The organism is Lysinibacillus sp. FSL P2-0066, assembly GCF_037969495.1.
Lineage (GTDB): Bacteria > Bacillota > Bacilli > Bacillales_A > Planococcaceae > Lysinibacillus > Lysinibacillus boronitolerans.
Map to the genome: position 1 here is coordinate 2,655,059 of NZ_CP150202.1, position 57,671 is coordinate 2,712,729.

62 protein-coding genes and 2 riboswitches (2 of these 64 running past the window's edge) are annotated in these 57,671 nt (G+C 39.8%); of the genes, 13 read left to right on the plus strand and 49 right to left on the minus strand.

Features of this window, described 5'->3' with window-relative positions; translation table 11 throughout:
- Nucleotides 1–472 carry the 5' portion of an amino acid deaminase/aldolase gene (locus tag MKZ14_RS13260; protein WP_339280075.1) on the minus strand. The gene continues 704 nt to the left of window position 1, outside the view, so only the first 472 of its 1,176 coding nucleotides appear in the window; the start codon lies at nt 470–472; its stop codon lies beyond the left edge, outside the window.
- 801 nt (nt 473–1,273) lie between these two features.
- On the opposite strand from MKZ14_RS13260, the gene MKZ14_RS13265 reads away from it, so the two are divergent.
- The gene (locus MKZ14_RS13265; RefSeq protein WP_004231402.1) at nt 1,274–1,531 is read left to right on the plus strand and encodes a GlsB/YeaQ/YmgE family stress response membrane protein; all 258 of its coding nucleotides are present in this window, start codon (nt 1,274–1,276) and stop codon (nt 1,529–1,531) included.
- Nucleotides 1,532–1,566: 35 nt separating this feature from the next.
- On the opposite strand, the gene MKZ14_RS13270 is transcribed toward MKZ14_RS13265, so the two are convergent.
- Nucleotides 1,567–2,265, minus strand: coding sequence for a lytic transglycosylase domain-containing protein (locus tag MKZ14_RS13270; RefSeq protein ID WP_333003990.1), 699 nt, complete (start codon nt 2,263–2,265; stop codon nt 1,567–1,569).
- Between the two features lie 205 nt (nt 2,266–2,470).
- On the opposite strand from MKZ14_RS13270, the gene mscL reads away from it, so the two are divergent.
- The 3 genes from mscL to MKZ14_RS13285 all read left to right on the plus strand — a co-directional run bounded on the left by mscL (nt 2,471) and on the right by MKZ14_RS13285 (nt 6,380).
- On the plus strand, nt 2,471–2,860 hold the full coding sequence (mscL, locus tag MKZ14_RS13275; RefSeq protein ID WP_036077369.1) for a large conductance mechanosensitive channel protein MscL: 390 nt from the start codon (nt 2,471–2,473) through the stop codon (nt 2,858–2,860).
- A gap of 1,240 nt (nt 2,861–4,100) precedes the next feature.
- Complete coding sequence (locus MKZ14_RS13280) at nt 4,101–5,216, plus strand: methionine biosynthesis PLP-dependent protein (RefSeq protein WP_026023403.1); 1,116 nt, start codon at nt 4,101–4,103, stop codon at nt 5,214–5,216.
- Nucleotides 5,217–5,219: 3 nt separating this feature from the next.
- On the plus strand, nt 5,220–6,380 hold the full coding sequence (locus MKZ14_RS13285) for an aminotransferase class I/II-fold pyridoxal phosphate-dependent enzyme (protein ID WP_339280079.1): 1,161 nt from the start codon (nt 5,220–5,222) through the stop codon (nt 6,378–6,380).
- Between the two features lie 52 nt (nt 6,381–6,432).
- Here MKZ14_RS13285 and MKZ14_RS13290 read toward each other — a convergent pair whose 3' ends face one another.
- Nucleotides 6,433–6,861 (minus strand): NUDIX domain-containing protein, encoded by a 429-nt coding sequence (locus tag MKZ14_RS13290; protein WP_036077373.1) that lies wholly within the window; start codon nt 6,859–6,861, stop codon nt 6,433–6,435.
- A gap of 69 nt (nt 6,862–6,930) precedes the next feature.
- Here MKZ14_RS13290 and MKZ14_RS13295 point away from each other — a divergent pair, with 69 nt between their 5' ends.
- Nucleotides 6,931–7,422 (plus strand): GNAT family N-acetyltransferase, encoded by a 492-nt coding sequence (locus MKZ14_RS13295; RefSeq protein ID WP_036077375.1) that lies wholly within the window; start codon nt 6,931–6,933, stop codon nt 7,420–7,422.
- 30 nt (nt 7,423–7,452) lie between these two features.
- On the opposite strand, the gene MKZ14_RS13300 is transcribed toward MKZ14_RS13295, so the two are convergent.
- The 16 genes from MKZ14_RS13300 to MKZ14_RS13375 all read right to left on the minus strand — a co-directional run bounded on the left by MKZ14_RS13300 (nt 7,453) and on the right by MKZ14_RS13375 (nt 22,095).
- Nucleotides 7,453–7,791 carry a cupin domain-containing protein gene (locus MKZ14_RS13300; RefSeq protein ID WP_339280080.1) on the minus strand — a complete coding sequence of 113 codons (339 nt, stop codon included), beginning with the start codon at nt 7,789–7,791 and terminating at the stop codon, nt 7,453–7,455.
- 20 nt (nt 7,792–7,811) lie between these two features.
- Nucleotides 7,812–8,348: a hypothetical protein gene (locus tag MKZ14_RS13305; protein ID WP_339280082.1), complete on the minus strand. Its 537-nt coding sequence runs from the start codon at nt 8,346–8,348 to the stop codon at nt 7,812–7,814.
- Nucleotides 8,349–8,465: 117 nt separating this feature from the next.
- Entirely contained in the window at nt 8,466–8,618 is a 153-nt protein-coding gene (locus tag MKZ14_RS13310; RefSeq protein ID WP_004231380.1) for a YpzG family protein, read from the minus strand.
- A gap of 105 nt (nt 8,619–8,723) precedes the next feature.
- Nucleotides 8,724–9,899, minus strand: coding sequence for an amidohydrolase (locus MKZ14_RS13315; RefSeq protein ID WP_333006849.1), 1,176 nt, complete (start codon nt 9,897–9,899; stop codon nt 8,724–8,726).
- 17 nt (nt 9,900–9,916) lie between these two features.
- Nucleotides 9,917–11,104, minus strand: coding sequence for a hypothetical protein (locus tag MKZ14_RS13320; protein ID WP_333006850.1), 1,188 nt, complete (start codon nt 11,102–11,104; stop codon nt 9,917–9,919).
- 225 nt (nt 11,105–11,329) lie between these two features.
- Nucleotides 11,330–11,644 (minus strand): DUF3784 domain-containing protein, encoded by a 315-nt coding sequence (locus MKZ14_RS13325; RefSeq protein WP_339280084.1) that lies wholly within the window; start codon nt 11,642–11,644, stop codon nt 11,330–11,332.
- A gap of 11 nt (nt 11,645–11,655) precedes the next feature.
- Nucleotides 11,656–12,939 (minus strand): alpha/beta fold hydrolase, encoded by a 1,284-nt coding sequence (locus tag MKZ14_RS13330; protein ID WP_339280085.1) that lies wholly within the window; start codon nt 12,937–12,939, stop codon nt 11,656–11,658.
- 13 nt (nt 12,940–12,952) lie between these two features.
- Nucleotides 12,953–14,032 carry a DUF5808 domain-containing protein gene (locus tag MKZ14_RS13335; protein ID WP_339280086.1) on the minus strand — a complete coding sequence of 360 codons (1,080 nt, stop codon included), beginning with the start codon at nt 14,030–14,032 and terminating at the stop codon, nt 12,953–12,955.
- Nucleotides 14,033–14,039: 7 nt separating this feature from the next.
- A complete protein-coding gene (locus tag MKZ14_RS13340; protein ID WP_016992883.1) occupies nt 14,040–14,417 on the minus strand; it encodes a GntR family transcriptional regulator in 378 nt (125 codons plus the stop codon).
- Nucleotides 14,418–15,039: 622 nt separating this feature from the next.
- Nucleotides 15,040–15,417, minus strand: a complete 378-nt coding sequence (locus MKZ14_RS13345; RefSeq protein WP_036077386.1) for a carboxymuconolactone decarboxylase family protein — start codon at nt 15,415–15,417, stop codon at nt 15,040–15,042.
- Nucleotides 15,418–15,620: 203 nt separating this feature from the next.
- A complete protein-coding gene (gene argH, locus MKZ14_RS13350) occupies nt 15,621–17,000 on the minus strand; it encodes an argininosuccinate lyase (protein ID WP_016992885.1) in 1,380 nt (459 codons plus the stop codon).
- An 81-nt stretch (nt 17,001–17,081) separates the two neighbouring features.
- Nucleotides 17,082–18,275: an argininosuccinate synthase gene (locus MKZ14_RS13355; RefSeq protein WP_004231366.1), complete on the minus strand. Its 1,194-nt coding sequence runs from the start codon at nt 18,273–18,275 to the stop codon at nt 17,082–17,084.
- A gap of 287 nt (nt 18,276–18,562) precedes the next feature.
- Nucleotides 18,563–19,369 (minus strand): CPBP family intramembrane glutamic endopeptidase, encoded by an 807-nt coding sequence (locus tag MKZ14_RS13360; protein ID WP_115673347.1) that lies wholly within the window; start codon nt 19,367–19,369, stop codon nt 18,563–18,565.
- Nucleotides 19,370–19,443: 74 nt separating this feature from the next.
- A complete protein-coding gene (locus MKZ14_RS13365; protein ID WP_004231362.1) occupies nt 19,444–20,238 on the minus strand; it encodes a MerR family transcriptional regulator in 795 nt (264 codons plus the stop codon).
- 103 nt (nt 20,239–20,341) lie between these two features.
- Nucleotides 20,342–21,097 (minus strand): SDR family NAD(P)-dependent oxidoreductase, encoded by a 756-nt coding sequence (locus MKZ14_RS13370; RefSeq protein WP_258859956.1) that lies wholly within the window; start codon nt 21,095–21,097, stop codon nt 20,342–20,344.
- Between the two features lie 8 nt (nt 21,098–21,105).
- Nucleotides 21,106–22,095 carry an MBL fold metallo-hydrolase gene (locus tag MKZ14_RS13375; protein ID WP_176408510.1) on the minus strand — a complete coding sequence of 330 codons (990 nt, stop codon included), beginning with the start codon at nt 22,093–22,095 and terminating at the stop codon, nt 21,106–21,108.
- Between the two features lie 347 nt (nt 22,096–22,442).
- On the opposite strand from MKZ14_RS13375, the gene proC reads away from it, so the two are divergent.
- Nucleotides 22,443–23,246, plus strand: coding sequence for a pyrroline-5-carboxylate reductase (proC, locus tag MKZ14_RS13380; RefSeq protein ID WP_258859954.1), 804 nt, complete (start codon nt 22,443–22,445; stop codon nt 23,244–23,246).
- 48 nt (nt 23,247–23,294) lie between these two features.
- Nucleotides 23,295–24,305, plus strand: coding sequence for an NADPH dehydrogenase NamA (namA, locus tag MKZ14_RS13385; protein WP_258859953.1), 1,011 nt, complete (start codon nt 23,295–23,297; stop codon nt 24,303–24,305).
- A gap of 49 nt (nt 24,306–24,354) precedes the next feature.
- Here the strand turns inward: namA and MKZ14_RS13390 are convergent, their stop codons facing one another.
- From MKZ14_RS13390 to MKZ14_RS13400, 3 genes are all read right to left on the minus strand, one after another.
- Nucleotides 24,355–24,633, minus strand: coding sequence for a DUF1450 domain-containing protein (locus MKZ14_RS13390; RefSeq protein ID WP_312125338.1), 279 nt, complete (start codon nt 24,631–24,633; stop codon nt 24,355–24,357).
- A gap of 111 nt (nt 24,634–24,744) precedes the next feature.
- Nucleotides 24,745–25,218: a LysR substrate-binding domain-containing protein gene (locus tag MKZ14_RS13395; RefSeq protein WP_312125423.1), complete on the minus strand. Its 474-nt coding sequence runs from the start codon at nt 25,216–25,218 to the stop codon at nt 24,745–24,747.
- Entirely contained in the window at nt 25,172–25,627 is a 456-nt protein-coding gene (locus MKZ14_RS13400; RefSeq protein WP_339280087.1) for a LysR family transcriptional regulator, read from the minus strand. Before MKZ14_RS13400 ends, MKZ14_RS13395 begins: the two co-directional genes overlap by 47 nt.
- Before the next feature lie 121 nt (nt 25,628–25,748).
- On the opposite strand from MKZ14_RS13400, the gene MKZ14_RS13405 reads away from it, so the two are divergent.
- Complete coding sequence (locus MKZ14_RS13405) at nt 25,749–26,774, plus strand: DUF2332 domain-containing protein (protein ID WP_312125342.1); 1,026 nt, start codon at nt 25,749–25,751, stop codon at nt 26,772–26,774.
- A 59-nt stretch (nt 26,775–26,833) separates the two neighbouring features.
- Here MKZ14_RS13405 and MKZ14_RS13410 read toward each other — a convergent pair whose 3' ends face one another.
- The 27 genes from MKZ14_RS13410 to MKZ14_RS13540 all read right to left on the minus strand — a co-directional run bounded on the left by MKZ14_RS13410 (nt 26,834) and on the right by MKZ14_RS13540 (nt 52,341).
- Entirely contained in the window at nt 26,834–27,400 is a 567-nt protein-coding gene (locus tag MKZ14_RS13410) for an NADPH-dependent FMN reductase (protein ID WP_036077399.1), read from the minus strand.
- A gap of 13 nt (nt 27,401–27,413) precedes the next feature.
- The gene (locus MKZ14_RS13415; protein ID WP_036077471.1) at nt 27,414–28,469 is read right to left on the minus strand and encodes an LLM class flavin-dependent oxidoreductase; all 1,056 of its coding nucleotides are present in this window, start codon (nt 28,467–28,469) and stop codon (nt 27,414–27,416) included.
- A 16-nt stretch (nt 28,470–28,485) separates the two neighbouring features.
- Entirely contained in the window at nt 28,486–29,427 is a 942-nt protein-coding gene (locus MKZ14_RS13420) for a ring-cleaving dioxygenase (protein WP_066036259.1), read from the minus strand.
- A 58-nt stretch (nt 29,428–29,485) separates the two neighbouring features.
- Nucleotides 29,486–29,929: a MarR family transcriptional regulator gene (locus MKZ14_RS13425; RefSeq protein ID WP_339280088.1), complete on the minus strand. Its 444-nt coding sequence runs from the start codon at nt 29,927–29,929 to the stop codon at nt 29,486–29,488.
- Between the two features lie 99 nt (nt 29,930–30,028).
- A complete protein-coding gene (cdaS, locus tag MKZ14_RS13430; protein WP_339280090.1) occupies nt 30,029–30,649 on the minus strand; it encodes a sporulation-specific diadenylate cyclase CdaS in 621 nt (206 codons plus the stop codon).
- Nucleotides 30,650–30,739: 90 nt separating this feature from the next.
- A complete protein-coding gene (locus MKZ14_RS13435) occupies nt 30,740–32,119 on the minus strand; it encodes an MDR family MFS transporter (protein ID WP_339280091.1) in 1,380 nt (459 codons plus the stop codon).
- An 81-nt stretch (nt 32,120–32,200) separates the two neighbouring features.
- Complete coding sequence (locus MKZ14_RS13440; RefSeq protein WP_333005169.1) at nt 32,201–32,782, minus strand: TetR/AcrR family transcriptional regulator; 582 nt, start codon at nt 32,780–32,782, stop codon at nt 32,201–32,203.
- Between the two features lie 114 nt (nt 32,783–32,896).
- Nucleotides 32,897–33,127, minus strand: coding sequence for a hypothetical protein (locus tag MKZ14_RS13445; RefSeq protein ID WP_009370265.1), 231 nt, complete (start codon nt 33,125–33,127; stop codon nt 32,897–32,899).
- 65 nt (nt 33,128–33,192) lie between these two features.
- A complete protein-coding gene (locus MKZ14_RS13450) occupies nt 33,193–35,187 on the minus strand; it encodes a HAMP domain-containing methyl-accepting chemotaxis protein (RefSeq protein WP_339280094.1) in 1,995 nt (664 codons plus the stop codon).
- 323 nt (nt 35,188–35,510) lie between these two features.
- Nucleotides 35,511–36,443 (minus strand): ribonuclease Z, encoded by a 933-nt coding sequence (gene rnz, locus MKZ14_RS13455; protein ID WP_312125353.1) that lies wholly within the window; start codon nt 36,441–36,443, stop codon nt 35,511–35,513.
- A 97-nt stretch (nt 36,444–36,540) separates the two neighbouring features.
- Complete coding sequence (locus tag MKZ14_RS13460; RefSeq protein WP_312125354.1) at nt 36,541–37,377, minus strand: class I SAM-dependent methyltransferase; 837 nt, start codon at nt 37,375–37,377, stop codon at nt 36,541–36,543.
- Nucleotides 37,374–38,873 carry a cobyric acid synthase gene (locus tag MKZ14_RS13465; protein ID WP_333005173.1) on the minus strand — a complete coding sequence of 500 codons (1,500 nt, stop codon included), beginning with the start codon at nt 38,871–38,873 and terminating at the stop codon, nt 37,374–37,376. Before MKZ14_RS13465 ends, MKZ14_RS13460 begins: the two co-directional genes overlap by 4 nt.
- A 214-nt stretch (nt 38,874–39,087) precedes the next feature.
- Nucleotides 39,088–39,624 (minus strand): cob(I)yrinic acid a,c-diamide adenosyltransferase, encoded by a 537-nt coding sequence (locus MKZ14_RS13470; protein ID WP_048392354.1) that lies wholly within the window; start codon nt 39,622–39,624, stop codon nt 39,088–39,090.
- Between the two features lie 13 nt (nt 39,625–39,637).
- A complete protein-coding gene (locus MKZ14_RS13475; protein ID WP_048392353.1) occupies nt 39,638–40,198 on the minus strand; it encodes a nitroreductase in 561 nt (186 codons plus the stop codon).
- A 33-nt stretch (nt 40,199–40,231) separates the two neighbouring features.
- Nucleotides 40,232–40,999 carry a uroporphyrinogen-III C-methyltransferase gene (cobA, locus tag MKZ14_RS13480; RefSeq protein ID WP_054549204.1) on the minus strand — a complete coding sequence of 256 codons (768 nt, stop codon included), beginning with the start codon at nt 40,997–40,999 and terminating at the stop codon, nt 40,232–40,234.
- Complete coding sequence (locus MKZ14_RS13485) at nt 40,996–41,634, minus strand: NAD(P)-dependent oxidoreductase (RefSeq protein ID WP_009370253.1); 639 nt, start codon at nt 41,632–41,634, stop codon at nt 40,996–40,998. The genes cobA and MKZ14_RS13485 overlap by 4 nt, the downstream gene beginning before the upstream one ends.
- A complete protein-coding gene (locus MKZ14_RS13490; RefSeq protein WP_333005177.1) occupies nt 41,627–42,994 on the minus strand; it encodes a cobyrinate a,c-diamide synthase in 1,368 nt (455 codons plus the stop codon). Before MKZ14_RS13490 ends, MKZ14_RS13485 begins: the two co-directional genes overlap by 8 nt.
- A gap of 11 nt (nt 42,995–43,005) precedes the next feature.
- The gene (locus MKZ14_RS13495) at nt 43,006–44,127 is read right to left on the minus strand and encodes a cobalamin biosynthesis protein (protein WP_333005179.1); all 1,122 of its coding nucleotides are present in this window, start codon (nt 44,125–44,127) and stop codon (nt 43,006–43,008) included.
- Nucleotides 44,120–44,905, minus strand: a complete 786-nt coding sequence (cobM, locus tag MKZ14_RS13500) for a precorrin-4 C(11)-methyltransferase (RefSeq protein ID WP_004231312.1) — start codon at nt 44,903–44,905, stop codon at nt 44,120–44,122. Before cobM ends, MKZ14_RS13495 begins: the two co-directional genes overlap by 8 nt.
- Nucleotides 44,905–45,612: a precorrin-2 C(20)-methyltransferase gene (cobI, locus tag MKZ14_RS13505; RefSeq protein ID WP_312125362.1), complete on the minus strand. Its 708-nt coding sequence runs from the start codon at nt 45,610–45,612 to the stop codon at nt 44,905–44,907. Before cobI ends, cobM begins: the two co-directional genes overlap by 1 nt.
- On the minus strand, nt 45,605–46,825 hold the full coding sequence (locus MKZ14_RS13510; RefSeq protein WP_036077437.1) for a bifunctional cobalt-precorrin-7 (C(5))-methyltransferase/cobalt-precorrin-6B (C(15))-methyltransferase: 1,221 nt from the start codon (nt 46,823–46,825) through the stop codon (nt 45,605–45,607). Before MKZ14_RS13510 ends, cobI begins: the two co-directional genes overlap by 8 nt.
- Nucleotides 46,782–47,915 (minus strand): cobalt-precorrin-5B (C(1))-methyltransferase, encoded by a 1,134-nt coding sequence (locus tag MKZ14_RS13515; protein ID WP_333005182.1) that lies wholly within the window; start codon nt 47,913–47,915, stop codon nt 46,782–46,784. The genes MKZ14_RS13510 and MKZ14_RS13515 overlap by 44 nt, the downstream gene beginning before the upstream one ends.
- A complete protein-coding gene (locus MKZ14_RS13520) occupies nt 47,915–48,574 on the minus strand; it encodes a precorrin-8X methylmutase (RefSeq protein WP_004231303.1) in 660 nt (219 codons plus the stop codon). Before MKZ14_RS13520 ends, MKZ14_RS13515 begins: the two co-directional genes overlap by 1 nt.
- Before the next feature lie 12 nt (nt 48,575–48,586).
- Nucleotides 48,587–49,348 carry a precorrin-6A reductase gene (gene cobK, locus MKZ14_RS13525; RefSeq protein WP_339280098.1) on the minus strand — a complete coding sequence of 254 codons (762 nt, stop codon included), beginning with the start codon at nt 49,346–49,348 and terminating at the stop codon, nt 48,587–48,589.
- The gene (locus MKZ14_RS13530; RefSeq protein WP_339280100.1) at nt 49,345–50,283 is read right to left on the minus strand and encodes a sirohydrochlorin chelatase; all 939 of its coding nucleotides are present in this window, start codon (nt 50,281–50,283) and stop codon (nt 49,345–49,347) included. Before MKZ14_RS13530 ends, cobK begins: the two co-directional genes overlap by 4 nt.
- Before the next feature lie 14 nt (nt 50,284–50,297).
- A complete protein-coding gene (gene cobJ, locus MKZ14_RS13535; protein ID WP_048392344.1) occupies nt 50,298–51,965 on the minus strand; it encodes a precorrin-3B C(17)-methyltransferase in 1,668 nt (555 codons plus the stop codon).
- A gap of 4 nt (nt 51,966–51,969) precedes the next feature.
- Nucleotides 51,970–52,341 carry a (2Fe-2S) ferredoxin domain-containing protein gene (locus tag MKZ14_RS13540; RefSeq protein WP_004231296.1) on the minus strand — a complete coding sequence of 124 codons (372 nt, stop codon included), beginning with the start codon at nt 52,339–52,341 and terminating at the stop codon, nt 51,970–51,972.
- Nucleotides 52,342–52,486: 145 nt separating this feature from the next.
- Nucleotides 52,487–52,669: riboswitch (cobalamin riboswitch) on the minus strand.
- Between the two features lie 251 nt (nt 52,670–52,920).
- A riboswitch (cobalamin riboswitch) is annotated at nt 52,921–53,106 on the plus strand.
- Nucleotides 53,107–53,254: 148 nt separating this feature from the next.
- On the opposite strand from MKZ14_RS13540, the gene MKZ14_RS13545 reads away from it, so the two are divergent.
- The 5 genes from MKZ14_RS13545 to MKZ14_RS13565 form a co-directional block, all read left to right on the plus strand.
- Nucleotides 53,255–54,001, plus strand: coding sequence for an energy-coupling factor ABC transporter permease (locus MKZ14_RS13545; protein ID WP_339280102.1), 747 nt, complete (start codon nt 53,255–53,257; stop codon nt 53,999–54,001).
- A gap of 2 nt (nt 54,002–54,003) precedes the next feature.
- On the plus strand, nt 54,004–54,276 hold the full coding sequence (locus MKZ14_RS13550; RefSeq protein WP_009370241.1) for an energy-coupling factor ABC transporter substrate-binding protein: 273 nt from the start codon (nt 54,004–54,006) through the stop codon (nt 54,274–54,276).
- A gap of 5 nt (nt 54,277–54,281) precedes the next feature.
- Nucleotides 54,282–55,055 carry a cobalt ECF transporter T component CbiQ gene (cbiQ, locus tag MKZ14_RS13555; RefSeq protein ID WP_339280104.1) on the plus strand — a complete coding sequence of 258 codons (774 nt, stop codon included), beginning with the start codon at nt 54,282–54,284 and terminating at the stop codon, nt 55,053–55,055.
- On the plus strand, nt 55,052–55,888 hold the full coding sequence (locus tag MKZ14_RS13560; RefSeq protein WP_339280106.1) for an ATP-binding cassette domain-containing protein: 837 nt from the start codon (nt 55,052–55,054) through the stop codon (nt 55,886–55,888). The genes cbiQ and MKZ14_RS13560 overlap by 4 nt, the downstream gene beginning before the upstream one ends.
- A 179-nt stretch (nt 55,889–56,067) precedes the next feature.
- Nucleotides 56,068–57,671 carry the start of a S8 family serine peptidase gene (locus tag MKZ14_RS13565; RefSeq protein WP_339280107.1) on the plus strand. The gene runs 1,894 nt beyond the window's last position, so only the first 1,604 of its 3,498 coding nucleotides appear in the window; the start codon lies at nt 56,068–56,070; its stop codon lies off the right edge, out of view.

A 57,671-nucleotide genomic window follows, 5' to 3' on the forward strand; every position in this document is an offset into this window, starting at 1 on the left:
ATGACGAACGTTTTGTTCCAAAATACAATACTTTAAAATCATTAGAAACATTAAGATCAATGCAAACCTGTACACGTACGCCAATCTCTTGTCCTAATTTCGCCAATAGTTGGATATGTTCTGGTCTGTCTACCATAAAGGTGACGAGTTTTCCTTCCTTTACAAAATGCAACAATCGACGCATCGTTGCTTCCTCCATTACTGGATAGCCAAGCAATAAGTCATCAAACTGCTGCTCTAATAAAAAAAGGGTCTCTGCTGCAGTAAATGTCATAAACCCCACAACATTCACAAGTTTTTTTTGTATATAACGAAGGACCTCAATAGAACGAATCGATTTTGTTGCAATACGAATTTGTTTTCCCCCACATGCATCTTGAACCATTTGTATATTTTTATCTAGTGCATCTAAATCTAACCATGCAAATGGTCTTTCCAAATCACAAAATGCTTGATCCAATCTTGACGTCATTTCATCACTCCCTTGTCTGTACTATGTATTTGACATTTAACAGAATAATTCCTTTTTTAATCACTTGAGCAAAATAAAACAACCGTGAGCCTGTTATTCAATAAGACTACACGGTTGTTTTAATATGGGATAAACATTTCATTCACCTTTCTATTAAATTGGTTACGATGCGAATAAGAAATCAGCTGCAAGATTTAGCATTACTAATAAATGCAAACCAGCAATTAAAAAGCCTTGACGATTTAAACGTTTCATAACAGCCATATTCATATGACCACGCTCCTTTTCTACATTATAATCCCTTTATACAGAATTTTCAAACTATTAAAAAGTGGAAATTTACCCATTTTTCTTTTTCGCAAAAAAATTTCACCCTCTGAAATATGTGACTGCACGGGGGATTGAAATTCTGCTTCAACAAATAGTGGACTTTTTTATGAATGAAAAGATGATTGTAGTAAATAATTTAGTTAAATGGCTAATTATTTTATTGCTGATGGAGATTGGGCATTGCAAGCATTTCTGGTACGAATTAAATGCATGAACATACTATAGAAGTAAGCGATAATTGGTCTATGTACAAAATAGAAGTAATTGTAGTTAATGTGGACATTTTCACAGTAATTTATGCAGTTGGATTAGCTATAAAGTGAGGACAGCAAAAGAGCCTGCATTCACTTGTCTACAGTCTCATTTACAACATGTAATAATTACTAAACAACATCACAGTGTTTAATCTACTCCATTCAGGGTATAACTAAGTAATCGCCATTATATCTTAAATTTAAGGAGATGAAAGTAATGATTAGTTTCATTTGGTATTTAATTATCGGAGGAATTCTTGGATGGTTAGCTGGCGTCATTTTAGGTAAAGATGTACCTGGTGGCATCATCGGGAATATTATTGCAGGGATTGTCGGTTCTTGGATTGGTAGTATGGTTTTAGGGAACTGGGGCTGGAGAGTAAGTGATTTCTATGTGTTCCCAGCACTAATCGGTGCCATCGTGTTGATCTTTATCGTCAGCCTTATTTTAAAAGGTATGCGTAAAGCAACTTAAATATGTAATGAAGAGCCATCCATTGTGATGGCTCTTTATTTTTTTTCATTTAAAAGAACTGCTGCTTGGAGTTCATCGTGAAAATCATTATACAATTGGTAGTAATATAACACATCATCTACATATTTCTTGCTATGGTTGTATTGATAAACAGCTTTCTTAATATCCCCTGTCGCAGCACCGTATTTAGATAAGTAATTCGCAGCACTAAATACTGCATCCTCAATATCATAGGGGTCGGCTATTCCATCGCCATTTGCGTCAACGCCATATCCTCCGTATTTAGCAATTGTCTCAGGACTCATCAATTCAGTTTTCGTTATGCTTCCTTTTCCTAAACCTGAGCATGTGGGATGCTGCCAGCCAACGAATGTACAGGGCATGAATTGCATATGCCCCTCTGCCCCCGCAGATGATACCATTGATTCTACCGTAGAAAACCGCGTTTCAATACGATGATGCGCAGCAAGTAATGTCCATGGTACACCATATTTTTCTTCTGCAGCTACATATACGGGAATGTATTGCTCAGGAATATTCATATCGAAGTGCTGTTGAATCTCCTCGATTGCCTTTTGCTGTACAAGCTTTTCAAAAATCGGTAATGTTTGAAGCTCCTTCCACGCAAAAAATGTGAGAACATACACGGTAATTGCAATGGGAATCAATAATGCTATCATACCCAATTTTGTCGCGGGTGATAACATGGGTTTCTTATTCTTTTTCTTAGCCATACGTCACACCTAATCTAGTATTCTTTTTCTATATTACCAAATTTTCCGTAATATGCAGTAGATCTTTTCAATTTTGAAAGATTGAAGTCATCCTCTTAGAAGAAACACATCATTTCCACCATGAAAGCAGTTGAAAGGTTTGGTAAAAATATAGTAAAATACAGATTGATTCATTTATTTGGATAATAATAGGGAGGAATTTATTTTGTGGAAAGACTTTAAAGAATTTGCGATGAAAGGCAATATTGTCGATCTAGCAGTAGCAGTAGTTATTGGTGGTGCTTTCGGTAAAATTGTTACCTCCTTAGTTGAAAATATCATCATGCCATTGGTCGGTGTTTTAACGGGTGGTATTGATTTAACAAAGAGTTTTGTTTTTGGCTCAGGTGAAGCCCAAATCAATTTTGGTGTATTTCTACAATCCATCATTGATTTTTTAATTATAGCATTTGCCATTTTTATGGCCTTACGAATTATGACGAAGCTCACACGTAAAAAAGAAGAGGCAGTCGTGGAAGAACCAACACCTGAACTCGATGCCAAAGAAGAGCTTCTCAAAGAAATTCGCGACTTGCTTAAAAAAGAACAAGCCTAACCTATTAGCATCTGTCTCTCATTTGAAGAAGGCAGATGTTTTTATTTTGTATCCTTTACTTTTTCGTTCTATGCGCTGCTTCAGAATCTATCCCTCACTTCGCCTGCTCTATCCATCACTCTTCACGTTGTATCCGCTGCTTTTCACGTTTTAACCGCTACTTCAGAATCTATCCCTCACTTCGCCTGCTCTATCCATCACTTTTCACGTTCTATCCGCTACTTTTCACGTTGTATCCGCTACTTCAGAGCCTATCCCTCACTTTGCCTGCTCTATCCGCTACTTTTTACGTTTTAACCGCTACTTTAGAACCTATCCCTCACTTTGGCTGCTCTATCCATCACTTTTCACGTTGTATCCGCTACTTTTTACGTTTTAACCGCTACTTCAGAGCCTATCCCTCACTTTGTCTGCTCTATCCATCAGTTTTCATGTTGTATCCGCTACTTTTTACGTTGTAACCGCTACTTCAGAATCTATCCCTCACTTTGTCTGCTCTATCCATCAGTTTTCATGTTGTATCCGCTACTTTTTACGTTTTAACCGCTACTTCAGAATCTATCCCTCACTTTGGCTGCTCTATCCATCACTTTTCACGTTGTATCCGCTACTTTTTACGTTTTAACCGCTACTTCAGAGCCTATCCCTCACTTTGCCTGCTCTATCCATCAGTTTTCATGTTGTATCCGCTACTTTTTACGTTTAACCGCTACTTCAGAATCTATCCCTCACTTTGTCTGCTCTATCCATCAGTTTTCATGTTGTATCCGCTACTTTTTACGTTTTAACCGCTACTTCAGAATCTATCCCTCACTTTGGCTGCTCTATCCATCAGTTTTCACGTTGTATCCGCTGCTTTTCATGTTTTATCCGCTACTTTAGAACCTATCCCTCAATATGCCTGCTCTATCCATCACTTTTCACGTTCTATCCGCTACTTTTCACGTTATAACCGCTACTTTCTATCTTGTATCCGCTAACTAGAAACTATCCTCCACTTCTTTTAGCTCTATTTGAAACTGCTCGTTCTTACTAAAGATCACTCCATTAGAAAATAACAGGAAGTAAATTAATCTCCTACTATTCCTAGGTGATTAACTTTAAATAATCTAGCTAATTTTCAGAAATCAACTTGTTCTTCTTTAGTATCCATGTTAAATTGGTAACAATTATTGAGAATACTATTAAATTGAAAGCAAAATTAGTTGCTTTTAATAATATTGAAGAAAAGAGTGACGTCATGACATTAAACAGAAGTATTGAAACAAAGCTTGTACAACTTGGTAATTTAAGTGACCCAGCAACAGGAGCTGTGAGTCCGCCCATTCATTTATCGACTGCTTATAAACATACTGGGATTGGTGAGTCTACTGGTTTTGACTATACACGTACAAAAAATCCAACACGTGCTCTTTTAGAAGCAGGAATTGCTGATTTAGAGGGTGGCGATATGGGCTTTGCCTGTAGTTCAGGGATGGCTGCCATTCAATTGGTGTTATCCCTATTTAAGCCTGGCGATGAATTAGTCGTGCCAGATGATTTATACGGCGGTACATATAGACTATTTAACTTCTTCCAAGATACTTATAATATCAAACCTGTTTATTCTAAATTTGAATCGGTTGAACAGGTAGAGGCATTAATGAATGAAAATACACGTGCAATATTCATTGAAACACCAACAAATCCACTTATGCAGGAATTTGATTTACAAGTGTATGCGGAGTTAGCACATAAGCATGGGGCATGGCTAATTGTGGATAATACATTTTATACGCCATACTTCCAACGCCCTATTGAATTAGGCGCAGATATTGTGCTTCATTCTGCAACGAAGTATATTGGTGGTCATAATGATGTATTAGCTGGGCTAGTGGTTGCTAAAGGCACAGAATTAGCCGAACGCATTGGCTTTATTCATAATGGCAGTGGCATGGTGCTAGGAGCTATGGATTCATGGTTACTTATTCGTGGTTTAAAAACAATGCATCTTCGTCTAAAACAACATGATGCCAATGCGAAGGCGATTGCTGCTTACTTAGAGGAAGAAGAGTTAGTGACCGATGTCCTTTACACTGGAAAAGGTGGCATGCTGTCATTCCGCTTGCAAAAGCCTGAGTGGATTGACCCATTCCTTCGTAACTTAAAGTTAATTACTTTTGCTGAAAGTCTTGGCGGTGTCGAAAGCTTTATTACGTATCCTGCTACACAAACACATGCAGATATGCCTTATGAAGAGCGTGTGGAGCGTGGCGTTTGTGATCGTTTATTACGCTTCTCTGTTGGCATTGAGGAAGCAGAAGATTTAATTGCAGACTTACGACAAGTGTTTGATATCCTTAGAAAAGAGGCGTAATTGATGAAGCAACGTATTGAAACAAGCCTCATTCACGCAGGTGTTCGTGATGGCTATAGTAATAAAAAAGGGGCTGTTAACGTCCCGATGTATCTGTCCTCTACTTTCCATCAAGAAAGTATAGATGAATTTGGAGAATATGATTATGCTCGTTCAGGCAACCCTACAAGAGATGCGTTAGAAAAAGCTGTAGCAGAGCTTGAGGGAGGCGTTCGTGCCCATGCATTTTCATCTGGTATCGCTGCCGTATCAGCAGCATTAATGCTGTTATCGCAGGGAGATCATATCGTCATGACTGAGGATGTTTATGGTGGAACCTATCGTTTTGTAACAAAGGTGTTGCCGCGCTTTGGGATTTCCCATACATTTGTAGATTTTACGGATCTAGCAGCTGTAGAAGCAGCAATCACGCCAGCTACAAAACTACTTTATATGGAAACACCATCAAATCCAACGTTAGGCATTACAGATATTCGTGGTGTAGTGGCGCTTGCCAAGCAACACCACTGCCTTACATTCTTGGATAATACTTTTATGACACCGTTACACCAACGCCCACTAGAACTTGGTGTAGATGTCGTCATTCATAGTGCAACGAAGTTTTTATCTGGACATTCTGATATTATTGCTGGCTTAACGGTTACTGCCGATGAAAAGCTAGGTCAGGATCTCTACTTTATCCAAAATTCATTCGGTAATATTTTAGGTGTACAGGATTCATTCACACTACTACAAAACATTAAAACAACAGATGTACGTTTTAGTCGTTCTGCTGAATCTGCACAAAAAATTGCTGCCTATTTGGCTAGTAATCCACTAGTTGAGCAGGTCTACTATCCAGGACTTGCTTCACACCCTGGCTACGCTATTCATCAGCGTCAAAGCACGAGTCCTGGGGCTGTTTTATCCTTCCGACTACCAAGCTATGCTGCTGCAAAAGCATTGGTTGAGGCGATGACAATTCCAGTATTTGCGGTCTCTCTTGGAGGAGTAGAATCTATTCTGTCTTACCCTGCAAAAATGAGTCACGCTGCTATGGAGCCTGAGGAGCGTGCTAAACGTGGCATCACTGATGGCCTTTTACGTTTTTCTGTAGGACTTGAACATGTGGATGATTTAATTGCTGATTTTGCACAAGCCCTAGAGATTGCTGCCAAGGCTTAGTTGAATCAACATAAAAACCGCGTCAACTAGACGCGGTTTAATTGTGATAGGTTCAATTTTTCACCTTTGCTAACAATCGGTATAAATAATCCCCATGCCCCTTTGCTAGCAAGGCATCTTGCTCAGCTGAAATCCAATAGAACGAAAAGAGTAAATCCCCTTCGTTTAAGCCAGTTGGATGATGCTGCCATGTATTTCGTGTTTCATCGGATGTTAAATGATAAAAATACCGTTTCTGTAAAACACCTGATGGATGATTAAAATAGTCCTGTGCTATTAACGCTTGAACGACAAGTGTGGTTAGACCTGTTTCTTCTAGCATTTCACGTTTCACAGCATCTAAAGGTGTTTCCCCTTCCTCTACCGTACCTTTGGGCACCTGGATACCTGCCCCAACTGAATTCTGTTCAAATACGAGTACCTGTAATTGATCCTCATGCGTTCTCGTGATATAGCCAAATGCTTTTTCAACTACTTGCATGAAAGTGACCCCCTTTGAATGATTAAATGTTACAATAAAGAAAAAAATTGGAATAGCAGGTGAAAAGTGTTGACACTTATTATACGACAGATGCAAGAAAATGACATTACTTTTGTACAAGAAATTGCTAGAATAAGCTGGCACTATACATATGAGGGAATCATTCCTCATGACATTCAAGATCGTTTTATACAACAAGCCTATAGTCGAGAACGTTTAATCGAACGTCTTATCAATAGTCCCTTTCTTGTTGCAATTTTTGATGAAAAGCTAGTAGGCTTTGCTAATTTTTCAAATGTAACACAAGGTGAGGCGGAGCTATATGCGATTTATTTACATCCTGATATGCATGGTAAGGGCATTGGTACTGCACTCTTACAGGAAGGCTTACGTATGCTCCCAAATCTATCGTCTTTATTTGTTTGTGTAGAGAAAGAAAATAAACTTGGTATGCATTTTTATCAAGCAAAGGGATTTGTATCGATAGAAGAATTTGATGAACAATTTGATGGTCATCTACTTAAGACAGTTAAATGGGTGAAGCAATACGAAAAAGTGTAACGGTTCTTGCAACTACCGTTACACTTTTATTTATGTAAGATTTATCTGCTCCGCTTGGATAACAAGTGCTGTTAGGCCAGTTATACTACCAGATTCATGTGCCTGTCCTTGTTGCCATAGCACGCCTTGCCCTGTTTTTAGCGTGATTTTTTCAGCATCTACACCACTAATCCATCCTTCTCCATTAATAACGATAAAGAGCTGTGGAACGGGGGCATCATGCATACCAACCACTCCACCTGGCTCAATATAGATGAAACCGATCGTCGTAGGCATTTCCGTTTTCGTGATTTTTCTATAAAATGTATCGACGGATTTGTATTGATGTATTGGATTTGCTAAATCTTGTGTAAATTGTATGATTTGCATTTCGCGAAAATCCTTTCCTATTAGGCTAGCTCTTCTTCAGCAAATGCTAAAAGTGTTCCATCTTCTTTTTTGAAATAAAAAGCAAATGCATCATAGCCATTTCTTTTAATCGTTTCCCAGTTAGCGGTTTCTCCATTTATGAGCCGTACATTTTCTTGTTCATCTACCTCATAGTCGTCTATTTCTTCGTCATAGTCGATATTATAGAAAAATGATAATACCACTTCTGTTACAGGCAGAATATATTTCTCCAGTGGACGGTTGTCATGATGTGCCTCGGTATACGCCTCACAAAATAGCGCATTATAACCATGTAGCGTGGCATCAAAGAGCAAAATTTCCTCCGCTGTTAAAGGATCTTTGGCAACGATTTTAGCGGTTGAGCCTGTAATAAAAGGCATTTCCTCTCCTTCAATCATTAGCAAATCACCGTGATACCAAATTTCAAATTGTTTATTGCCTGCGCTAGATTGGAGCTGAAACTGTGATTCAACGCCATCTATAAACTGCACGTTTTCTGCAAATGGCTGTAGATAAATTGGAATAGGCGTAATCATAGCATTCCTCTCCTTTTCTGTTAGAAATTACTTATATTATACATCTTTCTCATTTTACTCATAAAGAAAAACCCAGAATTTTTTCTGGGCTTGATGACACTTACTTTTCTAGCATGATTAAAACTGACGGGCCTTTGCTTCACTTCGCAAGAGACGGTTATGGAGGGTAATCTCCGTTTCACCATTTACTTGCGATTTTGATCGCTTAATCCTTGACCAGTTGCGGTGGATTTTTTGAGATTTGGGGTCTAGTTGTTCGAACCTACTCATTTTTCATCCTCCTCATCATTATAGATTTCATAAGTGAAATCTTCTTTATTATGACCAGCTAAGGTGAATTTATACTAATTTCCTAAGAAGCTTGTCCACTTCTCTTTATTTGTTTTCGCTTAACCAAGTTAACGCATATTGTACATATAATTCGGCTCCAACGCGCAAACCATCTTCATCGATATTAAAATGGCCGTTATGATGTGCCCAGCGTGTATCCTTTTCTGTATTGCCTGAGCCTACTAGGGCAAAGCAGCCAGGGACTTCATCTAAGTAAAAGCTAAAGTCTTCTCCACCCATTGTCGGATCATCAATATGATAAGCTTCTGCGCCAAAATGTTCAGCTGCAAGGCGCTCGACTAAGCTGGCACTCGCCACATCATTGTTGACGGCTTGTGTACCATATTCATAAACAACCTCTGCTGTGCCACCATAAAGTGACGCAATCTGCTCAGCATAATGACGAATTTGCGCTTCGATATGTGAACGAACCTCTTTATCGAAGCAACGCACTGTCCCTTCTAAAATGGCATCTTCCGCAATTACATTAAAGCGTGTACCAACCTCCATTTTTCCAATTGTAAGAACGGCGGGTCGAAGTGGATTGACTGTACGTGCCACAACTGTTTGAACATTCAAAGCAAACGTTGAAGCAATCATCACGGCATCAATGGCATCATGTGGTACTGCGGCATGCCCGCCCTGCCCTTTAAAGCGTACTTTGAAAATATCAGCAGAGGCAAAGGCAGGACCTTTATTGCACTGAATTTTTCCTGTGTCAATTTGTGACCAAATATGAATACCAAAGACGTTATCTACACCTTTCATTGCTCCTTGCTCTACCATCGCTTTTGCGCCTGTAGCTACTTCTTCAGCTGGCTGGAAAATAAAACGAACTGTTCCCTCAATTTCTTCTTGTACCGTATGTAATGTCTTAGCTGCAATTAGCAACATGGCTGTATGTGCATCATGACCACAGGCATGCATCTTACCATCCGTTTTAGAGCGATACGGAATATCTTCTCGTATTTCATAAACTGACAATGCATCCATATCCGCACGTAAGGCAACGGTTTTTCCTTCCTTGCCCCCTTTTAACTCCGCAATAATGCCTGTTGGCTCTGTTCGTCTATACGGAATACCAAGGTTCTCTAAATACGCTGCTACATAATTCGTTGTTTCATACTCTTCCCAAGAAAGCTCTGGCTCGCTGTGCAATTTTTGACGAATCGTCACAAGCTCACTATTTAATTCTGCAATAATTTCTTTCATTTTATTCATGCTGACTCTCTCCTTCTTTATAGCCAATTGACAAAAATACCTGCTAGTATAACAGATGTTATCGTTACACTAATGAAACCTCCCACAAGCATCGGTGGCAACATATGACTTAACAGCATATCTCTTTCTTTTTGATCGATTGTGGACGATTTTACTACTTCATTCGTTAATATATAATCTGCCGGGAACCCATAGAGCGCTGTTAAGGATACAGCAAATGCTAAATTTGGGCTGACCTTTAAAACTTTCCCTGCGATGAAAGAGAAAATATACATACCAATGACCGCTAAGACAATTGACACAACTAATGGCACGATAATACGCATCAGCATTTCAGGGGATGCCTGTTTTAAGCCATCGAATATAAAGAGCATTAAGCCCATAATGGCAAAGCCGAAGCCATTTGCTTTTTGCAATGGTTGTCTTTCTAAAAAACCAAATGTCGATGCAAGCACACCAAACACTAGGCATAGCACTAATGCATTGACTGTCACTACAGGTGCTAATGCTGTAGATGTACCATACGCTAATAATCCAACAAGCGCTAAACGGAAAAATTTAAAGTATTCTGTATTGTACTTAGCAGGAATTTTCCTAAATAATTTCGGTTGCTCAGATAACTGTTCAGCATCTTCCTCTACCTCTGTAACCGATTGTAAATTCCCCTGATGGTGTTCCTTTAATAAACGTTTTGCTTCACGCTTCAATACAATGGACGTGATGGGGTATCCTGCAAAACCTTGAATGACGTAAATCACAATGGCAAAGACGGCTAAATCCTCTAAGCCAGCCGCAGAAGCGCCTTCTGACATCACTAGCGCTGCCACAACACCACCGACTAATGGTGGAACTGCCACAATCATCGTTTTTAAATCAAATAGCAAGGCACCAATTGTAAATAATATGGCGATGATGCCTACAATACCAGCTAAAGAAATAACAATGGCTTTCCACTGGTTTTTCAATTCCTTAAGGGACAGAAGTGTACCCATGTTCGTAATTAGTAAATACATTAACATCGTGGCAACGACTGGACCAATCCCGGCAATACTCACAATATCTTTCGGGAAGAATGTCCAATAGCCGATTAAAAATAATACCGCACAGACGAACACAGATGGAATCCACGCCTTCGTTCTTGTTGCTACAATATCTCCGATGTAAAGAATAGCAAGTACTATCGTCAGTGCTAACATTTGCGACATATCAAAGAATTCTCCTAACTTAGTAATTTTTTAATGTCATCTATAATAATACTAATTATTCTTAAAATTCTATTTTTACAGAAAAGAAGAAAAACAATGTAAGAACGAGCATATTCGCGACACTAAAATTACGGTTTTCCAAATATTTAGATTTTAAATAATTTTCATAAAGCGCTTTCAAAAAAAATAGAACCATTATAAAATGGTTCTACTTTGTCTTACATGCTATTTTTTGAAACGATTACCTGTATTCGCATAGATCAATAAAAAAAGCGTGAGTGCGACAAAAAGCACAAGACCAACGTGAAATAACCATTGTGTATGGAATAATTCGTCTAGAATCCATAAAAGGACACAAAAACAGTAGCCATACATCGTTTTTCCCATAAATCTTGCCAATGCCTTTTCATCATATTGTTCTTTATCTTCCTGTGCCATTGTATTAAAGCCTGCAAGTAGAAAAGCTCCTTTACCTTGCGATAGAACAATGGCGAAGATGAGAAACGGCAGCATGATAATTAAATAGACAATAACTCCCAAGGTTAATCATCCTACTTTTCATTTTTAATAAATTGCTCAATTGCTGGTAATAATTCTTCATGCAGTGGCAGCGAAGGGTTTGCATAGGTTGCTAAGTTTTCTGCACGATCTGCTGGTGCCTTTTTCAATACGTGATTCATACCCGCTAGATAAAGTAATTTTGCCTCTTTTTTACCTTTCTTCAATGCCTCGGCATCGGCTTCCTTCACTTGTAAATCTGTAGTTCCTTGTAACAGTAATACACGTCCTTTTACTTTGGCTAGCTCATCAGCAGGTTGATACTTTAGCAAGGAAATCAGGAAAGGCTGTACAGATGGACGGAAAAGGGCTTGTAGCTCTGGCGAAATATTTTTCACTTGTTTCCCTTGCTTTAAAGCTGTCAAAATATTCGTGGATTCGTTGAAAAGCTTTGGTGCTAATTGACCCTTTAATTGCTCTAAAAGCACTTCATCCAATGGTCTACCCGCACCGGCAATGGAGACAAAGGATGCTACGCCTGTCTTTTGAGCCGCTAGCAAACCAATGAGTGAGCCTTCACTATGTCCAATCACATGGACACTTGTGTAGGATTTATCAGCCATCAATGTTTGGATAATTTGCACAGCATCATCAACATATTGGTCAAACGTTCCATCCTCTTCCTTTGTTAAGAGCGCTTGATTATCTCCAAGTCCTCGCTTATCATAACGCACCGTCGCAATGCCCTGTTGTGCTAAACCTTCCGCTAACATTTTCAAGCTATTATTTTTTCCAGCTAAAGCGGAATTACCGTCTTTATCCGTTGGCCCCGATCCTGCTATTATAAGTGCCACTGGGGATGGAGATGGAGAAGCCTTTTGTACAGCTACTGTTAAGTTACCGTTTTGAACGGGAATTTTTAATGTGTCATAGGTAACAGGTTCTTCTTTATAAGCCTTTAGTGTTAAAGGATATTTTCCACCGTTTTGTTGAAATGTAGCCTCTATTTGTTCATTTTTGATTGTGCCATTAATGGCAATAGCAGAACCGTTTAAATTAATGGCCACTTTTACTTTATCACCTGTATACGTCACACTTTGGAATGGAAAATTAGATAAGCCCTGTGCTGGCACGGATAATGTACCACTTTCCTTCTTTAAATCGATCATAATCGGTAATGGTCCATTTGGCGTTTCAATAGTTCCTTCCCATTTTCCAATAAACTGTTCATTCATTGCATTTGTCCCCTTTGTTCCTTGATGTTGAGCAGTGACCTCTTTTTGCCCACAGGCAGCTAAAAGTAAAATTGTACAGCAAATCAATAACCATTTTTTCATCCAATCTTCCTTTCTATATGAAAATCACCAATAAAATTGGCAGTAAAGTAATAGCAATTAAGATATAGCACCATTTGTTCGCAAAATTAACAGTCCAACCGATCCCGAACTTTTTAGGCACTAATAAGGATGGATCATTATTATTGCAATAAAAAACACCCCATTTCCAGTATTGATCATCTGTCACAGCTGTTTCATTTGTATGTACCTCATCAAAACGTTCATTACTTTTACTGAGCTTCCAAATGAACACTAGTAAACCACCCAACGTAACGACGTTAAAGACAAGAAAAAGTGGGAAAAAGTAGGGAGCCGTTTGATCTTGTAAAATAACGGTTGTATAGTGTAAAACAACAAATAGAATTGTCATACTAAAATTAATGGCAGCCAGATACCAGCTTCCGTATTTACGCTGAGTTAACTCCCGATGGATGGATGCTTCTTTGGCCTGTGCACTTAATTGGATTTTGGCACTTTTCATGCCTTGATTCATCATGAAAAAACTAATTTGAATTGCCAATAATATAAGCGGCATACTGATGACTGAGAGCCGTGATTTTCGAGTCCAACCATCGACCTCTCCAGCTCCATTCCAATGTGTCGCAAAAACATCTGGGATTGACTCATAGTTCATGTACGTAAAAGCGATTAATGCAAGTGTGATGATGATGGGTACGCTAAAAAATATAGGTGACAATGTTTCTTCATTTTGGCGGATCGATAAATCTGTCACATATACTGCTTTAATTTGTGCATCCCACTGCTCCTGCACCTTTAATTTTTTAGTTTTGACATGATAACTCATGTAAAGTCCTGATGATAAAAGAAGCATGACATACAATAGGATAAAGGATATTAAAGACGCCTTCTCCTCTTGTATAGGTGAAAGATAGAGAGCGATTTGACCTACTAAAAATAAGCCTGCAATCCCTGCGATGACTTGGCTATAATGCTTCTTCCACAGCTTTAATTGTGGATGTTTGACATAAGGTTCTGGGATGGAAACACCAAAGACAATCGTTTTTCTTGTTAAATGCGGTGTCATCGTTTCCAAAATCCCGACGATGATAAAGATGCCTAAGATTATAAGCATACTACCCCTACTTCCATTGTTTTAAAATTCGCTGGAACAAACTTGTCATTTGCTCTTTTTCGAGCCCTCGCGCAAAAGCCTCCGCCATAATAGGCTTCAAGGCATTTTCGACTTTTTCAACCTCCGTTTCTTCCAGCTCTCTCTTTTGACCACCAATAATGACCGCTTTTGCTTTCGGCTTTAATTCAATTAAGCCCTTCTCTTCAAGTTCATGATAACTCTTACTGACCGTGCTAACATTAATACCTAAATCCGTAGCCATCGCACGCACAGACGGTAAAGTATCACCATTTTTCAGCTCGCCACTTGCAATGCATTCAATTATTTGATTAGCCAATTGTTTATATAGCTGCAATTCACTGTTTGGATCTAATTGTATTTGCATAATAACCCTCCAATCTGTATTGCTTATAACCAAACAGAAATCTGTTACGTATAGAGTAATACAGATTTTCTGTAATGTCAAATGAAGGAATTTTTTATGGTGTTGAGTAGCGTTTTTTTCACAATAAGAGCGGGAGCCTTCCCTTAGTAGTGCTTTGAACTTCATTTAGAGCGGGTTCTCCTCCCCTAGGAGCACTTTGAACTCCATTTAGAGCGGATCCCCCTTCCTTAGGAGCGCTTTAATCTTCATTTAGAGCGGGTTCTCCTTCCTTAGGAGCGCTTTGAACTTCATTTAGAGCGGATATCTTGAGTACTTTAGACCCCATAAGAAACAAAAAGGACCCAGAATAATTCTGGATCCATGGACACTTATTGCTTCTATTTGATTTTAACTGATATGGTTTACGCTTCTTCTTAATCTATAGCAAAACAGAATGTTCTGTTTCACCTTTAGGCTTAAGATTTAAAAAGCTTCAACCTTCAACAGTTGTGGCGGACTTTCCTGAGATTCTTGGTCTTTGGGTGTTTGACTATTACTACTCATTCTGCATCCTCCCCATCAGATTAGATTAATAAGTGGTTCCTCTCTTATTATGAGCCATTCCCTATTTTTTATACATGCTTCAGCTTTTTTCTGTAAAGACTTGTTGGGCTATCGTTAAAGCATTTTGCACTCTTGGAAAACCGATGTAGGGTACTAATTGTAAAAGTGCCTCGACCACTTCTGTCTGTGTCAAGCCTGCATGTAATCCACGCTGAATATGCGTTTTGGTTTGTGGTGCAGCACCTTGTGTAACAACTGCTGTGATTACGACGAGGGCTCGACTCTTTGCATCCAGCCCAGGCCGTGAATAGACATCACCGTAAGCAAATTCAATAATCATTTTGCGTAAATCGGGTGCTATATCGGCTAATGCATCGGATTCAATCATCCGTGCTGCTTCTTCCTCTGTCACATATTGTTTAATTGCTTCGAGCCCCTTTGTAAAACGTTCGTTCATTTCTTCATCCCTCCTACATTTACTTATACAAAAACCCCAATTCCGCGTCTCCAGAATTGGGGATTGTCCTTCACATATGTAAGGTTCTCTTCTTCACGTCACCCTCTGGCTCAGTTGAAAAAGGATAAAGGTTTTCATAGTGCCTCACAGGACAGCTTTAATGAATATCTATGCAAAAAGTCACAAGGACATGCACGCAATAATTAAATGGCTACAAGACAGGCTTTCGCTTTCTCAATTTGGATTTTTACTTGTTCAAAGCCAGTACCACCTAAGGAGTGGCGGCGGCGAACAGCCGCTTCTGGCGCCAGTACATCATAAATATCCGCTTCAATTAACGCACTTTCTTGCTGCATTTCTTCCAATGGTAAGTCTAATAAATATATGCCCTTTTGAATACATGTAAAGACTAGCTTACCAGTCACCTCATGTGCCTCACGGAATGGCATCCCCTTTGTAGCAAGGTAATCTGCTAACTCCGTTGCATTTGAAAAATCAGCGTGAACAGCCTGATGTAAACGTTCCGTGTTGACAGTCATTGTACGAACCATACCTTCAAAGATTTTAAGTGAACCAAGAATCGTATGAACAGTGTCGAACATGCCCTCTTTGTCCTCCTGCATATCTTTGTTATACGTTAATGGTGTACCCTTTAATACCGTTAATAAGCCCATTAGATTCCCATATACACGCCCTGTTTTACCACGAATAAGCTCTGCCATATCCGGGTTTTTCTTTTGTGGCATTATCGACGAACCTGTAGAAAAGGCATCATCCAATTCGATAAATTTAAATTCATCTGTAGACCAGATAATAATTTCCTCAGCAAAGCGTGATAAATGTGCCATAAGTAAGGAGGAATGACTTAAAAATTCCACGATGAAATCACGATCACTTACAGCATCCATGGAGTTTGCATAAACCTCGCTAAACCCTAATAACTCTGCTGATTTTAAACGATCAATCGGGAAAGTTGTCCCTGCCATTGCCCCAGCACCTAAAGGTAAAATATCAATACGTTTTATGGATTCTGTAAAGCGTTGTTTATCACGCTCTAGCATCCAAAAATAAGCCATTAGATGGTGTGCGAAGGATATTGGCTGTGCACGTTGTAGATGCGTATAACCTGGTGCAATCGTTTCAATATGCTCTTGTGCTTTGTCTAATAGCGTTTGCTGGAACGTCACAATTAAATCAATTGCTTCCTGCACCCGCTTTTTCAAGAAGAGATGCATATCCGTTGCTACCTGGTCATTTCGGCTACGTCCTGTATGGAGTTTGCCACCGACAGGACCTATTAAATCAATTAACATCTTTTCTAAATTTAAGTGTATATCTTCATTGGCAACGCTAAATTCAAGCTCACCTGCGATTGCCTTATCTTTTAATTGGGCAAGACCACCTAGTATGGCCTCTACATCAGCTGCTGGTAAAATTCCTGTGGCACCAAGCATTGTGACATGTGCAACACTACCTTCAAGGTCCTCTAGCACAAGTTGCTGGTCAAAGCCAATGGATGCGCCAAATTCGTCTACCCATGCTTCTGCTGATTTTTGGAAACGTCCACCCCAAAGTTTTGTCATGTCAGCTCACCTTTTCCTCGATTACTTATCAAAAGGTGTAGTAAAAGCACAAATGCCTCACCACACCTTGCTTGTTCAACATTACTTTTTATTCACAGATGAGTTCACTACAGTTGGTAGCCCCCATAACTCGATAAAGCCTACAGCGGAAGCATGATTGAATTGATCTTCCTTCGAGTATGTTGCTAGCTTTTCACTGTATAATGAATTTGGTGATTTACGTCCTTCTACAATCGCATGTCCTTTAAATAGTTTCACACGTACTGTACCATTCACATATTGTTGTGTTTGCGCAAGGAATGCTTCGAGAGCATCTCGTAATGGTGAGAACCATAGACCATCGTAAATTAATTCGGATAGTTTTTTCTCGATTACTGGCTTGAAGTGTGCTAATTCTTTTACAAGCGTTAAGTCCTCAAGCTCTTTATGCGCTGTTAACAGCACTTTTGCACCTGGAATTTCATAAACCTCACGAGATTTAATACCAACTAAACGATTTTCAACGTGATCGATACGTCCTACACCATGAGCACCTGCTACTGCATTTAATTCTTGAATTAAATCAGCAAGCTTCATTTCTTTTCCGTTTAATGCTACTGGTTTACCAGCTACAAACTCGATTTCCACATACTCTGCTTCATTCGGTGCATTTTCAACAGAAACAGTTAAGCCATAAGCTTCTTCTGGTGGTGACACCCATGGGTCTTCCATGATGCCAGCTTCATTCGCACGGCCCCATAGGTTTTGGTCGATTGAGAATGGTGAATCCAATGTTGCAGGAATCGGTACATTATGCTTCATTGCATATTCGATTTCCTCATCACGGCTCCAGCCCCACTCACGTACTGGTGCTAATACCTCTAAATCTGGATTTAATGCTTTAATCGATACTTCAAAACGAACTTGGTCATTCCCTTTACCTGTGCAACCATGCGCAACAGCATCTGCGCCTACTTGATTAGCAATCTCTACTAGTTTTTTCGAGATAAGTGGACGGGAAAGTGCTGATACTAATGGATACTTTTGCTCATACCAAGTATGTGCTTGTAAAGAAATTAATGCATACCCTTCAGCAAATTCGTCTTTCGCATCCACCATATAAGATTCAATCGCTCCTACTTGAAGAGCTTTATTTTTTACGAATTCAAGATCTTTCCCTTCGCCAACGTCAAGACATACTGCAATTACGTCCCAACCTTGTTCTTTTAACCATGGAATTGCTACCGAAGTATCAAGTCCACCTGAATAAGCTAATACCACTTTTTTATTTGCCATTAAAAATGCGCCTCCATTGCTCTATCGATATGTATGTTTATACATTCATTTAAAAGTTTATACACGAATAGTATCATGTTATAAAAATAAATACAAGTGTATTTTTATAAATTAATAGACTTTTATTTTTATTGTCAAAAGTAAGTCGTTCCTTGTATAAGGTTGACAAGAAATCCATGGCAATTCACTCGAAAAAACGTTTTTTTACTATATATATAAATGTATACTATATAAATTTAGCAACGGACGAAAAAAAGAATCCATGATACAAACTGGATTCTTTCTAGTTACTTGGCTGATTGTATCTTATACAATACTTTTTTAGGATTAATCAAAATAAGTAGAACGGCCACCGCCGAATATAAAATGGCATTATACATAATTAAATCAATTAGGTTTCCATTAATGGAGCCGATAAAAAAATTAAAGAGCTGATGAATAATAATAGGAATGATTAAATTCTGATTGATCGTATAAAATACTGTCATGATGATGGTTGTAGCTATAATCGTTAACATAAAGAAGAAGCTATATTTGATCAAATCCATTCCCATAAACCCTGTTGTAAGCCATATCGGTAAATGCCACATTCCCCACCAAAAGCCTATGATAATTGAAGCTATTAATGGCGAATACTTCTTTTGCAGCTCCAGCAGTGCAAAGCCCCTCCATCCTAACTCCTCACCCAGTGGTCCTGACAAAAGCGTTTTAACAAAATAAAAACTGAGCATGCCCCATGAAGACAGCGTAAAAATAGAGTTTTCTTCATAATTATTCATGATTTGAAACAAGATCATGATAAAGATAGCTGTTTGTATCATCACGATTAAAACAATTACTGAAAGTGACAATTTGTTTTTGAATTTTTGTTTGACAAAGTGTATAAAACGTTGCCCAGGATAGATTCTTGGAAATAGTAACGCAAAGGCAAAGGTGGATGACCAAGCCGATAGACAGCGTACGGTATCAAATAGCCAAGTAGGATAGCCTAATAGCTTGACGGCTCCTACAACACAGAAAAGTGGCCAAAAAATAATATTGGTTAAAATAATAAAGCTTGCTACTGGTTTTTTTAATTTCTTTTTTCTACGCAAGTAGATCCCCCATTTCATCTGAATATCTTCAGCATAAACCTAGGGGTTGCTCACAGGTCAAACCCATTTTGCCATTATTTTATCGGTACATACATTTCTAAAAAAATACGTTCAAGCCCTTCTTCATAAGTGGTAAGCAATAAGTTGATATAAACAAGCCCTAAAAGCTCATAGCCATTTTCCTTAGCTACTTTTCTTATACTAGCCTCTACTTTATTGTCTGTATTTTTGCCACCTGTTGACCAGCGCCCATCTTCAATAACTGTATAAAGACATTTGGGATGCGCTAAAACTTCACCTTTAATTGGATGATCGCTATTTTCTACTTTCCTGACAACCATAAATTTATTTTCGAGCATTCCGCTATCATCGAATCTAATAACTCTTCTTAAAGAAGTAAGAATTACCGCTTTCTTTATACTGTCTGCATTTTCTTTTAACGAATCATATTCATCATAGGCTGTATAATGATCTATTACGCCCATTATTTCTAATGGTTTCATTTCCTTTATAGTATACGTGCCTAGATATTGGCTAATTTTTTGACAATCCTCTTTTACAAGCTGGAGCTTTTTTAATTGTAGCTTTTTATAAGCTATTTCCTCTAACATTACTTGTTCTTTTTCTACTAACAATGATTGGATGCCCTCTATACTCTTGCCTTTTCTCAATTCCTGAATCTTTTTGATTTCAAAATCAATTTCTCTATAAAAATTGATTGTTGTGATATCGTATATATCAAAATGATTGTATGTTCTATACCCATTTTCACTATTTTGCTGGGGCTTTACTAATCCCTTTTCTTCGTAAAATTTTAAGGTATCTCTAGAAACTCCTAAAAATTTTGCAACTTGACCAATTGTATACATCAAAGTCTTCTTTTCATCGCTTCCTCTTCACTACTATATCTACACGTATGTATAAATATGAAAAAAAACCGTAGACATGCCCTTGAAGCATGTTTACAGTTTGCTATTTCTTATGAAAAAATGATTTGCCCAACCATTCTATGGTCGCTGGGGCTAATGCATACAATTTACTCGATAATCCCATAATTCTAGGCAGATTCATCTCACGAACAGGACGATCAATCGTTTTCACTGTCTCTTGTGCTACTTCCTCCGCTGACAATAAAAAGCGCCCTAAGGATTCTCGGTAGCCACTTGTATCATTGGCTTTATCTAAAAATGGTGTATCAATGGGACCAGGATGGATGGCTGTCACTTTTACATTGTATGGAGCCAATTCCATACGCAATCCATTGGTAAAACCGACAATAGCATGTTTCGTCGCAGCATAGACACTCGCTTTTGGTGTGGCCACCTTCCCAGCCTGAGAACCAATGAATATTAAATGACCCTGTTTGCGCTCTATCATCTTAGAGGCTAATCGTTTGGCAAGATAAATCGGTACACTAACATTTAATTCGATCATTTGCGCAATATCCTCATCCTGTAAAGCAGGGGCTATAGCAAACTTTCCTACACCTGCTGAAAGAATCGCTACATCAATCGGTGGTAGTTGGGCACAAACATTATCAAGTGTATGTAGATTGGTTAAATCTGCTTGGATCACTTGAGCACCTAAACGCTCTAGCACCTTTAGTGCAACGGCATTGCGACCTGTGGCATAAACGGTATGCCCTTGAGCTACTAATAATTCAGTTATTTTTAAGCCAACCCCACTTGTAGCTCCTGTCACAAAGATCGTTTTGTTAGGATGTTTCATGTATAAACCTACTTCCTTTGAAATAAATAGATACCTGCTTCTGTCTTCGTTGACGTAATATACTCATTGGCCTCTAGATAATCTAAATGACCAAGTGTTTTAGATAAAGTTAAACCAAGCTGATGCTGGAAGATAGCCGGATACAAGCGTTTTGTTACTTGTACAACTGTTAATTGATCATCGCCTAACAATTCAAAAACCTTCATTGATTGTTGGTGCTGTCGCTCTAATCGTTTATCAATTAACGACGGAATATCCTCTAGCTCTGCTCCATGCCCTGTGTGCATCATTTTGACAGGTAATTGACGTAGAATTTCTAGGGATGCATTATATTGTAGTAAAGATTTTGTACGTCCTACAGTACGATCCAATGGTGGCTCTATTAATGGATTGGGCGTTATTTTTTCAAGCAATAAATCTCCACCAATCACATGATGAGTTTTTTCATCCCAAAAAATGAAATGACTTTGTGCGTGACCTAATGTTTCGATTGCCTTTAATCCTGGATGCCCAGGCACTTCATCTCCATCTGCCAAAATTTGCGTTAATGGGCGTTCCCCTACAAGCTCCAATTCACGACGAACATGGACACTTTTTGTAATATATTCTTGTGGTACTCCATGCTCCAATAAACGTTCACTGTAAAATTGTTCATGATAGCGTAAAAAGTCTTCATCGTGACGAAGCCATTTGTCATTATAGGCATGCCCTAAAATTTCTGCATGTGGAAAAGCATCGACCCATCCCGCATGATCTGGATGATGATGGGTTAACACAACCTGTTCAATATCATGCATGTCAAAGCCTGCTGCTCGAATCCCCCATTTTAAAGCATCATAGGCTTCCATTGTTTTTGGACCAACATCAAAAATGCTAAGTGCATCGCCTTTTACAATAAATGCATTGACATCTCCTACTGCATAGGGTGTTGGTATTTCTATTTTGTATATAGACAAAGTTGTTTCCCCCTTTTCACGCACTTGTGAATACTGATTCATTCTATTTTACAAGTTTTTTCTGTTTTCGTCATCCTCCTGTTGACAGGTTGCCTATTCCTCACTATAATTTTGAATAATCTAATTATTTCTGTGCGTTGAAGAAGACGAGTACGTAACTGGTGAAGGTGTTAGAGAGTGTTACATTTGCTGAGAGTAACATCACCCGCTCCCATTACCGAACCTACTTCTGAGCAGTTATGCAAACATAACCGTTTCCCTTGCGATAAGAGGGCTAAGAGTTGTGCCAACAATTGGCAAACAAAGGTGGTACCGCGGAAACGAGAGCGTTTTCGTCCTTCTAGATAAGGACGAGAGCGCTTTTTTATTTTGAACTGGAGGTATTGTTCATGAAAAAAATTTTATTTATCGGTGCAGGCTCAATGGCGGAAGCATTGATGCAAGGCTGGATTAAACAAAAGGTGTTTACACCACAGGAAATTTATGTCACCAATCGCTCTGACAAAGAACGCTTACATTTCTTGCATGAAACATATGGTGTCCATTGTGTGTTTGATCATGCGATTTTTCAACAGGCAGATCTGGTTATTTTAGCAATGAAGCCGAAAGATGCTATTGCTGCTATGTGTGATTTAAAGCCTAAACTTACAGCGCACACGGCTGTATTATCTATTTTAGCTGGCATTGCGATTGATACGATCACAGAATTTTTAGGGAGTCGGCCAGTAGCAAGGGTGATGCCGAATACTTCCGCTACAATCGGTATGTCAGCAAGTGGCATTGCATTCAATAACGAGGTAGCTGCAGACCAGCGTATCCTTTTCCTCCAGTTATTAGAGGCTGTTGGCTCCGTTATTGAAGTCGATGAGGATCAGTTACATGCTGTCACAGCCCTTTCAGGTAGCGGCCCTGCTTATATCTATTATTTAATGGAAGCTTTTGAACGAGTAGGGACGAAGGTAGGCTTATCGAAAGATACGGTGCGCTTGCTAATGACTCAAACACTTGCGGGGACAGCTGAGATGCTCAAACAGTCATTAGATGAACCAGATGTCTTACGCAAAAAGGTGACGAGTCCTGGTGGCACGACGGAGGCAGGGATACAGGCATTAGAGCAATATCAATTTAATGAAGCCATCGAAGCTTGCATTAAAGAAGCCGAGGCACGATCTCGTTCACTTGCAAATGGGTAGCATTATGTGCAAAATAGAGTGTATCACTAGGAATTAGGAGGCTTTATTTTGAGTAAATTATTCGAACCATATACTTTGCAATCTATCACCTTAAAAAACCGTGTTGTGATGGCGCCGATGTGCATGTACTCAGCACAAGACGATGGCATGGTGACACCCTTTCATTTCGTCCATTATGCCACACGTGCAGCTGGTCAAGTAGGCTTAATCATTTTAGAGGCTACTGGTGTTGTACCAGAAGGTCGTATCTCAAATAAGGATTTAGGGATTTGGGATGATGCACATATCGAAGGATTAAGTCAATTAGTTGAAGGGATGAAAGCGTACGGCGCTAAAACAGGCATCCAGCTTGCACATGCTGGTCGCAAAGCAACAGTGGACGGTGAAATTTTTGCTCCATCAGCTATTGCCTTTAGTTCAGACTATAAAACCCCAACAGAAATGACGGAAGAGGACATTCACTATGTCATCGAGGCATTTAAACAAGCAGCTGTTCGAGCTGCAAAGGCTGGCTTTGATGTACTAGAAATTCATGGCGCACATGGCTATTTAATTAGCGAGTTTTTATCACCTGCTACGAATAAACGTCAAGATCAATATGGGGGCTCACAGGAAAATCGATATCGCATTCTACGTCAAGTCATCGATGCTGTTCGCAGTGTATGGGACGGTCCTTTATTGGTACGTGTCTCTGCGGAAGATTATGCGGAAGATGGTACAACAATGGATGACTTTATTGTTTTTAGCCGCTGGATGAAATCTCAGGGTGTTGATTTAGTTGATGTGTCAACAGGGGGCGTTGTACCAGCAGCCATCAATGTCTTTCCAGGCTATCAGGTACCACATGCAGAAGCGATTAAGCATGGGGCTGATCTACCTACTGGTGCAGTTGGTCTGATTACAACAGCCATTCAAGCCGAAGAGATACTCCAAAATAATCGTGCAGATTTAATATTCTTAGCGCGTGTTTTATTACGAGACCCTTACTGGGCACTACATGCAGCTAAAGAGCTTGGAGAAGACGTGCAGCCTCCCGTACAATACGTTCGTGGTTGGTAATTTCATTTCCATCAAAAAACAGCTTGTGATCCAGCAAGCTGTTTTTTCATTAGAAAAGTGGATTTTGTTTTAATTCTTCATCAATAGCCTGTACCAATGTCTCTGCGTCATCTGCTGTCACAACTTCTCCATTTACTATGGCAAAAATACCTTGCTCACAGATTTCACAATGGGATGTACAACCAGACTCCTCTATCTCAATATCATCCCGTTCTATTAATACATCATACGCATCCGCCGCACCAAGTGATAAATTAGTGATACAAAACTCCACTCTATTTTTTAGCTGCTGTGGTTCTTTCTTTTTTTTAAAAAGAGAAAATACCATGTTTATTACCCCCTACTCTCTAAAAACGATCATACCATAATTCGATAAACTCTATGAAAACCCTTACACAGAACACCATCATTTCATTATCATTTTTGACCATCTTGTGAATTATAAATAATTTCTAGTTTGTAATAAATCTACTAATCCATCTGGTACTTGTGTAGATTCCTTATAAAACAAGTATACGGGTACACTCGGTAATGGGAAATCTTCAAAAGGAACTATATTAAATCGGCCCTCCATGCGTTCTTTTCTTACAATCATACGAGGTAAAAACGACAACCCTAAACCATCCTTTATTAGCCTTTTCACCACATAGGATTGAGAAATGGATACTTGCTTCGTTAAAACATATTTTTCTCGTAATTTACGTAATAGCTCTCCCCAAATTGTTGGATGATGGTGCGTAAATAAAGTATACGTTTGAAATAACTCCTCATAATCAATATACGTGCCTGTTTCATCATCATAGGCATCAAGGGGAATTACGAACTCTAATGGGCTATCGATCAGCAGTTCTTGATGCCAATATCGATTAACGTGTTGGTAATAATGAAATGCCCATATGAGCTTGATCCTGATTGACTAAATCCTCTATTTTAGCTGAATCCTCTACTAAAATGGAGATCTCAATTGAAGGGTTATCATTGATAAATTGATAAATCACATGAGGCAGAATCGTTTCAACCATTAACGGGGTCATAGCAATCATGACCTTTTCTTGAATACCTTTACTTGCTAATCGAATCCGTTCAATGCTTAGTTCCCACTGTTTGACCATTTCCTGTGCCTCTACTTGAAAAAGCCTTCCAGTGTCTGTTAATTGCACACGATTTTTTTCACGCTTAAATAATTGTACATGTAGAAATTCCTCTAACTGCTGAATATGAACCGTTATACTTGGCTGGGATAAATGAAGTTGTTCCGCTGCTGTACGAAAATTACAGGTCTGGGCTGCGACGATAAAAGACTGTAACCATTTATATTCCAAAACCTCACCTCATTGATTAATAATCTTAATTAAATTTATTAAATATATTTAATTTACTAAATTATACAATAATAATAGACTAATGATGAACTAGATTATGTATGCAAAAGGAGCGAAGCATATGCAGCACACGATATTAAGTCGTCAATTTCAGATGTTTGCACAACAGGAATGTCAAGGCTCAAGCCCGCTGTATGAACATTTAGCAAATAAAATTGCCGATGATGAAGATTTGTTAGATATTGCCTCCTTGATCCCACAGGGTCAGCCTGCGCCCAATTTATTGTTGGCAGCAGTTCATTATTTATTAGCTACATCCAATGATCCTTTGACAAATTATTATGCATCTTTAACACCTTTCCCGCATCCAATACAGGAGGTGTTCCCTATTTTTAAAGCATTTGTACTGTCACATACAAATGAATTAACGACATTGTTTCAAGAAAAGCTTGTACAAACAAATGAAATTCGCCGTTGTGCGTATCTCTACCCAATGATGACTGAAATCTATGCCAAACATCAACAACCATTGGCTTTCATTGAAATAGGCGCAAGTGCAGGTCTTCAGCTTGGTATGGATCACTACAATTATTGCTATAACCAACACGTAGCGATTACTAATACTAAGAATGATATCGTGTTGATCTCAGAAAATCGTGGTGAAACATTGCCTGCCTCTTTGTCAAAGCCTCCTGTTGTTTGGCAGAGAATAGGAATCGATTTACACCCAATTGATCTTGGTAATAAAGAAGAAAGTCAATGGCTTCAAGCGTTAATTTGGCCTGAACATCATGAACGTAGAATGTTATTCAATCAGGCTCTTCCCATCATCAATCAATTAGATATTCAGTTGGTAAAAGGGGATGCGATTCAACTGATTAAAGAGCTCAGTCGAACAATAGAGCAAGAGGCGATGTTAGTGATTTATCATACACATGTCGCAAATCAAATACCAATTGAATTACGTCATACATTAATAGAGCAATTAAAAGAAATTAGCCTAGAGCGACCTCTTTATCATTGCTATAACAATTTATTTGATACAAAACTTCATCAAGATTTTATAGATCAAGGCACTATAGAATCCATTCGTACAATGGCGCGTCCAGATGGGCATGCACGATGGTTTGAATGGTCAAATAGCTAGCCTTGACATAAAAAGAAACGCTGTGTCAGACTACTTCACAGCGTTTCTTCTATTAATCTTTAAAAATCATATTCAGCATCTTTTTTGGCTCGAATTTCTGCAAAAGCCTCTGTAACCATCACGGTATCCTCCGCTAACCGTTCTAAACGAAAAAGGACATCATCATTGACAATTTCTTTTCGTAAAAAATCCTTTTCTTCTATAAATACATAGGTCGGTACGATGTGCGCTTTCATATAAGCAAGGATCGGCTTTAGTTGCTGTTCCACCATTAAATAATGCTTGGATGTACCCGCTGTAACAATAACACTGACGACTTTATCGCGGAAGGCATTGACAGGTAAAAGGTCAAAGATGTTTTTTAATGTAGCTGGTATAGATGCTTGGAATGTTGGCGTCCCAAGAACGATTGCATCTGCAGCCATAAGGGTTTCCGTCACATATTTTGTATCGCCTTCATATTCAAAGTAATTACGTCCATCACTAAAAACTAGCTGATAGTCAGCAAGATCTAGTAATGTTACTTCATGCTGTGGGTATTTTTCTTGTAACATCTCGACCATTTTTTGCGTAGCTGTTCTTGTTTTTGAGCCGACAATAGAACCCGCAAGCGCGACAATTTTCATAATGAGCCACTCCTTATTTTGCTGTGTGTTTTTTTATCGCTGGAATTATATCATTACCAATGATTTCAATATTTTTCATCAATTTTTCGAATGGTACGCCACCAAAATCGATTTGTGCCATAAAGCGTTGCATGCCATATAGTTCGTATTGATAAAGTAGTTTTTCAATAATTTGCTCTTTACTGCCCACCATTAAAGCATCACGTGTATCAGGCGCTTGTGCAAACTGTTGCTTTGGATAGCCCCCACCACGAATAGCTTGGAAACCACCGTTTAAATGTGGATACATGCCCTGCAATGCCTCTTTTGTTGTGTCTGCTACATAAAACAAGCTTGTTGTGGCAATAGGTAATTCATTTGGGTCAAAGCCTTTGCGCTCTGCCGCTTCGCGATAGGCATCCACAGATGGTTTAAAGTTGATAGCAGGGCCACCTAATGTTGTAAGCATCATCGGAATGCCCATATATCCTGCTTTAATGGCGCTGGCAGGTGGTCCACCCACCGCACGCCATATTGGCAACGAGCCGTTTTTTGGCTGCGGTAAAATTTGTGCATGGTGGAGAGGTGCTCTAAATTGCCCTTCCCAAGTCACAAGCTCCTCGTCATTGATTTTCATAAGAAGCTCTAATTTTTCCTCAAAGATTTCTTCATAATCTTGTAAATCAACACCTAGTAAGTGATAGGCACCGACACGGGAGCCACGTCCCGCTACAATTTCTGCACGACCATCTGATAATAAATCAATTGTGGCAAAATCCTCATATACTCGTACAGGGTCTGAAACACTTAATACCGTTGCTGAGCTAGACAATTTAATAGTCGAAGTTGCTTGTGCAATAGCACCTAACACGACCGTATGTGCCTGTGTTGTAAAATAAGATTGATGACTTTCACCTATGCCGAATACATCAATCCCAGCTTGCTCCGCTAATTGACTTGCCTCAACTAGCTCTTTTAGTCGCTGCTGAGCAGAAATACGCTCGCCAGTTAGTGGATTAGGGATATGATCACCTAAAGAGTACAGCCCAAATTCGAGCCCTTTTGTTTGATCTATACGATATTTTTCCATCATGTGCTATCTCTCCTTATTCTAGTGGTTCTAAAATGGCTTCAATTTCTGAACGTCTCTCTTCTAAAAATGGCGGGAGGTCTAACTCTTTGCCAAGTTCTTCGACTGCTGAATCTACCGTAAACCCTGGCCCATCTGTCGCCATTTCAAATAAAATACCGTTACGATCTCTAAAATATAGACTTTGGAAATAATAACGATCAACCACACCAGTACTATCCAATCCAAGCTCCTTAATTTTGGTATCCCATTGCTGTAATTCTTCAACGGTTGCAACACGTAACGCAAGATGGTGAATACTGCCTTTACCAGGTTTCTCGCTTGGTCCTTCTAATTCTTTGACAACAATCTCGCCAAGCACTTCCCCTTCTATCGATTGTAGGACCGTTTCTTTGTCCTTTTCTGCAATAACTGTATAGTGAAATAAATCTTGTAATAAATTGACCGTTCTTGATAAATATCGCACAGTGATTTCAATAGTCCCCATGCCTAAAATACGATGTTCCTGCGGTATATCATTTCCATCCCATGGTTGCCATTGAGCAGGCGTTTCTTGTCCTTGGTGGTTTAACAATACCATCCGTAAACCTTCATGATCTTCAAAAAATAAAGCCTCTTTGCCTGCATAAGTAGTGATTTCGCTATGTTCTACCTCTAGCTGCTGAAAGCGTTCTTTCCAATATAGTAGGCTTTCGAAGCTAGGTACAAGTAAGCCAATACGTGTAATAGCATTCGTCCCTCGCACTGTACGTCCTGCAACAGGCATTTCAAAAAATGTTAATTCTGTACCTGCTGCTCCTGTTAAGTCTCCATAAAATAAGTGATACATGGAAGGTGAGTCTTGATTCACCGTTTTTTTCACACGTCGTAACCCTAAAATAGTTGTGTAGAAATGATTATTCTGTTTACCATTTTTCGTTAGCATTGATATATGATGGTGTCCGCTTAATTTGTTCATCATAATTGTTCCTCCTCATTATTTTCACTTGACTAAGCAAGTGATTTCACAAAAAAAATTACACGGGCGGCAATTTTTTTTCTCGGCTATGTTTTTCAAGCTTTGTCATCGCAATATATAAAGATTTAATTTCTTCAGCTGATAATACTTCTTCAAAAAACGAAGACTGGAAGTGAAGTTGACTAGGTGTTGCTGCGTCAATCATTTGCTCCCCTTTTGATGTCAATGAGATGGTTTTCGTCTTCCAATTTTGTTTACGCTCGATTAGTCCCTCTTTTTCTAGTCGGGCAAGCATGCGAGACATGCCACCTTGTGTTACAGTAACTTTTTCTGCTAGTTGACATTGTGTAATCGGGGCATATGTTTTGATTTGGATTAACACATCAAATTGAGCTGTCGTTAAGTCGAAACGCTTTAAAAATTCATTCGATAATTGATTACTTTGCGTTGTAAAACGCATCATACGAATCCACGTTAGGGTACCTAATGTATGATTTCTCATGACTTCATCCTCCCTTCAGTTATCACTTTACCACGCAAGTGACACTTCCGCAAGAAAAATATCTTGAATTCGAGATATTTTTCCACATAGGGAGACTCCCTATATAATGCCAGGTGTTGTAACAGGATATAAATTCCCTTTAAGAGCAAAAGATATTCTACCCGTTTCTTCTGATACAACCATTATCAGTGCATCACTTACTTCACTCAATCCCAGCGCAGCACGATGTCTTGTACCTAATTTCTTTTCCCCTGTATAACGCTCTGATAATGGCAGTACATTTGCTGCTGACTCAATTTGATTTTGATTGACAAGTACTGCGCCATCGTGAAGTGGATTACCAGGGAAGAAAATTGATTCTAATAAAGAATGGGTTAAATCTGCCCCAATATGAATACCAGGCTGAATCAGATTCTCTAAAGTATCCTGTCGTTGGATGACAATTAAACCACCATGTCTTCTCAAAGACATATTTTGCACACTGTGTGATAGCTCTGGATACTTTTCAGTAAACGGGGAAAGATAACAATTTAAATAGAACGTTGCAGCTTTCATTTCAATTGTCATAAACTTCTCTTTAATTTTCTCAAAATTACCGAGGAGACAATTTGCATCTGTATCCATTTCCTGCACACTGTGCTGTAAGGACAGGATCACTTCGAGAAGCTCATCTTTTAAAGTTTCTTTCATTGGTGAAAAATCACAATTTGTTGGATTCACAAAAAGCACCTCTCTTTTTTAAAATTGTGAAGCCTCTTCTTCTTTTAGTTTCTCTACATAGGTTATTTTTATGCATATTAGAAAAGAAGGTTATCGAGTTGGTTGTTCCTTCTTTACATACAAAGACAATAGTAGTCCAATGCTACTTAAAATCGTTGTGGCAATAAAAGCAGTTCGAATACCATTTAGCATCGCATCAGCTACTCCTAACTCATGTTGTAAAGTAGTCACAGTACTCATGATGGTTACAAGTAAGGCCGTTACTAATGCACCTCCAACCATACGCAATGTACTGTTCATCGCTGTTGCATGGGCCATTAAATGTGTAGGTAACGCATTCATGCCAGCCGTTGTTAGGGGCATCATAATCATTGAAATCCCAAATGAAATCATCGTAAACACCCCTGCCAGTAGCAAAAGGTTCGTATTCATTGATATCACTGTAAGCAGACTTGTTCCAATAAAAATACATGTGAATCCTACTAGTGCTAAGCCCTTTCCTCCAACTTTATCGAAAATCTTCCCTGTCACTGGAGACATAAAGCCCATCACTAGAGCACCAATTAATAAAACTAATCCTGTTTCAAGTGCAGAAAGTTGACGCACGTTTTGAATATAAAAGGTTAATAGTATTTGTGTACCAATCATAATGGCATAGACCAAACTTGATAAGAAGGTTGTGATAGAGAACATAGTAGATTGAAAGACACGAAATTCAAGCATGGGTTTGGGTAATCGTAGCTGTCGCCTAATAAATAAAGCTAACATCGTCCCACCCATCCCTAATGTGACACCAACCTGCATTGACTGGAAGCCTGCTGTTCCTGCAATACTAAAACCATATAACAAACCTCCCCACCCTAATGAAGAGAACACGATTGAAAGAGCATCTAGCTTTCCCTCTTTTGTAGTCGTTACATTTTTCATAAAAATCGTCGCTACTGTTAACACAATGACCGAAACAGGTAGGACAGTAAAAAATAAATGTCGCCATGTAAGGTGTTCTAAAATCCAGCCAGATAAAGTTGGGCCAACTGCTGGCGCAAAACCTGTTACAAGACCCGCTAGCCCCATAATCGAACCCCGTTTTTCTTTTGGATACATCGTTAATAAAATCGTTTGCATTAACGGCATAATCACCCCTGCTCCAGCTGCTTGAATAATTCTTGCGAGAAGCAAAATTGTAAAAGTTGGTGCAAAGGCACCTAAAAATGTACCGATACTAAATAACGTGAGGGCAACGATTAGCAGCAATCGATTTGAAAAACGACCGATTAGAAATGCTGTAATGGGGATGAGAATTCCATTCGTCAATAAATAAACCGTCGTGAGCCATTGTGCTAAGTTAGCATGAATCTTAAAATCTTCCATAATGGGCGGCATAGCTATGAGTAATAAAGTCTGGTTGAGAATAGACACAAATGCTGCAGATAGTAAAATTGCTACTATAACATTTCTTTTTTCCTTCATGTTTGAATCCCCTTTAATTTGTTAGTTAGTTATAACTAACATTTTATTTAAAAAATATATGAAAGCTTTGTGGGTAGAGCATTAAATACAGACTCCACCCACAAAAGTAGCTACTAAATGATCAACAAAACTTTCCTTTTGGTTTTTTAAAAAATGATCATCCCAAAATGCATTGGATACAAAGAAACCGAAAAGGCTCGTTAAAAAAACAGTGGCCTGCCCATTTGTATCAATATCCTTCATCTTTCTCTGTTGGATTTGGACTTGAAAATAACCTTCCAATAATTTTAGTAATTGTTTGGTTTGGCTATCCGAAATAAGCTCCATTACTCCTGGTAGTATACTTCTATCTTGTGTAGTAATGAGAAATGTTGCTTTATTTTTTTCCATAAAAGCTAGATAAGCGTTAGCAATTTGCTGTAAGTCATTCACTAGATTTCCTGATAAATCTCGAGCAAATAACTGTTCAAAGTATGGAATATAAGAATGTCTATCTAGCACAGCTTGTAGAATCCCCATTTTTGTTTCAAAATGACGAAAAACAGTCATTTCACTCACTCCAGCAGTTAAAGCAATGTCTTTCACAGAGACATTGGAGTAGCCCCTTTCAGTCATTAAGCTTGTTGCAGCAGCAAGAATTTTATCCTTTGTATCTTTTTTCATTTTACACGTCCTCTAAATGTTAGTTATGACTAACAAAAATATAGAGGATTGAACCCAATTTGTCAAAAAAAATGTGTTGTTATTAGAACATCCTCTAATAACAACACTTGTGAGTTACATATGCCCTGCTCGAATTTTCTTTACGATGCTGAAAGTCGTGTAGGCAGCAGCGGGTGCTAATACGACAATAAAAATAATCCACACAGTTAAATTATTTGTTGCTTTTAATGTTTCATAATTTGTCATGACAAAAATAATTAGACCGAATAATAGTAAATAGCTCAGCACATTGGGAAAAATGACGATTAATCGTAATAATGCTGGCGGCATCTTTTGTTGATTCATTTAAACCACACCCCTTTTTTCAATTATACGGGAATCTAGTGATTTATCGTACTATATTTTTCCTTTTATACTTTATATTTGCCTGCTGATAGTTGGAGATTTTCCGCTGTTGTATTCAATTGATCGATAAATGCGGTCATACTTTCCATATTTTCCGCTTGATGCTTAGCCTTTTGGGCAACGGCATCAACACTTTGAGATGTTTGCTTAGCCAAGAGTGAAACATCTTCCATGGTAGCTGTTACTTCCTCTGTACTTGCAGCAATTTCCTCGGTGGAGCTTGATACTAAATCCACTTGTGTTGCTAACACCTGTACATCATTATGAATGCCTTCAAACGATTGCTGTGCTTGTTGTACGATTGCACGTCCTGCATGTAATACATCTGCTGTCGCTTGGATGGTTGCTACAATATTGGCTGTTTCCTTTTGGACATTTATCACCACCTGTGTAATTCTATCCGCCGCACTCTTAGAATCTTCTGCTAATTTACGAACTTCTTCAGCTACAACCGCAAAGCCTTTCCCCGCTTCACCTGCACGCGCCGCTTCGATAGATGCATTCAATGCCAGTAAATTCGTTTGATCAGAGATCCCCGTAATCACATTGGTAAATTCCCCAATCATAGTAGATAATTTTTCAAGTTCCTGTGTTCCAATCACCGCAAAATTTGTTTTCTCATGAATCGTCACTAATTGCTTTTGTAAGGACTGCATAATTTGTAATCCATTATCTGCGTTTTCCTCGGTATTACGCGAAATACTAGAAATTTCTGCTATAGATTCCGAAATATATTGAATACTGCGTGCCAATTCCTCCATTGAGTGTGCACTGTCAGCCGTATTATTCTGTTGGGCAAAGGAGGCCTGAGCGACCTGACTTGATTCTCCTTGGATAATTGCGGCTGATTCAAGTGTTTCATGAGCATTTTCTTGAATCGTATAGGTAGCTTCTTTTATTTGATTGGCCCCTTGCTTTAATTCATACATAATTTGTTGGAAATTATCCATCATCCCATTAAATGAAGTCACTAATTGGCCAATTTCATCCTTGGCATTGATCGGAATGCGCTTCGTTAAATCCGCTTCACCTTTACTAATTTCCTCTAAAGAATTTCGCACGCTTAAAATACGAGCTACTTGTTTGGAAATAGATAGGCCTGTAGTGAAGAAAATCACACAAATTACGATCAACGAAGCCACAATTGTACCTACTAAAATATGCGATAGGACGGCATTGGATACAATAATCGCTAAGTATGTACCGTTCGATAATGGTTTCACATATTGCGTGACACGTGTGCCATCATAGCGCCCTGAAAATTCAGTCGACTTTTGTGCTGAAAATTGGGCTGGCTCAAAACCTATATCGGCTAAATCTTGATCTGCTGTAGCGGCAATGGCTTGGCCTTTTTCATCTACAATCGCAGCAAATAATACGGTCGAGGATAAATAGTTATCCAGTTGATCGATATAGGATTCACTGCCGATACTTGCTTCTAAGTCTAGTAGCTGCTGTCCATGGCGAGCTACCTGTACAATTTGTGGTGTTGCTGGATTCCAGCTACCTACCCCGACAAATTTGAAAAATTGATCATCGACATCGCGAATCTGTGCTTTTTGGACAATTTCTTTCGCTCTACCGTCTAAGAGTTGCATATACTCTGCCGCTTGTCCGTTTGGATCAGCGCCAAAGTTAAAATCGACAGTTGGAGCTACTGATGTCACCGTTGTATTCCCTTTATCATCTGTACTCCAAATCTCATCGATGCCACCTCGCTCAGCAATGGCCTTTAAATCCTCATATGTAGCACCTTTGTCAATGATGTAAGAAGCCATTACAGATTCGGCAATCATTTCTTTTTCCATGATTTCTTCCGCTTTTTCTCTAGATTGAATCGCTCCTTCCATCCCCATGACAATGGAGTTGGCGATTGCTTCTCCATTGTTTTTTGCACTTTTATATGTAGCTTGATAAATATAAATAGAAAATGCCGTTATAATGAACACCACAATGCCCATAATCTCCAGAAGCATTTTCCATTTCATTGACTTTCTCATGATGAGATCCCCCTAAAAATTACGATTATTTCCACTTCATCATACAATATGACTTCCATATATTTCATTAACTATTTATTAAATATAAAATAATAAGTTTTGAAGTAGTTTAAATTGTCATTAATTTGTAAAAATTTCGAAATAGCAGATCATTTAGGAAAAATTTAACTATTTTGTACGATTAGAGGCATGCAAAAAAGGATATTTCTCATGAGTGAACAGTAATATTTAAACAAAATTAGCTATAAACCTTTAGGACGATAAACTAAAAACATCTATTAGAAGAATCTCCTCTAATAGATGTTTTTTATTTTATAATTATATCAGAATAATTTATTGTGTTGCCATGTATAGACGGCTTGATCAGCTGTTAGGAATGTATTCGGAAAAATTTCCTGTGCTTCAGCTAAAAATTGAGGTAAGTCATATGGGAGAAAACGTGCGCTTAAATGATTTAATAATAAATAGTGTGCACCAGCTTGCTGTGCGACTTTTGCAGCCTCCACATTTGTTGCATGACCATAGCTTGCTGCTAAATCTGTTGTTGTACCATCAAAAGTCGCTTCATGGACAATGATATCAGCACCCATTGATAATTGGATCGCTTCTTCACAATATTTCGTATCACCTAAAATTGACAACGTAAAGCCCTTTTTGGCTGGTGCCACCACGTCTTTTGCCAGTACCACATCACCATTTTCAAGTACAATGTCGTGGCCATTTTTTAATTGCCCTAGCAAAGGTCCCTTTGGAACGCCAAGTGCCTGCGCTTTGTCAATTAATAATTCGCCTGGTAAATCCTTTTGTTCAATACGATAACCATAGCAAGGTACAACATGGCGCAATTCCTTAGCATAAATTGTAAAATGAGCATCCTCATAAATAATGCCTTCTTGTACTTCTACAAAGCGCAAAGGATATGTTAAATGGGTTTTTGATAGGGCCAATGTTTGTTCAATCCACTGCTGTAAGCCAGATGGCCCGAAGATCGTTAGCGGCTCATCTCCACCCTGAAAGGAACGTGAGCTTAAAAAGCCTGGAAGTCCAAAAATATGATCCCCATGTAAATGTGTAATAAAAATTTTCGTCACTTTCCGTGGCTTTAACGACGTATGAAGGATTTGATGCTGTGTCGCCTCCCCACAGTCAAATAGCCACATTTCACTCACTTCATCTAATAGCTTTACCATCAGAGCACTTGTATTTCGTTCTTTTGAAGGCATGCCTGCGCCTGTCCCTAGAAAATGTAGCTGCACATATGCCACCTCACTTCTTATTTATATCGTTTTATTGTACCTTATCCATTCCCATAAGAAAAACCTTTGGTGTACAGTTTCTCCAAAGGTTTCTTAATTATTTTGGTTGCCATGACACAAGGGCTGCATGAAAATCATGACGATAATAATAACGTCCATCCTTTTCTTCGATAAAAGGTAGCAGTGATTCCTCTACATGGGCTCGCTGAAAATTAGTCGTTAGGATTTTTTTACTCTGTGTTGCCACAAGCTGCTCATAGCTTTCATATTCATAGACACGCTCGAGCGGGATAATCTGACAATCCGCGTAAATATCCATTTCATAGAGTAGATTCAAAAACTCGATATAATCTCTGCGGGGAAATTTAATGTCATAACCATATTTTTCATACAATTGTTCATAGTGTGGCTGGATGGGCCCTGTCGTCATCCCAATGATGGCCCGCTTCTTCGCCAGCCGATTCATGTGATATAAAGCTGCTTTGATTTCATACATGCGGTAAAAACAATTCACGCCCAGGACGATATCATGTGGTTCAATCTCATCATCCTCTAAGCTTTCCCACTTCGCATGAATATAGGAAACGTGCTCCTCCTGCGGCATACACTGTTGTAAGTAATTCAAAATGCTTTCAGAGCTATCCACACATGTGAGCTTCCTTACTTTATCAGCTAATGGAAATGTATAATTGCCCCACCCAGGACCAATTTCTAATACAGAATGCTGAGGTTCAATCTTTTTTTGAAGCTCCTGAAAAATCAATGCAGCATAAGGATCTGTTTGTCCCACTTTTTTTCGCGCCACGGATTGGGCCCAAAATTGCTCCTCTAGCTGATCATTCACCATTCGTTCAGGCATATTGCCATGCCAGTCCTTCATACCTTCCTGCCATAATGCCTCATAGTTAATGGCTAACGGTCCTTTTCTCGTCATATAGATACCTCTAACGATAATATTTCATATATTTTTTTCATATCAAGATTTGCACGAACGTGGTCGGCTAACATATTATAGGCATCTTCTCTTCGTTCTTTGTCACTTTTCACATCACTTGGTAAAGCTGCTAGCCCTTTTTTCACTCGTATTTCATTGACAAGTTGACGGGTAAAGGTACGATTATGGAACAAGCCGTGGAAATACGTGCCAATCACTTGCTCATCTTGACTAACCGCACCATCTTCTCTTCCATCCTCTAACAGTAAAAACGGTGATACCGCATCACGTAAAATTTTTGTACGCCCTAGATGGATTTCATAGCCTGTCAATGTGTCCTGCCCTCTTACGCCTGTCATTTGCACCGTTTTTTTATTGCCTACAAAAATGGTTTCCATCGGCAATAGCCCAAGACCATCTGCAGATTCACCATTCCCCTCCACTGCTTCTGGATCAAGTAATGTTTCACCAAGCATTTGGAAACCGCCACAAATGCCAATAATTTTAGTACCGCATTCACGTAAATGTGTAATGGCTTGATCGAAGCCCTGTGCTTTTAGCCAAGCTAAATCATCCATTGTACTTTTCGTTCCTGGCAGAATGAGTAAATCGGGTGTACCTAGTTCATTGACATGACCAATTAAACGTACACCCACCTCTGGCTCATCGAAAAATGGATCAATATCGGTGAAGTTTGAAATACGTGGTAAACGAATCATGGCTACATCTACAGCAAATTCGCCTGGCTTTGGTTTTTTAAAACGTAGTGACGATAATGCAAGAGAATCCTCTGCTTCAATATTGACCTCGACATAAGGAATCACACCAAGTACTGGAATACCCGTTTCGCGCTCCACCCATGCCAAACCATCATCCAGTAACTCACGCATGCCTCTAAATTTATTAATAATTAATCCCTTAACACGTGCTCGTTCTTCCTCATCTAACAATGCCAGTGTCCCAACAATCGAGGCAAAGACCCCGCCACGATCAATATCAGCAACGAGGACCACCGCTGCATCTGCTAAGTGAGCCATTCGCATATTAGCAATATCGCGATCCTTTAAGTTAATTTCTGCTGGGCTACCAGCTCCCTCTAGAACAATGACATCATATGTATTTTGTAGCGTGCGTACTGATTTTTCTACGATTGGCATCGCTTCTTGCACAAAATTATTGCGGTAGCTTTTGGCATCCATATTTAAAAAATGTTTACCATGAACGATAACCTCTGACATCATATCTTGCTTCGGTTTCAGCAGGATAGGATTCATATCAGTCGTTGCAACAACACGAGCCGCCTCGGCCTGTACCCCTTGGGCGCGGCCGATTTCACCGCCATCTTTCGTAACAAATGAATTAAGAGCCATATTTTGTGATTTAAATGGGACTACCTTCAGTCCATCATCTGAAAATATACGACATAGTGCGGTACAAATCATACTTTTTCCAACATCGGAAGCTGTTCCTTGAATCATGATTGATTTTGCTGGCATAGTCACTCTCCTCTGTAATGTTCGGCGTCGCTCCGCGGGTATTCCATGGCAAAGCGCGGGTATTTCCCTTCACTCCGCGGGTATTCCATGGCGAAGCGCGGGTATTTCCCTTCACTCCGCGGGTATTCCATGGCAAAGCGCGGGTATTTCTCTTCACTCCGCGGGTATTCCATGGCGAAACGCGGGTATTTTTCATTCAGCCTTGTAAAGGGCCTTAAAATTCGAGCCCTTTCACCGCTGGAATCCCTTCATCATAGTAATGCTTTGTCGCCTCAATGGTTGACACTAAATCAGCCATTGCTAGTAATGCTGGATTCGCACTTCGTCCTGTGACAACCAAATGCATTGTAGAAGGGCGGTGTTGGATTGCCTCGATGACTTCTGCTAGAGGAAGGACATCATCGATTGGAAACTTGGTGATCGCTAGGGCATTGTTGAGTTCATCTAGGACCAATAAATCAATGCTGTCATCCTGTAGAGCTGCCTTCGTTTTTTTCCAAGCCTTGGCTAATGCAGCTCGATGCTCCTCAGGTGTTTTTGTCCATGTAAAACCTATGCCCATTTGTTCCATTTCTACGCCTAGCTTACGAAGGGCAATTTGCTCTCCATAAGTACGTTCTGGGGATTTGATAAACTGCAGATAACGCACATTTAAGCCTCGACCAACTGCACGCAATGTAACGCCAAGAGATGCTGTCGTTTTGCCCTTACCCTCACCTGTATATACTAAAAACAAGCCTTTTCTTGCCATACTGATAGCCTCCTTACAGCCATGTTGTCTTTTCTGCAAACGGCGTTCGTTTCTTGTCGGTTTGTTCTTGCTCCTGTGGGTAGCCAATAAATATTGTACCAACTACTTTTTGAGCGTCGCTTGCACCAATAAACGTATGCATACGAGGATCATGTACGAGGCCAACACCACGTGTACGCCAAACAAAGCCAAGACCTAGCTCCTCTGCTGTCAACCACATAGACATAATGGCACTACATACAGCAAAGACATTATCTTCTGTCGCATCTGTGTCCCCTTCTACTATGTCAGCTGTCACCACAATGGCTACAGGGGTTGTTTGTACAACCTTTAATGAACTTTCCACTAAATTTGGCTTCGTGGGAAAGCGTTCTTGTAAATAAGCACTTGCCATTTCTTCATAACGCTTCATGGCTTCATCTTGAATGACATAAAAATGCCAGGGCTCACGCATCCGGTCATTTGGTGCATAGGTTGCTGCCTGTAAAATTTGCTCAATTTTTTCTTTCTCTACTGGTTGTGTCGTGTAATTACGAATTGCTCGACGTTTTTTTAATGCTTCAATGACAGTCATAGTGCTTCCTCCTTGTGCGCTTATAAGAAATGATTATGAAAAGGTAAGACCTTGCTCTTCAAACCATTGAATTTTTTCCCGTACATTGACAACCTCGCCAACAACAATCATAGAAGGGTTATGGTACCCTTCACGCTCAATGATGCTGGCTATCTCATCTAGCGGCCCTGTAATCGTGCGTTGCTGAGCAGTTGTTCCCCACTCAATGACCGCTACTGGTGTTGTTGCCTTCCGTCCATTTTCGATTAATTTGCGAGCAATGTAGGCAATATTACCAACGCTCATATAAAAGGCAACGGTATCTATACCCGTAGCTAAAGCGGGCCAATTCAAAAAATCTTGTCCTTTTTCTTCACGACCATGTCCAGTTACAAGGGCAAAGCTTGTCGCGAAGTCTCTATGTGTAACTGGAATTCCTGCGTATGCAGGAGCTGCAATTCCTGCTGTAATCCCCGGAACGATTTCATAGGCAATGCCATGATTTTTTAATATTTCAGCTTCCTCCGCGCCACGTCCAAAAACAAAGGGATCGCCACCTTTTAGGCGTGTAACAATTTTACCTTCTTGTGCTTTTTCAACGAGTAATGCATTTATTTCCTCTTGAATGAGATGATGCTTCCCAGGTAATTTGCCACAATAAACTAGCTCCGCATCCTTTTTTGCAAAATCAAGCAATTTAGGATTTACAAGACGGTCATAAGCAATTACATCAGACTTTTGAATACATTCCAGTCCATACACAGTAATGAGCTTCGGATCGCCAGGACCTGCTCCCACGATATATACGATTCCATCCTTCATTGCGTTGCTCCCATCAATAGTTGTTGTAAATATGCTTCTCGTCGATCGATCTCACCATGACGTGTCCATTCAAGGATGTTTGGCTCTAGCAATGCTTGTAATGCCGCACGTCTTTGTGGACCTTTATCATACTTAGCAGCAATCATTAATCGAGCTTGCTGTAAAAAGCATACATAGTCATCATAAGCATCATCGAATTGCTCTTCTAAATCTGCTTTAATCTTGCGGGCTAGACTTGGGCTTGCTCCCGATGTCGAAACAGTTACCACCAACGGACCACGGCGAACAGTAGCAGGCGTAATAAAATCACTTTCACTTTGTTTATCTGTTCGGTTGATTAATTGCCAATGCTGTGCTGCTTCTTGAACGGCTTCGTTAACTGCTGTCACATTCGTTGCAGCGATAATGAGAATGGCGTCATCTAAATCACGAGGTTCAAATTCCTTTTGCTTCCAAGTAATTTGCCCTGACTCTGCAAGTGACTGTAATGTGTTATGTAAGGTTGGACTGACAATCACGATGTTTGCCTTTGCTGGTAACAGGGATGCTACCTTCTGCGTTGCCACGTGACCCCCGCCTACAATCACAACTGTTTTATATTCTAGATTGATATGAATAGGAAAATAATTAGTCATTACTTTTCACCTTCTTACAAGCTGTTAACCAATTGTCAACTAGCTTTGGGTTTGATACAAAATGGAAATGAGTATAGCCAGCCACTAAATTTCCTTCTTGATAGCCTTCTTTCTTTTTGCCAAAACGACCAATCGTTTCATAGGCTGCTGTATTGTGAGAACCACTATATTTGGAATAATGGAACTCATGGCCCTTCGCTTGTTCCTCAGCACCAATTAAGAAATTATCGGCTGTGCCAAAAATTTCACGATAACCAAGTGCTGCTAGTTTTGTTTGCATCGCCACTTCTCCAGGAATTACCCCTACCATGGCATAGCGGTCACCATGGCTATTTGTGATAGCCTCTGTTAAATACATAAAGCCCCCACATTCAGCCAATGTCGGAAGACCTTTGGCAATAGCTTCCCGAATAGAGTCTTTAACGACTGTATTGGTAGCAAGTGACTCTGCAAATTCCTCAGGAAAGCCACCACCAATATACAAGCCATCTGCTTCAGCTGGTACAGGCTCATTCGCAAGCGGTGAGAAAAACTGTAGTGTCGCACCTTTCGCACGTAACAACGCCAAGTTTTCTTCATAATAAAAATTAAATGCTGCATCTCTTGCAACCGCTATACAAATATTTCGTGAAGGCTCCTCTCTGAATAAATGACCTGATTCTTGCAAAATAGGAGCCTTTGTTAAATGTATTAATTGGTCCAAATCAATCGTTTCTTCCATAAGGTTCCCTAGTTTATCAAAAAATGAATCTAGCTCTCCTCTTTCAATAGCGGGTACTAACCCTAAATGACGACTCGGGATATCAATCCCTTCCTCACGCTTTAGGTAGCCAATAACAGGAATGCCACATTCTTGTTCAATAGCTGCCTTCGCAATTTCATAATGACCGACACTACCAACCTGGTTCGCAATAACACCAACGATATTCGGCTTATCTGATAGTAATTGGAAGCCTTTCACAACTGCTGCTACGCTACGTGCCATGCTAGCACAATTGACAATTAAAATAACAGGACTCTCTGTCACTACGCTAATATCAGCAGCAGACCCAGCGTCAGATAAAGGGCTTTTACCGTCATAAAAGCCCATCACACCTTCAATAATGGACACATCTGCATCCATACTTGCACGTGCTACAATATCACGGACTGCTTCGTGCGAAAACATCCAGCTATCAATATTACGTGATACTCTGCCCGTTACAGCTGTATGATAGGTTGGATCGATATAATCAGGACCGCATTTAAAGCCCTGTACCACGTTTCCTTTGTTTTGTAGTGCCTTCATCAGTCCAATGGTAAAAGTAGTTTTGCCTACACCACTACCCGTACCAGCTAGTACAAAGCGATTTGTTTGCATGGACTTCCTCCTTAAAATAGGTATCTAGCAACTGAAATCGTAGCATTACCTGATTTTTTCTTCTCTAATAGGAGTGATGGTACCTGTGCATAGCGCATAGCTGCTGGTTCACTCACTCCGTATGCGCCTGTATATTTAAAGACTGTTTCAGAGGGTGATGGAAATTCGATTTCATTTAATTCATCTGGTGTATACGTAACGAACTCCCAATCATATTTCTTCGTAATCTCTAGGAAACATGGCTCATCTTTCTTTAAATCAATCGTGCATAAGGCTTTCACACTTTTTTTCGAAAGCTTTAGCTCTGCCAAGGTTTCATCGATTACTTGTTCAATTTCCTCTAACGATGTACCACGGTTACAGCCCATTCCTAGCACAATGGATTTTGGGCGATAAATAACACCGTTTTCTAGAAGAACCTCTTCTTCAGGTTCAATGATTCGATCTGTTATTAATAATGTGGCATGGGGAGCAGCTTGGATAGCTGCCTGTGTGGATGGATAGATTTTAATTTGCTCTGGCATCGGTGTATCACGCATCCACCAGTCACGTTCACCTGTCTCCTGTACAATGGCTACATGTTCTTCATTTACGACAGATGCACTAACAGGTGTCAATTTATCCGCACTATCCCATACCCAGCCAAAGCGGGCTCCAAATAAATCAACGGGAATCGTCTTTTGCACATCAGAAGCCGTTGTAATAATCGGATTTGCACCAAGTGCAGCTGCCACCTCGTGTGTTAGCTCATTGGCACCACCTAAATGCCCTGATAATACGCTAATAACATTTTCCCCTCGATCATCAATCACCACAACACCTGGGTCTGTCTTTTTATCTTTTAAAATCGGCGCAATCATTCGTACGACTGCCCCTAGTGAAATAATTAAAATCAACCCTTTATATTGCTTAAAGAGTGTTGGCAATAGCAGGCGCACTGAGCCTGTAAATAGTTGAATATGCTTTTCTGCTTCATCGCCTTGTTCAAATTTACTCATATAATATAAATCACTTGCTGCAAAGGTTTGCTGCAGACGACGTCCTATTTGGACACCATGCTTCGTAATGGCTACAACGGCATAAGGATTACGTTGATCAACCTCTGGTAACACACCCTCTTGTAACTCAATCACTTGTCTTCACACCTTTTCTAAAGCCATGTGTAAAGCTTGCATCATATAACTTCGAACGATATTGATCTTTATCATGAATGTTCGGGTCTAATGCCCATCCCGCTAAAATCATCGCATGCTTACGAATACCATTCACACGCATCGCTTCATCTAATTCGATTAAAGTTGTTCGTACGATTTTTTGATCGGGCCATGAAGCACGTTGAATAACTGCTACAGGCGTGTCATCAGCCCAACCAGCACTCTGTAGCTCTTTGACAATTTTCTTCGTCAGCGTTGCACTAAGAAATAAGGCAATTGTACAATGATGGCTCGCTAAATCACGTAGCTTTTCAAATTCTGGTACAGGTGTGCGCCCCTCAGCACGCGTTAAAATAAGGGTTTGTGTTAGATCAGGAATTGTTAGCTCAGCTCCGATTGCAGCGGCCGATGCAAATACAGAGCTAACTCCTGGAATGACTTCATACCCAATGCCTTCCTTTTTTAATAGCGCAACTTGCTCCATAATGGCACCATACATCGCTGGGTCACCTGTATGCATACGTGCCACTGTTTTCCCAGCATTGACTCGGTCCACCATCACGGCAACCATTTCCTCTAAATGCATACCTGCTGTACGAATGACCTCCGCATCAGGTCTAGCTTTCGCAATGAGATCCTCACTCACTAATGAATCTGTATACATGACAACGTCCGCTGTTTGTAACATATGTAAACCTTTGACTGTAATTAAATCTGGATCACCAGGACCAGCGCCGACAATATAGATTTTCTTCATTATTTACGCACCACCATTAATGTTAAATATTCTAAATCGACACCATCCAACTCACGCACATCCCAAATGATTTCTTCATCAGATGTTACCTTTGTTACTACGGATGCTTTATCTAATAAATCTAAACCGCGTAGCACTTCAAGCATTAAATCAATCACTTTCGCCACTTTAATAAAAACAACAGCATCATGTGTTTCAATCGCTTCACGCATAGCTTCGTAATTGTCATACGCAGGAATAATCGCAACACGATCATCACCATCCGCTAACGCAATGCCTAAGCGTGATGCAGAGCCATTAAACGAAGAAATTCCTGGTACCGTTCGAATTTCGACATCTGGATGCTTGTCCTGCATTAGCTTCATCATATGAATAAACGTACTATACAATAATGGATCGCCCTCTGTGACAAAGGCTACATCTTTCCCCTCTTGTAATTTTTCGTAGACAAGTTCTACTGATTTTGTCCATTCACGTTCTAGAACAGCCTCATCTTTCGTCATGGGGAATACAAGACCAAGCATATCTTTTTCTTCTGGATTAATATACACATCTACAATACGATGGGCATAGCTTTTACTGCCTTTTAGCTTTTTTGGATAGGCAATAACAGGTGACTCCTGAATCACACGGAACGCCTTTACTGTAATTAATTCTGGATCGCCAGGACCAACGCCCAAGCCATATAAAATTCCTAGATTACTCATAATTTTCTTCCTTTCGATAAGCGGAAATAATGTATATTGGATTTAATGGCACAAAGCGTGTCATGTCTAAAATAGGCTTGCTACGTGCAAGCTGTGCCTGCAAAATATCAACAGCAAAACCACAAGCTTTAAATGCCTCAACGGCTTTATATAAATTTTCAATAGTCGCTGCATTTAAGACAATGCGCCCATTTTGCTTTAAACGCTGACAGCATAATTGCAGTAACTCAACCATTTCACCACCAGTGCCACCGATGAAAATGGCATCAGGGTCTGGAAAGCTGTCTAAGCCCTCTGGTGCTTTACTATGAATAGCTGTCATATCAACTCGGAATTTTTGTTGATTCTGGAGACAGTTTTCTAAATCTGGTGCATTTTTTTCTACAGCAAATACTTGTCCTTCTGGCGCAAGCTTACCTGCCTCAATGGCCATGGATCCCGTACATGTGCCAATATCCCAAATAATGCTATCCTGTTGTAGCTGCATGGCTTGCAAACTTAAAACTCGAATTTCTTTCTTTGTAATAAGTCCTTTATCTGGCTTTCGTTGTGAAAATTCTTCATCATCAATCCCGAGTGTGTAGCGTTTCGGTGCTATTGTTTGTTTTAAAATCACGACATTTAAAGGAGAAAAATGAGTAACTTCCATTTCATCGAGCGAGTACCAGCCACTTTTTTCGTTTTCGCCCTGTAAATTTTCGGCTACAAACGCACGATATTCCGTCATACCAAAATGCTTTAAATATTGAGCGAGAGCATTCGGACTATTCTCTGCATCTGTTAAAAGTGCTACTTTCTTTTTGCCATCAATTCGCTGTGCCAGGCCCTTCATTGGTCGTCCATGAATACTCGTTACGTAAGCATCCTGCCAGCTCTCTCCCATTTTCGCAAAGGCAAGCTGGACAGAGCTCATATATGGATAAACCTCTATTTGTAGCTTTTTTGCTAAATAGCCTCCGATGCCATAAAATAATGGATCTCCAGATGCAAGAATCACGGTATTTCTTGTTTCTTCAGACAATCTTTCAACAAGTGTTGAAAGACCTCCTTTTATCAGGATTTTTTCACCTCTAAAGTCTGGGAAAAAATCAAGTACTCGCTCACCACCAACAAGTACCTCACAGTCCTCAATCCACTGAAGGTATTGGGGTAATAAGCTTGCTAATCCGTTATCCCCGATCCCAATCAACTTCATCGATCGATGCAATGTCATCAGCCCTTCCTAATAATTGTCCCTGCATCGAATAGATCGATGTGGAAAGCGTTAAACCGCCCTTAATATGATGGATAGAGGAATAGCAGCAGGCCTCACATAAACGATGGAAGAACGCATCATAGCCCTTCTCCATCATCATCTCACCTACTTGTGAAGCTGTATTTGCCTCCAGAACTTGTGCTATCGTTTCTTCATCTGCCCCTATATCCTCTGCCAATTGTGCTAAAAAATTAAAATCGATCGGTGCACTTTTGGAATGCACCATCATGACTCCTTGTGCGACTTTAGAAAATTTCCCCATCATCCCAACGAGTGAAACTTGCTTGATGCCTAGACGCTTACAATGCTTTAATGTAAAACCTACAAAGTCACCCATTTCAATAAATGCTTCTTCTGCTAGATGTGGGTATTGTTTCATCGCAAACTTCTCACTTCGTCCACCTGTTGTCACCACTAAATGCTCACAGCCAGCCTCTTTCGCTACACTGATGGCTTGGACAATACTAGCCATATAAGCAGAACTCGAAAAAGGCACGACGGTTCCCCTAGTGCCTAAGATTGAGATGCCCCCAAGTATACCGAGTCGTCCATTTAACGTTTTTTTAGCAATCTCCTCGCCCTTAGGGACAGAAATCACTACATTCACGCCTCGTGTAATGTGAAATTCGTCCAACACACCTTGGACCGTGCTATAAATCATTTTACGGGGTACAGGATTAATGGCTGCTTCTCCGACAGGCACTGGCAAGCCAGGCTTTGTGACACGCCCGACGCCAATACCTCCATCTAAATGAATCCCAGGTGTATCTGCCCAGCTCACTGTGCCAACGATGAGTGCCTGATGGGTCGCATCAGGATCATCACCAGCATCTTTAATCGTTTCACAGCTGACAGCATTTTCTTCAAATATGCATTTTTCAATTGTAAAGGTTGCATCTCGACCAATAGGTAAATGAATCGTGCTTGTCTCTTGCTCCTCCTTGGTAATAAGGGCAAGCAGTGCAGCCTTTGATACAGCAGTTGCACAGGCTCCCGTCGTATAACCGTGACGCATGTCCTTGGGGTCCTTTTTTGGCTTCCGCTCCATTATTTTTTCGCCTGTTCGTCCGCTAAAAGTGAGATGGCATTTAAAGCAGCAACCGTCACTGTACTACCGCCTTTACGACCAACATTTGTAATGTACGGAATCCCTTCTAGTTTAAGCAGCTCTTCTTTTGACTCAGCTGCTGACACAAAACCAACAGGCATACCGATAATTAAATCTGGTTTTGCTAGCCCTTCTTTAATTAAACGAATCAATTCCAGTAATGCGGTTGGTGCATTACCAATGGCATAAATACCACCTTCATGTAATTTTGAAGCCTTTTGCATCGAAATGATGGCACGTGTTGTATTTTGTTTTTTCGCTTCTATTGATACATCTTCATCCGCAATATAGCAATGCAAATCGCCACCATGTTTTTGGAAACGCTTTTTACCAGAGCCACTTTCAATCATTTGCACATCTGCAATGACATGACGTCCAGCAAGAATAGACTTGATACCCGCTTCAATAGCACCTGGTGTAATGATGACACTACGACCTAGCTCGAAATCAGCTGATGCATGGATAATGCGACGTACAACTTTCCATTCATCTTCTGAGAAGTCATGCTCGCCCATTTCCTCTGCAATTATCGAGAAACTGTAATCGTAAATTTTATCTGGGTCCACCGTTAATGGTTTGAAATCTGTTTTAAAATCCATGGAAAATGCCTCCTAAATTGTATGTTCAACAGCCTGTAATACTTCTTCAAATGTTGAATATTGTTGGCCGTATTGAATATTTGGTCGTGCAATAAGAATCGTTTCGATCTGGCATGCAAGGGCTGCCTCTAGCTTCTCATCAACTGAGCCAACTTTACCGCTTTCTTTGGTAATCATCAACGTCACTCCGTATTGACGAAATAGAGCTTCATTTAATTCCTTTGAAAACGGACCTTGAATGGCCACAATATCTCGCTGTGCCACGCCGAGCGCCTCACATTTTTCCATATTGTCCAGTCGTGGAAGCATACGAGCAATTACTCTCGTATTTTCTAAGCCGTGTAAAACCTTCGTAAATGTAGCGAGTGTTTTACTTCCAGTCGTTAGCATAATGACACCGCGTTTTTCTGCAGCTAGCTGAGCTGCCTCCTCATAATCCTTTACAACAGTAATTAAAGGATGGGCATAATGTTCATGAGCTCGCTCATAGCGAATATATGGAATCTGTGCCTGCTCTGCCGCTGCCATCGCATTTTTAGAGGCCTCTTCCGCAAATGGATGAGAGGCATCTACCACCAATTGATAGCCCTGCTCTGTCATGATGGTCGCCATTTCCTCAGCTGTCAGTCGACCGATTAAATGTGGCAGGCCAACGTCAGCAAGACTAGAGGCTGCCGACTCAGTGACGACCGTAGCGGTTACCGCATAACCTGCACGTTGTAATGCTAGGGCTAGATCCCTTGCATCACTTGTCCCTGCTAACATGAAAATCATTTTACCGGCTCCTCTTCATGATGATGGTGATGGTCATGATGGTCATGCCCATGATCGTGATGGTCGTGATGATGATGCGCATGTCCATGATCGTGATCGTGATCATGATGGTGATGATGATGTGCATGTCCATGTACTGCCGCATAGGCGCGATAATCTTCTAGATCTTGCATACCTGTTGATGTACCGTTGATTGCCTGTTCAATACGCTCTAATAAAACATTTTGTAACCGTTCATGGTAGCCAAAATAGTTAGCAATTTGAATATCACAATCTGGATAAAGTTCATTAAACTTCTCACACATGCCATGCATGCGTTCCATCAAAATGCCTGTGAATAAAAAGTATGGTAACATGATGATTTTTTTTGCACCTAGTTTGACACAACGTTCAATTCCTTCTTCAACTCGTGGATCTGTGACACCCATAAAAGCACTTTCTACGTATTTTACGGGTAGTTTTTCCCATAAGAGTCGCGTAATTTTATAAAAATCACCATTAGCAGATGGATCACTGCCACCTCGTGCAATCAATAAAATCGCTGTGTCTTCCTGCTCTTGTTCTGAATTAAAGCCAATTTCAGCTAGGCGATCTTGTAAAATGGCAAAGATTTCATCATGGATACCAATTGTTTGACCATATGTGAAGGTAATCGCTGGATAATGCTCACGCGCATGCTCGATTTCCGCTGGAATATGCAGCTTTGAATGGCCTGCATGCAGTAAAATGATTGGAATTACATGTACCTCTGTAGCTCCCTTTTTCACACAGTTTGTAATACCTTCTTCGATGTTAGGTGAAGCAAATTCAAGGAAACAAGTTTCCACTAAAAATTGTTCATCAATACGCGGTGTCATTTGTTCGATAAATGTACGAACCTCATCATTTCCTGCTGCTAAACGGCTCCCATGGCCGACAAATAAAATAGCTTTCATCTCTCTACTCCTTACTAGTCGCCGCACGGAGCTGGCTCTACTTTTATTTTGGAAGACATATCTTGATACGTAAAATGCAGTATCTTTTTCACACGTTTAAAATATTTAAACAAGCGTTCATTTGGATGAGCATTTGCTTTATATTCTTCAATAATATCTGTAATGAGTGGAATCAGTTGCTCAGGCTCCAGCCCTTCTACAACAGGCTGTGCTGCGTGTGCTGTACGACCGACTGGTTTTGCTCCAATAAAGACATCGAATTTACTTTTGCGGTAGACGATGCCAATATCATCAAATACAGCCCGATAACAGGCCATACCACAGCCATTAAAGCCAATATTTAATGTCTTCGGTAAGGACATACCGCCTAGTTTTTCTTGTATTTCCTCTGCATATGGTATTGAATCAGCCTTTTCACCGTAGCAAAAATCACAAGCCTTCAGTGATAACACATCACCAATCGGGGCTAATAAAAACCCTACTTCCTGTAATTTCTCTGTGATCTGTTCAGGGGCAGTCGTTGGTATTTTCAAATGAATTTGATGATCTGGTGTGTATTCCATCGTCCCCTCATCCCCAACGACCTCCGCTAACGTCATCATTTGCTGGGGAGTAAAAAACTTATTGGCTACACCAGGACTTACTGCTAATTCAAAAATAGATTCTATTTTTTGCTGTACAAGCTTCGGTGTTACTTTGACTGCGCTTGTCCCTTTTACCATTGCAAGTGCCGCTGTAGCCATTTCAAGAGCTGTTTTTTTAGGCTTTGGCGTAGCGGCTATACTGGGTTTATTAAAGCGCCCTGCATTAGGGTCAGCCGTAAAGTCATTTCGCGCTGTTCCCGTCTCTTGGTTCATTGCCCAAGGTTCATTTTCTTCGCGTAAACGTTGATGTGGACGTAATGGCTGTTTCTCTTCACCCAGGGTATATTTACGTTGGTAACCGCGGGGCGTAATCATCTTATTGTCATAGAAAAATGTTGACGAATTCCCGATAATGACAGTTGTCAACATACCAATATCATGTTCTAGCATTTCTGCTAGTGTTGTCATGGTCACTTCTTGACGCTCTCGATAGGCACTTTTCACAAGCCCTACTGGTGTGTCTGGCGAACGATATTCTAAGAGTATTCGTTGAGCCTCGACAATTTGTCTTGTTCGACGTCCACTTTTAGGATTGTATAAAGCAATGACAAAGTCCGCCATTGCAGCTGCCTCGACACGCTTTGCAATTAAATTCCAAGGTGTTAGATGGTCACTCAAACTGATTGTACAAGCATCGTGCATAATAGGTGCACCAAGTATGCTAGCGCATGAATTAATCGCAGAAATCCCAGGAACAATTTCAACTTCAATTCCTGTTGCTTCTGTCCAGCCTAGCTCAATTAACACCTCATAGACTAATCCTGCCATGCCATAGACGCCTGCATCACCACTCGAAATTACTGAGACGATGCTCCCTGCTTCAGCTTGACGAACGGCTTCCTGTGCACGCGACACTTCTTCTGTCATGCCTGTACTAACAATCGATTTTGCACTTACTAAATCTTGAATCAGCTCTACATAGGTTTTATAGCCTATAATCATATCACTTTGTTGTAAAGCCTCTACTGCACGTGTCGTAATATGCTTAAAATCTCCAGGTCCAAAGCCTACTACGAAAATTTTTCCTTTTTGCGCCATGTTGTTACCCCTCTTTCACCTTTTCGATCCCTTTAATGGCAGTTGTTTGAGCAGTACGCTGTAATGTACCTTCACGAAGTGTAAAGACATGTTCGTTGTATAAGGATTCATGATGTAAATCTTGTACTAGTGTTCTAGCATGCTCTGTTGATGGCACACGATACCAGTTTCCTTGAGGATAAGCGATTACCACACAAGCATCCTTGCAGCGTCCATTACAGCGCGTTCTTGTCGTATGTATTTCCTGATCGAGTGCTTGCCGCTGTATCTCATCTCGAATGGCTAAGGTAATTTCCTCCCCATCCTTTTTCATGCAGCTACTGCCATTGCAAATAAAGAGATGTGTTTTCATCCCCTCTAAATTCCAAGTTGTCATCTTCTGTCTCCCCTCATTTGCTTTTTGGAAAAAGAAAAACCTTTACTCTATAACGAAGAGTAAAGGTTTTGTAGAAGCCAAATAAAAACGAATAGAATGAAATACAGGTACCCGCTTTCGCTTCAACTTCTCCCTCCGAAAAGTTTGCATGCACAATCAAATAAGCAGGTTTCCTGACTTAAGCTTCATTTTACTGTCGCACCTTCCCAAGTTTGCACCAGTGGCTTTGCGATTTCATCAGCTATTACAGTAGCGGGGGCTGTATTGGATTTTCACCAATTTCCCTATTATCTCGAGCTATTCGAGCACTTATTGACGTTTTATATGAAATTTTTATTAGAATTTTAAATAGAAAACTGTCTTTATCATATCTTATTATTTTAAAATTTCAATATTTCTTTAAAAATTTATGACAAATTTATCAATTTTGAATGGAACTAGGTATGAAATTTATACAATCTATATAATTTGCGCACAAAATTTTATCAGAATATTCACCGTTGACCTTTAATTTAAAAAATTTCATAAAAGGTATAGCATATTTATGGAAATTCATGTTACACTTTGTCGTGAAATCTCACAATTTGAATGTTTTTCGGTGCAAAGTGCTTGTCATTTTGCTTAAAAGGGAAGCCGGTTTGAGTCCGGCGCGGTCCCGCCACTGTAATAGGGAGCTTTATAGAATATGTCACTGTCCAACGGATGGGAAGACCTATAAAGCATTGAACTAGAGCCAGGAGACCTGCCGAAAAATAAGTGATCGTTTCAACCTACGAGGATAGGTGTGCGGCTTAGCAGATGAGACTGTTATTTGCTTTTTTAGCTATGCACTTTTCCACCTAAGGAGAAGTGCTTTTTTTAATTACGCACGCAATATTCTAAAAATCTATTAATTAGTTAGGAGGAAAGCTTTTTGAAATTATCATGGTGGAAACTTAGTTATTTTTTACTGGCCTTTTTAATCGTGCCAAAACGTGCCTTTGCCATGCATATCATGGAAGGTTTTTTACCAATCGAATGGGCTATTTTTTGGTGGGTGATCTCTATCCCATTTATCATTCTAGGATTGCGTTCTATTCGAAAAACCATTGATGAAAATCCTGAAACCAAAATGCTTTTGGGGCTTTCAGGAGCCTTTGCCTTTGTGCTATCCGCCCTAAAAATCCCTTCAGTTACAGGTAGTTGCTCTCACCCAACTGGTGTAGGACTTGGGACAGTACTCTTTGGCCCTCTAGCAATGAGTGTAATTGGAACAATCGTTTTATTATTTCAATCTTTATTATTAGCTCATGGAGGAATTACAACTTTAGGGGCTAATGCCTTTTCTATGGCTATTGTAGGTCCTTTTATTGCTTACTTTGTCTTTAAAGGAGCACAAAAAGTAGGCTTGTCATTTTCACTAGCCGTTTTCTTTGCAGCCATGCTTGGTGATTTAGGTACATATGTTGTGACTTCTGTACAACTAGCACTAGCCTTCCCTTCTGAGGTTGGAGGCTTTATGGCATCCTTTACAAAGTTTGCAGGTATTTTTGCCTTAACTCAAATTCCTTTAGCCGTGAGTGAAGGCATTTTAACCGTCATTGTGATGAATTTCTTGAAAAAATACAATATTAGCGAATTAAAAACTTTACGTGTTTTCTCAACAAAGGAGGCACATTAAAGATGAAAAAAAATTTATTGCTGTTAGCCATTGTAGTGTTGTTAGCCATTATTCCGTTGTTCATACAAAAAGGTGCTGAATTTGGTGGTGCTGATGGTGAGGCAGAAGCAGCTATTGGTGAAATCAATGCGGAATATGAGCCATGGTTTGAGAGTCTATGGGAGCCACCTAGTGGTGAAATCGAAAGCTTATTATTCGTGCTACAGGCAGCTATAGGAGCTGGCTTTATTGGCTACTTCATCGGCTATATGCGTGGCAAACACAAAGAAGGTTAACCATTATGTTACTCATTGATAAGTATGCCTATCTGAATAAGCTAGCGTCCGTTCATCCGCTAGAAAAAATGATATTTTCACTTGGACTACTTCTCATAACGCTCATTATGAGAGATGAACGACTTTCACTCATTACATTTTTTGTAATGAGTGCTTTTATCATTGTAGGTGCAAAAATTCCGCTTACATACTATTTCAAATTATTATTGCTACCTGGCTTTTTCTTATTAACAAGCCTCGTTTCTATTTTACTTTCCTTTACATCATCAACGAATGCACTCCCTGCCCATATTTGGTCGTTTACCTGGAGCAATTGGACTGTCTTTATCGGGAATGCAAGTATGTTAGCAGCACAACAGCTGTTCTTTATAGTCCTTGGCAGTATTAGTTGTTTATACTTTTTAATTCTAACCACTTCTGTACAAGGAATATGTTATGTGCTAAGACAATGGCGACTCCCCTCTTTATTGGTTGAGCTCGTCGAACTAATCTATCGTTTTATTTTTATGTTTTTAGAAAGCATGCAAAATATACATCTCGCCCAGCAAGCACGTCTTGGCTATCATTCACCGATGCAATGGCTACGCTCTGTCTCCATGCTTATTGTGGCATTATTTGTGGAAATGTTTCAGCGTAGCCGAGAGCTCAACAATGCCATGCAATCACGTGGAGGCGAGGCCGTCTACTGGCAAGAGATGGGCTCTTATAGCAAGAAAAATTGGCTAGGCATGGCAGCTATTTTACTAGTCCTCATCGTATATGGAGGGTATTTTACATGACAGCATTTTATTTTGAACTCAACCAATTATCTTATGCCTATGCGGATGGTACGAAGGCGTTGTCAGATATTACATTAGACATTCCAAAAGGTAAAAAAATCGCCATACTCGGGCATAATGGCGCAGGAAAATCGACTTTATTTCAACATCTTAACGGTATTTTAAAACCTACAGCTGGGACGATTGTATTCGAAGGCAACGATCTGGAATATAGTCGAAAAGCTTTAAAGGCCCTACGCCAAAAAGTCGGCATTGTTTTTCAGAATGCAGATCATCAGCTTTTTTCAGGGACCGTCAAGCAAGATATAGCATTTGGCCCATTGAATCTCGGCTGGTCTACTGAAAAAACGGAAGAAAAAATAGCATGGGCCGTTGCGCAAACCGAAGTGGAAGATTTGCTTGATAAACCCATTCATTTTTTAAGCGTAGGTCAGAAAAAACGTGTAGCAATGGCAGGTGTTTTAGCGATGGAGCCCTCTGTCCTTTTGTTAGATGAACCAACAGCCGGTCTTGATAATTATTATGCTACACAAGTATTACAATACTTAGCCAAATTAGATGATGGTGAGAGAACCATTTTACTAGCAACCCATGACATTCCTCTTGCCTATGAATGGGCCGATCTAATGATTGTGATGGAGGCTGGAAAAATTATTTATAACGGCGATCCAATCACCTTGTTTTATGAAGAAGAATTGTTAAATCGCGCGCACCTTGAACGTCCATGGGTTTTTGAAATGGTCATAGCATTACAAAAAAAGAAGCTCTTGCCCGAAAATATCAAAATACCTCGTTCCAAGCAGGAGTTACAACAATTAATAGAACAACTCTAAAGTCTTTAACAATACCAAGGTCACGAAAAACAGACAGTATTTAACTGTATGGTTTTTCGTTCTACCCACCAAAAGTTAAATGAGGGAAGAAAAATTTCCCTTCATTACGAAACTTTTCTAATCTTTGTCCGTATTAATATAGTCGAGACTTAATTTATAACACCAAGGAGAGATAACAATTGAAAAGTTGGTATAAAAAATCAGTCGCTGTTGTAGCATCTGCTGCACTCATGGTTCCTGCTGCTTCTGCCTTTGCTGAGGCACCCCAGCATAAAGCAAAAAACATGCTGGCAAACAGTGCGAAACAAACAGAGAAGAATGAAGAAAAATGGATGAGTAAGGATACAATTGTTATCAAGCATTCAGGTCTTGATAAAAACGTACATAAAAAAATTGGCTCCAAGGTCATCCGCTCCATTCCTTCATTAGGTTATGATGTTGTACAACTAAATAAAGGCGTATCGATCGAAAAAGCCGTCTCTTACTATTTAAAGCAAAACGGAATATCAAGTGTATCTCCTAGTTACATCTATCATTCCTTTACTAAAGAAGCTGATCCTAAAAAACAAGAGATGTATCATTTAAACCTACTGCAAATGGATAAGGCACTAGAATTAGCAGGCAACCATGATGTCACAGTTGCTGTCATTGATTCTGGTGTAGATTTTAAACACCCCGATCTAAAGTCACAAGTACTCCCACCCTATAATGCAGCAGCACCCGCTAATACTACTTATTCAGGCGATCACGGAACACATGTGGCAGGTATTATCGCCGCAGCAAAAGATAATGGCGTAGGTGGGCACGGGATTAATCCGAATGCAAAGTTACTGCCAATTGATGTATTTAATGGCAATGAAGGTGCTAATGATTTCATCATTGCACAGGGTATTCTTTATGCAATTGAGCAGGGCGTAGACGTCATTAATATGAGTCTAGGAGGCTATGGTGAATCTCCCCTAATGAAGGAAGCCGTTCAGAAAGCGATTGATAGTGGTATTACAATTGTGGCGGCCGCAGGAAATGAATCGACAGATGAATATTCCTTCCCCGCTTCTTTTGAAGGTGTCATTAGTGTTGGTTCAACAAACGAACGCAACAAACTATCAAGCTACTCCAATTACGGTCCGTCTGTTGATATTGTTGCACCAGGTGAAGACATTTATAGCACCGTTCATGATGCGAAAAAAGGTTCATCCTTTGTCAAGTTTAGTGGTACATCCATGGCCTCTCCTGTCGTGGCAGGTATCGCCTCTCTTCTTAAATCCAAAGACCCATCTTTAAAACCGCATCAAATAGAAGCGATTTTAGAAATGACCGCACAAGATTTGGGCGAGAAAGGCTATGATCTTACTTATGGTCACGGATTAGTTGATCCTGTAAAAGCATTACAATTTGATTTAAATAAATTGCCTAAGCATTATTCAGAGACAAAGGAAGATCGTATTAAGAACGCCAAGATCCTTGCTAAAAATAAGCTAAATACAGAACAGGGTGCTTTTGAACAGCAAGACGAAAAGAAATGGTATAAAGTCGATTTAGAAGAAAATGAATATGCTCAATTAACATTAAAAGGCGCTGACAAATACGACTATGCCTTTGATTTATATTTCTACCCAAATAGCGGGATTGGAGATGTAGAGCCTATCCATGTCAATGATGTTCGCGTAGGAAAAAAAGAAGGTTATCTATTTAAAGCAGATCAAAAGGGAACGCTTGTTATTGGTGTCAAAGATCATAATGGAAGCTATAGTTTAAAAGGCAAATCTACTTACATTTTTAC

Excerpts from the sequence above, each read along its gene's own strand:
- MKZ14_RS13320 (WP_333006850.1), bottom strand. The coding sequence starts at position 11,104 with ATGTCGCAAATGTTAGCACTGACGATAGTACTTGCTATTCTTTACATC.
- MKZ14_RS13490 (WP_333005177.1), bottom strand. The coding sequence starts at position 42,994 with ATGCAAACAAATCGCTTTGTACTAGCTGGTACGGGTAGTGGTGTAGGC.
- MKZ14_RS13410 (WP_036077399.1), bottom strand. The coding sequence starts at position 27,400 with ATGAAAATTGTCGCGCTTGCGGGTTCTATTGTCGGCTCAAAAACAAGA.
- MKZ14_RS13375 (WP_176408510.1), bottom strand. The coding sequence starts at position 22,095 with ATGAATCAGTATTCACAAGTGCGTGAAAAGGGGGAAACAACTTTGTCT.
- MKZ14_RS13515 (WP_333005182.1), bottom strand. The coding sequence starts at position 47,915 with ATGGAGCGGAAGCCAAAAAAGGACCCCAAGGACATGCGTCACGGTTAT.
- MKZ14_RS13345 (WP_036077386.1), bottom strand. The coding sequence starts at position 15,417 with ATGAACGAACGTTTTACAAAGGGGCTCGAAGCAATTAAACAATATGTG.
- MKZ14_RS13520 (WP_004231303.1), bottom strand. The coding sequence starts at position 48,574 with ATGGATTTTAAAACAGATTTCAAACCATTAACGGTGGACCCAGATAAA.
- proC (WP_258859954.1), top strand. The coding sequence starts at position 22,443 with ATGAAAAAAATTTTATTTATCGGTGCAGGCTCAATGGCGGAAGCATTG.
- MKZ14_RS13475 (WP_048392353.1), bottom strand. The coding sequence starts at position 40,198 with ATGACTGTCATTGAAGCATTAAAAAAACGTCGAGCAATTCGTAATTAC.
- MKZ14_RS13390 (WP_312125338.1), bottom strand. The coding sequence starts at position 24,633 with ATGGTATTTTCTCTTTTTAAAAAAAAGAAAGAACCACAGCAGCTAAAA.
- MKZ14_RS13355 (WP_004231366.1), bottom strand. The coding sequence starts at position 18,275 with ATGGCAAATAAAAAAGTGGTATTAGCTTATTCAGGTGGACTTGATACT.
- MKZ14_RS13510 (WP_036077437.1), bottom strand. The coding sequence starts at position 46,825 with ATGACATTGCATCGATCGATGAAGTTGATTGGGATCGGGGATAACGGA.
- MKZ14_RS13435 (WP_339280091.1), bottom strand. The coding sequence starts at position 32,119 with ATGAAGGAAAAAAGAAATGTTATAGTAGCAATTTTACTATCTGCAGCA.
- MKZ14_RS13330 (WP_339280085.1), bottom strand. The coding sequence starts at position 12,939 with ATGAAAAAATGGTTATTGATTTGCTGTACAATTTTACTTTTAGCTGCC.
- MKZ14_RS13290 (WP_036077373.1), bottom strand. The coding sequence starts at position 6,861 with ATGCAAGTAGTTGAAAAAGCATTTGGCTATATCACGAGAACGCATGAG.
- cbiQ (WP_339280104.1), top strand. The coding sequence starts at position 54,282 with ATGTTACTCATTGATAAGTATGCCTATCTGAATAAGCTAGCGTCCGTT.
- MKZ14_RS13440 (WP_333005169.1), bottom strand. The coding sequence starts at position 32,782 with ATGAAAAAAGATACAAAGGATAAAATTCTTGCTGCTGCAACAAGCTTA.
- MKZ14_RS13560 (WP_339280106.1), top strand. The coding sequence starts at position 55,052 with ATGACAGCATTTTATTTTGAACTCAACCAATTATCTTATGCCTATGCG.
- MKZ14_RS13540 (WP_004231296.1), bottom strand. The coding sequence starts at position 52,341 with ATGACAACTTGGAATTTAGAGGGGATGAAAACACATCTCTTTATTTGC.
- MKZ14_RS13465 (WP_333005173.1), bottom strand. The coding sequence starts at position 38,873 with ATGCCAGCAAAATCAATCATGATTCAAGGAACAGCTTCCGATGTTGGA.
- MKZ14_RS13335 (WP_339280086.1), bottom strand. The coding sequence starts at position 14,032 with ATGCTTATAATCTTAGGCATCTTTATCATCGTCGGGATTTTGGAAACG.
- cobJ (WP_048392344.1), bottom strand. The coding sequence starts at position 51,965 with ATGGCGCAAAAAGGAAAAATTTTCGTAGTAGGCTTTGGACCTGGAGAT.
- MKZ14_RS13550 (WP_009370241.1), top strand. The coding sequence starts at position 54,004 with ATGAAAAAAAATTTATTGCTGTTAGCCATTGTAGTGTTGTTAGCCATT.
- MKZ14_RS13420 (WP_066036259.1), bottom strand. The coding sequence starts at position 29,427 with ATGAACAAATTAAGCGGACACCATCATATATCAATGCTAACGAAAAAT.
- MKZ14_RS13425 (WP_339280088.1), bottom strand. The coding sequence starts at position 29,929 with ATGAGAAATCATACATTAGGTACCCTAACGTGGATTCGTATGATGCGT.
- cobM (WP_004231312.1), bottom strand. The coding sequence starts at position 44,905 with ATGAAGAAAATCTATATTGTCGGCGCTGGTCCTGGTGATCCAGATTTA.
- MKZ14_RS13370 (WP_258859956.1), bottom strand. The coding sequence starts at position 21,097 with ATGAAACATCCTAACAAAACGATCTTTGTGACAGGAGCTACAAGTGGG.
- MKZ14_RS13340 (WP_016992883.1), bottom strand. The coding sequence starts at position 14,417 with ATGCAAATACAATTAGATCCAAACAGTGAATTGCAGCTATATAAACAA.
- MKZ14_RS13285 (WP_339280079.1), top strand. The coding sequence starts at position 5,220 with ATGAAGCAACGTATTGAAACAAGCCTCATTCACGCAGGTGTTCGTGAT.
- MKZ14_RS13470 (WP_048392354.1), bottom strand. The coding sequence starts at position 39,624 with ATGGCAAGAAAAGGCTTGTTTTTAGTATATACAGGTGAGGGTAAGGGC.
- MKZ14_RS13310 (WP_004231380.1), bottom strand. The coding sequence starts at position 8,618 with ATGAGTAGGTTCGAACAACTAGACCCCAAATCTCAAAAAATCCACCGC.
- MKZ14_RS13415 (WP_036077471.1), bottom strand. The coding sequence starts at position 28,469 with ATGGAAAAATATCGTATAGATCAAACAAAAGGGCTCGAATTTGGGCTG.
- MKZ14_RS13305 (WP_339280082.1), bottom strand. The coding sequence starts at position 8,348 with ATGATTACGCCTATTCCAATTTATCTACAGCCATTTGCAGAAAACGTG.
- MKZ14_RS13450 (WP_339280094.1), bottom strand. The coding sequence starts at position 35,187 with ATGAGAAAGTCAATGAAATGGAAAATGCTTCTGGAGATTATGGGCATT.
- MKZ14_RS13405 (WP_312125342.1), top strand. The coding sequence starts at position 25,749 with ATGCAGCACACGATATTAAGTCGTCAATTTCAGATGTTTGCACAACAG.
- MKZ14_RS13365 (WP_004231362.1), bottom strand. The coding sequence starts at position 20,238 with ATGTATACAATTGGTCAAGTTGCAAAATTTTTAGGAGTTTCTAGAGAT.
- MKZ14_RS13300 (WP_339280080.1), bottom strand. The coding sequence starts at position 7,791 with ATGCAAATCATACAATTTACACAAGATTTAGCAAATCCAATACATCAA.
- MKZ14_RS13530 (WP_339280100.1), bottom strand. The coding sequence starts at position 50,283 with ATGAAAGCTATTTTATTTGTCGGCCATGGGAGCCGTTTAGCAGCAGGA.
- cobI (WP_312125362.1), bottom strand. The coding sequence starts at position 45,612 with ATGAGTAATCTAGGAATTTTATATGGCTTGGGCGTTGGTCCTGGCGAT.
- argH (WP_016992885.1), bottom strand. The coding sequence starts at position 17,000 with ATGACAAAACTTTGGGGTGGACGTTTCCAAAAATCAGCAGAAGCATGG.
- MKZ14_RS13280 (WP_026023403.1), top strand. The coding sequence starts at position 4,101 with ATGACATTAAACAGAAGTATTGAAACAAAGCTTGTACAACTTGGTAAT.
- cobA (WP_054549204.1), bottom strand. The coding sequence starts at position 40,999 with ATGAAGGATGGAATCGTATATATCGTGGGAGCAGGTCCTGGCGATCCG.
- MKZ14_RS13445 (WP_009370265.1), bottom strand. The coding sequence starts at position 33,127 with ATGAATCAACAAAAGATGCCGCCAGCATTATTACGATTAATCGTCATT.
- MKZ14_RS13485 (WP_009370253.1), bottom strand. The coding sequence starts at position 41,634 with ATGACTAATTATTTTCCTATTCATATCAATCTAGAATATAAAACAGTT.
- MKZ14_RS13265 (WP_004231402.1), top strand. The coding sequence starts at position 1,274 with ATGATTAGTTTCATTTGGTATTTAATTATCGGAGGAATTCTTGGATGG.
- MKZ14_RS13460 (WP_312125354.1), bottom strand. The coding sequence starts at position 37,377 with ATGACGAGAAAAGGACCGTTAGCCATTAACTATGAGGCATTATGGCAG.
- cobK (WP_339280098.1), bottom strand. The coding sequence starts at position 49,348 with ATGATTTTCATGTTAGCAGGGACAAGTGATGCAAGGGATCTAGCCCTA.
- MKZ14_RS13270 (WP_333003990.1), bottom strand. The coding sequence starts at position 2,265 with ATGGCTAAGAAAAAGAATAAGAAACCCATGTTATCACCCGCGACAAAA.
- MKZ14_RS13315 (WP_333006849.1), bottom strand. The coding sequence starts at position 9,899 with ATGAATAAAATGAAAGAAATTATTGCAGAATTAAATAGTGAGCTTGTG.